Origin of the sequence: Pseudomonas sp. S36, from assembly GCF_016647875.1 — a bacterium.
In the GTDB taxonomy this organism is placed as follows: Bacteria; Pseudomonadota; Gammaproteobacteria; order Pseudomonadales; family Pseudomonadaceae; genus Aquipseudomonas; species Aquipseudomonas parafulva.
Genome location: NZ_JACVVG010000006.1, coordinates 1 through 55255 on the forward strand (window position 1 = coordinate 1; position 55255 = coordinate 55255).

A 55255-nucleotide genomic window follows, 5' to 3' on the forward strand; every position below is an offset into this window, starting at 1 on the left:
CCCCAAACCCGACCCCCTGCCCTACCTCACCGGCTTGCAGCACCTGAACGCCGAAGCGGGTCAGGCCCTGGCCTTCGAAGACTCCCTGCCCGGGGTCGCGGCGGCGCATGCAGCAGGCATTTTCACGGTGGGGGTTGCGACCACGCAGACGCCGGAACGGTTGATGGCTGCGGGTGCGGGGTTGGTGATTGACGATTTTGAAGCGCCAGCTTTGTGGGCGTTGTTGGCCAAACGCGGTGAGGCGGGCTGACGGATGCGCCGTCTGCCACGCCACAGGCCCTGGCCAAGTTGCCGAACCAGCTGATCGACATCAAGAGCGAGCATGCCAGCGAGCGTATTCTGGCGTTGACTGGCGGCAGTGCTGAAGACGTTGCCATTGAAGCAGTGCGTCACTGGGGCGCGGCCTACCGTCAGTGAGTGCGAGCTGCGCAGCCACGCGCGCTCGAATCTCTTAACTGTACTGCGAGAATCCCATGAGTGAACGTGCCTCACCCACCACCGCGCCACAGCCGCTACGTTTTCCGCCTGGACTGATCGTCGCGGTGCTGGCCATGGTGATCGTGCTGTTCTTGCCACTGCCCGAAGCGTTACCGGTCGCCGGGCAGCGGATGCTGGCAATACTGGCATTCGCAGTGACGGTGTGGGTGACCGAGGCTGTTTCCTACGAAGCCAGTGCCATCATGATCACCTCACTGATGGCGGTCTTGATTGGCATGGCGCCGACGCTGCAGGACCCCACCGTCATCTATGGTTCATCGGCCGGCGTGTCGATGGCCTTGAGCGGCTTTTCCAACCCGGCCCTGGCGCTGGTGGTCGGCGCGCTGTTCATCGCGGCGGCCATGACCCACACAGGCCTGGACAAACGCATCGCCCTGGTCACCCTGACCAAGGTCGGCGCCAGCACCCGGCGCATTCTGTTCGGCGCCATGCTGGTGATCGTGCTGTTGAGCCTGGTGGTGCCCAGCGCAACAGCCCGCAGCGCCTGCGTAGTGCCCATCATGATGGGCGTCATCGCTGCCTTTGGCGTAGCCAAACGCTCGCACATCGCCGCCGGCCTGATGATCATCGTTGCCCAGGGCACCAGCATCTGGAACGTCGGCATTCAGACCGCCGCGGCGCAGAACCTGCTGACCGTAGGCTTCATGGACAAGATGCTCGGCCAGCGCGTGTCGTGGATAGACTGGCTGGTTGCCGGCGCACCCTGGGCAGTGATCATGTCGGTGGTGCTGATCGTGGTGGTGCTGAAACTGCTGCCGCCCGAGAGCGACAGCGTGCCAGGCGGCCTGGACGCCGTGAAACAGAGCCTGGCCGAACTCGGCCCCATGACCGCCGCGCAGAAGCGCCTGGGCATGGTTTCGCTGCTGCTGTTGCTGGCCTGGGCCACTGAAGGCAGGTTGCATGCGTTGGACACCACGACCACCACCTATGCCGGGCTGGTTATCCTGCTGTTGCCCCGTTTCGGCGTGATGACCTGGAAAGACGTGCAGTCGCGCATCCCGTGGGGCACGGTCATCGTGTTCGGTGTGGGTATCAGCCTGGGCACCGCACTGCTGACCACGCAGGCCGGCCAGTGGCTCGGCGCACAAGTGGTCAGCCACACCGGGCTCGACAGCATTTCACCACTGGGCGTGTTCGCGATACTCAGCGCCTTCCTGATCGTCATTCACCTGGGCTTTGCCAGCGCCACCGCACTCACCTCGGCGCTGCTGCCGATCCTCATGGCCGTGCTGCTTACACTACCCAGCGAATTCAGCCGGGTCGGCATGACCATGCTGCTCGGCTTTGCCGTCAGCTTTGGTTTCATCCTGCCGATCAACGCCCCGCAGAACATGGTCTGCCTGGGCACCGACACCTTTAACCCCAAGCAATTCGCCCGTGTCGGTATACTCGTCACCCTGGTTGGCTATGTGCTGTTGCTGGTGTTTGCCAGCACGTACTGGAGCTGGCTGGGTTGGATCTGAAATTCAACGATCCCCTAACGGGTCACATTTCACACCTGGAGCCTTGTCATGAATTCGCTCAAACGCATCTTCGTCACCGTGGGCCTGTGCCTTCTGGCCGGATGCGCAACACCTTCCTCGATGATCCTCAAAGACGGTCGCGAGCTGCAAACACTGGATACGCCGAAGTACGACAAGCAGAGCGGCTTCTTTGAGTTCAAATTGCTGGACGGTAAACCCCAGAAGATCAACCGGGATTCGGTGCTGACGATTCGCAACCTGAAGTAACCCCTGCATGCTTTGACAACGGCGCCCGCGAAGCCCCTCGCCTTCGCGGGCGTTGTCGTATGCATCAACACCCACGAAGGCGAGGGGCTGGGTACGCGCTTAATCTGCGCAGGGTGGATGCTGTACTCCATCGACTTTACTGGTAACGTAAATTCACCTTACCGCCAAAGACTGCCCCGATGACACCACGCCCCCTCCCCCCTAGCGGTTTCATCCAGGTCCGCGGCGCCCGCGAGCACAACCTCAAGAACATTGATGTAGACATCCCACGTGACGCATTGGTGGTGTTCACTGGCGTTTCCGGCTCGGGCAAGTCGTCGCTGGCATTTTCCACGTTGTACGCCGAAGCCCAGCGCCGTTATTTCGAGTCCGTGGCGCCCTACGCCCGCCGCCTGATCGACCAGGTGGGTGTGCCGGACGTGGATGCCATCGACGGCCTGCCGCCAGCAGTTGCCCTGCAACAGCAGCGCGGCACGCCCAGCGCACGGTCTTCGGTCGGCAGCGTGACCACGCTGTCCAGTTCCATCCGCATGCTCTATTCGCGGGCCGGGCAGTACCCAGCGGGGCAGCCCATGCTGTATGCCGAGGATTTTTCTGCCAACACACCCCAGGGCGCCTGCCCTGAATGCCACGGCCTCGGGCGGGTGTACGAGGTCAACGAAGCCACCCTGGTGCCGGACCCGTCGCTGACCATCCGCGAACGCGCCGTGGCCGCCTGGCCCATGGCGTGGCAAGGGCAGAACCTGCGCGACATCCTGGTGACCCTGGGTTATGACGTGGATGTGCCCTGGCGCGACCTGCCACAGGCGCAACGGGACTGGATACTGTTCACCGAAGAAACGCCCACCGCGCCGGTGTATGCCGGCCTGACACCTGCACAGACCCGCGCGGCACTGGAACGCAAGCAGGAACCGAGCTACCAAGGCACGTTCATGGGCGCCAGGCGCTATGTGCTGCATACATTCATGCATTCCCAGAGCGCGCAGATGCGTAAACGCGTCGCCCGGTTCATGCGTCCAAGCCCCTGCCCTGCCTGTGGGGGCAAGCGTCTCAAGCGCGAGGCACTGGGTGTGACGTTCGCCGGGCTGGACATCGCAGAGCTGTCGCAACTGCCCCTGCAGGCACTGGCGCACCTATTACGCAAGGTGGCTGCGTCCGACTACCTGACACAGCACGGTGAACTGACCGTAGATAAGCGCCTGGCCGCGCAACGGATCGCGCACGAAGTGCTGGAGCGCATCGAAACCCTGCTCGACCTGGGGTTGGGCTATCTGGCACTGGAGCGCAGCACCCCCACGTTGTCGTCTGGCGAGCTGCAACGCCTGCGCCTGGCCACCCAGCTCAACTCACAGCTGTTCGGCGTGGTCTACGTGCTGGACGAGCCCTCTGCGGGCTTGCACCCGGCCGACAGCGAAGCCTTGTTCGATGCCCTGGTGCGGCTCAAGCAGGCAGGCAACTCCGTGTATGTGGTGGAGCACGACCTGGATACCATGCGCCGCGCTGACTGGCTGGTGGATGTAGGCCCTGCGGCTGGGGAGAACGGCGGCAATATCCTGTACAGCGGCCCGCCACAAGGGCTGGCACAGGTGAAAGCGTCGTGCACGGCGGCCTACCTGTTCGGCGAGCAGACCAAGGCCAGCCCTGAGCGCCGCCAGGCCAAGGACTGGCTAACCCTCGAAGGGGTGACCCGCAACAACCTTGCCGACCTGAGTGCAGCCTTCCCGCTGGGCTGTTTTACCTCGGTGACAGGTATTTCGGGCTCGGGCAAATCAAGCCTGGTGAGCCAGGCGTTGCTGGAGCTGGTGAGCGCACACCTGGGCCAGGGTGACCCTACCGGCGACCCCGCGGAACAGAGCCTGGAAGATGAACCGGAACAGGCCAGCAGCGGCCACGTAAGTGCAGGCCTTGGCAGCATCAAGCGCCTGGTGCAGGTGGACCAGAAACCTATCGGCCGCACACCCCGCTCCAACCTCGCCACATACACCGGTTTGTTCGACAATGTGCGCAAGCTGTTCGCCGCCACTGAACAGGCCAAGGCGCAGGGGTTCGACGCCGGGCGGTTCTCTTTCAATGTGGCCAAAGGCCGTTGCCCCACATGCGAGGGTGAAGGGTTCGTCAGCGTCGAGCTGCTGTTCATGCCCAGCGTGTACGCGCCCTGCCCCACCTGCCATGGGGCCCGCTACAACCCCGAAACCCTGTCAGTGACTTGGCAGGGCATGAACATCGCCCAGGTGTTGCAACTGACGGTAGACCAGGCCCTGCAGGCGTTTGCCGAGCAGCCCCCCGTGCGGCGCTGCTTGCAGGTATTGCAGGATATCGGCCTGGGGTATCTGCGCCTGGGCCAGCCAGCGACCGAGCTGTCTGGCGGAGAGGCCCAACGGATCAAGCTGGCCACCGAGCTGCAGCGTACGGCACGCGGCGCGACCTTGTACGTGCTGGATGAGCCCACCAACGGCCTGCACCCGCAGGACATCGACCGCCTACTGGTGCAGTTGAACCGGCTGGTGGACAGCGGGCACAGCGTGGTGGTGGTCGAGCATGACATGCGCGTGGTAGCGCAAAGCGATTGGGTGATCGATATTGGACCGGGTGCTGGAGACGCCGGGGGCAAGGTGGTAGCGTGCGGCACACCGCAGCACGTTGCCCGCTGCGACGGCAGCCGCACCGCAGCATTTCTGGCCAAGGCGCTGTAACACACCATGGACAAATACGCCCCTCGCGACTGGTTGCCCCACGAAAAGCCCGTGCTGCCCGGCTCGCCCTCCACCCCCCTGCACGCACCGGGCAAACGCCTGGCTTATGGCCTGGTGGGCCTGCTGGTAGCGATCACCGGTGGCCTGGGGAACGCCTTGGTCACCGCCAACCTGGTATTTCTGCAAGGTGCGCTGGGTGCGACCACCGCCGAGATGGCCTGGTTGCCGGCAGCCTATGTGATGACCACGGTGTCCATGAACCTGCTGCTGGTGAAATTTCGCCAGCAGTTCGGCCTGCGCGCATTCACCGAAGTGTTTCTGGTGCTTTATGCAGTGGTCACCTTCGCCCACCTGCTGGTCAACGACCTCAACTCGGCCATCGCCGTGCGGGCGGCCCACGGCATGGTGGGCGCGGCGCTCACCTCGCTGGGGCTGTACTACATGATTCAGGCCTTCCCGGCAAAGTGGCGGCTGAAGTCGATTGTGCTGGGGCTGGGCGCCTCGCAGCTGGCTTTGCCGCTGGCGCGCATCTTCTCGGAAGACCTTCTGCTGATTGGCGAATGGCGCGGGCTGTACCTGTTCGAGCTGGGCCTGGCGCTGGCCGCCCTGGGTTGTGTGCTGCTGTTGAAGCTGCCGCCGGGCGACCGCTTCAAAACCTTTGAACCCCTGGATTTCCTCACCTTTGCCCTGATGGCCAGTGGTACCGCCCTGCTCTGCGCCGCGCTGTCGTTGGGGCGTATTGACTGGTGGCTGGATGCACCGTGGATCGGCATGGCGCTGGCGGGTGCCATTGCCTTGATCTTCAGCGGGCTCGCCATCGAGCACAACCGCCAGAACCCGCTGCTGATGACCCGCTGGCTGGGCAGCGGCGCAATCATACGCCTGGGGCTTTGCGTCATTCTGATCCGCATGGTCACGTCCGAGCAGTCCACCGGCGCGGTGGGTTTTCTGCAGATGCTCAACATGGGCAGCGAGCAGATGCGCACCCTGTACTGGATCATGCTGCTGGGTGCCGTAGCCGGGCTTGCCACCAGCGCCCTGACCATCTCGCCCAATCACTTGATATTGCCGCTTCTGATATCGCTGCTGGCGATGGCCATTGGCGCCTTCATGGACAGCTCATCCAGTAACCTCACACGGCCGGCACAGATGTATTTCAGCCAGTTCCTGCTGGCGTTCGGCAGTACGTTCTTCCTGGGGCCGTCCATGGTGCTGGGCATCAGCCATGTACGCGCCAACCCGCGCAACCTGGTGAGTTTTTCGGTGTTGTTCGGTATCTGCAACAACCTGGGTGGCCTGATTGGCGCTGCACTGCTGAGCACCTTCCAGATCTGGCGAGAAAAATTCCACTCCAGCCACCTCATGGACCACCTGAGCGCCGTGGAACCGCTGGTGAGCGCGCGCGTTCAAAGCGGTGGCGCCGCCTATGCGCACATCCTGGCCGACCCGGCCCTGCGCACCGAAGCCGGTTTGCGCCAGCTGGCCAGCGCCGCTACCCGCGAAGCCAATGTAATGGCCTACAACGATGTGTTCATGCTGATCGGCAGTATCGCTATTCTGACCATGGTCTGGATTTGCATCCGCGGCACCTGGCTGTGGTACAGCAAACGCCAGGCCAGCCTTAACGACTCCACCTCCGGCGCAACCACCTGATGACCGACGATACCCGCACCACGACCACCACCGCCATCGCCGAAGCCCCGGAGGGCACCGCCCCGCCCAGTGAACCCACCAGCCCCGGGCGCTCGCGGCGGGTGCGGGTGATGTCGGCGGTTACCTTTGCCTGCGTGGCGCTGGCGGGCGTGATGGTGGTGCTGTACGCCTGGCGCCTGCCGCCATTCAGCAGCGCCATCGAAAGCACCGAGAACGCCATGGTGCGTGGCCAGGTCACGCTCATCGGGCCTCAACTGAGCGGTTACATCGTCGATGTGCCGGTGCAGGACTTCCAGCACGTGAAGGCCGGGCAGTTGCTGGTGCAACTGGACGACCGCATCTATATCCAGCGCCTGGCTCAAGCCATTGCGCAACAGCAGCAGCAAGAGGCGGCGCTGGCCAATAACGCCCAGCAACGCAAAAGTGCCGAAGCCACCATCGCCCAGCGCCAGGCGGCCATCGGCGATGCCGCAGCGCAGGTGACCAAGGCCCGGGCAGACCTTGCCCGCAACCAGGCGCTGGTGACGGATGGTTCGGTGTCGCGCCGTGACCTGGACGTTACCCGTGCCAGCGAAGCGGCTGCGGTCGCCAGCCTGGCCCAAGCCAAGGCGGCCCTGGAAATCGCCCGGCAGGACCGCGAGACGGTGGTGGTCAACCGCGCCGCACTGGAGGCTGCGGTGGAAAATGCCAAGGCTGCTGTCGCCCTGGCGCGCATCGACCTGGACAACACCCGGGTCACCGCACCGCGGGACGGCCAGCTGGGGCAGATCGGCACACGGCTAGGGGCCTATGTGAACTCAGGGGCGCAACTGATGGCGCTGGTGCCGGACACCTTGTGGGTCATCGCCAACATGAAAGAAACACAGATGGCCGACGTGCGTATCGGCCAACCGGCGAGCTTCACCGTCGATGCCTTGAACCACCTCAAGCTGCATGGCCACATCCAGCAGATCTCGCCAGCCACCGGTTCTGAATTCGCCTTGCTGCAGGCGGACAACGCCACCGGTAACTTCGTCAAGATCGCCCAGCGCATCCCGGTACGGATTACCGTCGACCCTGACCAGCCCCAGGCCCGGCACCTGCGCCCGGGCATGTCGGTGGTGGTCAGTATCGATACCAACGGCGACCAGTAGCGCCTACATCCACCAGGCCAGCACCGCCGGCAGCCAGGCAAAGGACAATACCGTGGAGCACATCACCAGGTTGGCCACCTGCTCGGGCTCCCGGTTGGCGCGCACCGCCATCAGGTAATTGAACACGGCCACCGGCATGGCCGATTGCACCACCAGCACCGCTCGCTCCAGGCCTTGGAGCCCCAGCAGCGTACCCACCGCCCAACCCATGCCGGCGCCCAGCACGATCCGCAGGCCGCCCAACACCAGCCCGCTGCGCACATGCTGCAGGCGGATGCTGGCCAGCGATACCCCCAACGTGAGCAGCATCAGCGGTATGGTCATGCCACCGAGCAGGTCGGCGGTGTTGGCAAGCCAGCGCGGTAGCTCGACATCCAGAAAGATGATGGGCATTGCCCCCGCCAGGCTGATCACGATGGGGTTGCGCAGCAAGGCCTTGAGCGAAGCAGCCGTGCCGGAAATGGCCATGCCGACAGTGAACTGCACGATCGACAAGGTGAGGAAGAAGGCCACCGCCAGCGCCAGGCCATGCTCACCGAACGCATACAGGCTGATCGGCAGGCCCATGTTGCCGGTATTGGGGAACATGAAGGCGGGCGTCAGCACCCGCCAGTGCATGCCAGATAACCGGCACACCAGCAGCGCGGCAATGGCCATGCACAGCGTGCACAGCAGGCAGGCCAGGGCCATGCTGGTAAACGCGCCGGGGTCCAGTTCGGTGCGGCTAAGGGTGGACAACACCAGGGCCGGGGTGCCGACCATCATCACGATGCGGGCGATGAAGGTGGTGGGGTATTCCAGGCCGGCGCGGGCCCAGGCGAAACCGATACCGGCAACGATGAACACCGGGGCCAGAACTGCGAACAGCGAAGCGAACATGAGGGCCTTCCTTGCAGGGGGTGCTGCATTATGCCGCAGCCCGGCAGGTTATCGGCGGCCCGTTAACGGCCGGCGGATGCCTGCCCAGGACATTGACGTGCCCAACCCAGCCTGCGGCATCTCGTCGCAGGCCCTGGCCCCTTGGGCAAAACCGCGCAAGCCCGTAGAATCGCGCTTCCTTTTCGCCCGTCGCCTTGAACGGTGGCAACCGGCAGCAAAGACCGAGTCCGTGCCTGACCACATGAACGCACATGTGAAATAGGCTCAACCCTCCCCGCCCAGCCTTCTCCCTGATGGCCAAGCGGTTGAGTCTTGCCCAGGTCCCATCCGTGCAGCCCTCGCCCACTTTCGGGCCAGACCGTGCGCGCGTCCGCAAAGGCATACATTCCGCTTATCCAACCTGAGGTACCTATGTCTCCGCGTTTGCTGGCCATGGCGCTGGCGCCCCTGCTCGGGCTGTTCATCATTGCCCTGGGCAACGGCTTCATGTCTTCCCTGACTACCCTGCGGCTGGGCGATGCCGGTGAGTCCGCCACCACCATTGGTATTGTGTCGTCCACCTACTTCATCGGCCTGACCCTGGGCGCCATCTTCAACGACCGGCTGATCCTGCGCATTGGCCACATCCGCGCCTATACCAGCTTCGCCTCGCTGATCGGCGCGACCATCCTGCTGCAGGGCCTGTTCTACGACGTCACCTGGTGGTCGGTGTTGCGCCTGATCAACGGCTGGGCGGCAGTAGGCGTGTTTCTGGTGATTGAAAGCTGGCTGCTGCTGGCCGGTGACGCCAAGATCCGCGGCCGCCTGCTGGCCTTGTACATGATCGCGTTCTACGGGGCGGGCGTGCTGGCCCAGGCGGGGCTTGGCGAAATCACCCGCCTGGGCGACAGCGCACCGTTCATGCTGGCAGGGGTGCTAACTGCCTTGTCGGTGCTGCCTATCGTGATCCTGCCTCGGGTGTCGCCGCTGCTGGAGCAAGTGGAACCGCTCAAACCGCGGCAGCTGCTGGGTGTCGCGCCCTCCGGGCTGGTCGGCTGTTTTGGCTCTGGCGTGGCCATTGCCGGCATTTACACCTTGCTGCCGCTGTACCTGCAACGCATCGGCCTGGAGGTGGGCGAGGTCGGCAACATGATGGCCTGGGTGATCCTGGGTGCAATGTTGCTGCAGTACCCCGTGGGGCGCTGGTCCGATCGCAAGGATCGCCAGGATGTACTGATTGCCCTGGCAGGGCTGTGCGTGGTGCTGGCGCTGGTCACGGTGTTCCTGCCGTCGGACTCGTTCCTGCTGCCGGCCATGTTGTTCCTGTTGGGTGGCGGGGTGTTCACCCTGTACCCGGTGGCGGTCAGCCACGCCGCCGACCGCGCGCCGTCCGATGCGCTGGTACCGATGATCCAGGGCCTGCTGCTGATCAACTCGCTGGGCTCGGCCATGGCACCGGTGGCGATTTCGCCGATGATGACCGAATTTGGCGAAGCCGGGCTGTTCTGGGCCTTTGCCGTGGTCAACCTGTTCATGGTGGCGTTTTTCCTGTGGCGCCGTGGCAAACGGCCAGCCGCCGAGCACCCTGCCCCGTTCACGGCCTCGACCACCTTCTCGCCTACCGGCGCAGAGCTGCGCGTCACCGAAGACCTCATGCACGCCGCCCAGGAGCACCCACCGCTGGAGCCCGCCGAGGCTGCCCCCAGCGACGCCCGCTGAGGCACACGGGGCCGCAGGCCGGCCCCGCCCTATACGACCATCCGTCGCCCCAGTAGCACCTCCTGTGCGCACCCCTGCCCAAGCAAGGACAGATCATCCGCACAGGAGCTTTGCCATGATCCGCATCCGTAGCCTCTCGCTGTCCGTCGCCTTCGCCCTGGCCACCCTGGCCGGTACCAGCTACGCCGCGACCGAAAGCACCAACACCGACATGCACCCCAAAACCGATCAATCCGGTGGTAAAACCGCCGGTGAAGGTAGCAGCGTCAACACCCCCGGCAGCAGCCGCGACAACGACAGCAGCAACGCCGGCGTGCATGACGGCGCCAGTGGTGGCTCCAACAGCACTGGGGAAGCCACCGGGTCTGGTGCAGGCGCCAGCGGCGGCACCGCTGAAGACCAAGACAGCAACTAACCTTATGCAGGCCGTGATCGTGACTGGCATTTCTACAACTGATCACGGCCATAGCATTTATCCATTGAATCAGCCGCGCTACCTGCAGTAAGCTCGGGCACATTCACTGGAGCGCAACATGCCATCATCTACCTGCAATCACGCCAACACCACGGGCTGCACCCTGCGCCCTGTGCTTGCTATTGCCGGCTGTGTCGCACCTGCCAGCTATTACTTTGGGTATTGGTTTAGCCACTAGGCGCCGATACCCATACGGCGCCCACCTTCGAGGGGCCGCCGAACATGAGAACACTCAACCCCCGGTCGGCTTCCCGACCGGGGGTTTTGCTTTTCAGGCCCTTTTAAATCAGCGATTCACACAGGACAACCCCATGAACTACGTCACCTATTACCGCGCTTGCACCTACACCTGGCGATTTAGCCATAACCGTTCGGGCCAGCCTGCCGCCTCCGACCGGTCCTGCACAGGTGGCCTCGCTACAGCCAATAACCTATCAACGATCTGTCGAACACCTCGATAGGGCCGACGGCGCGCACGCCGTCCGCCCAAAGGAACCTACACCATGCAAGCCACCAGCCTCGCCCTGACCCAGCCACACGCCGCCAATACCACCGTCAGCAAGCGCCTGCCCAGCCCGCACCTGCTCAAACAGCAAATGCCGCTGGCCAACGCTCTCGCCCAGCAAGTCCAGGCCCACCGCCAAGCCATCGGCGATATCCTCCAAGGCCATGATCAGCGCCTGCTGGTGATCGTCGGGCCCTGCTCCCTGCATGACCCTCGCGCAGCGCTCGAATACGCCGACCGGCTGGCCAACCTCAGCCGCCAGGTGGGCGACCAACTGCTGCTGGTAATGCGTGCGTACGTGGAAAAACCCCGTACCACAGTGGGCTGGAAAGGCCTGGCCTACGACCCGCACCTCGATGGCAGCGATGACATGCACGCTGGTATCGCGCTGTCTCGCGGGCTGATGCTGAGCATGATCGAACGCGGGCTACCGGTGGCCACCGAGTTGCTGCAACCCATGGCCGCCGGCTATTTCGAGGATGTGCTGGCGTGGGCGGCCATTGGTGCGCGCACTACCGAATCGCAGGTGCACCGGGAAATGGTCAGCGGCTTGGAACTGCCTGTGGGCTTCAAGAACGGCACCGATGGCGGCGTTGCGGTCGCAACCGATGCCATGCGCAGCGCTGCCCACCCTCACCGCCACTTCGGCATGGACGCCCAAGGCTACCCCGCGATCATTGAAACCTTGGGCAATGCGCATACCCACCTGGTGCTGCGCGGCGGCCACCAAGGCCCCAACTACGATGCCCATAGTATCGCCCTGGCCCGTCAGGGGCTGGCGAAGGCCGGGCTGGCAGCACGCATCATGGTCGACTGCAGCCATGCCAACAGCGGCAAGGACCCGTCACGCCAGCCGGCTGTGTTCAACGATGTGCTGCAGCAACGCCTGGCTGGCGACCATTCGCTGATCGGCATGATGATCGAGGGGCACCTGTTCGACGGCTGCCAGGCACTGGGCAAGGGTGCGCTGAAATACGGCGTGTCGGTCACCGACGCCTGCCTTGGCTGGGCGTGCACCGAAAGCCTGTTGCAACAGGCCGCACAGCAACTTCGTGAAACAACGGGCAAGGCTTGCGAGACACAGCCCGGACAAGTGCGCTAGGCTTGCGTTTTTTACCCCGAGGAGCAGTACCCATGGCCCGTGCAACCGCCCGCCACATCCTGGTCAGCAGCGAAGAGAAGTGCAACGAACTCAAGGCCCAGATCGAAGGCGGTGCCGACTTCGCCGAAATCGCCAAAGCCAACTCCACCTGCCCATCCAGCCGCCAGGGCGGTGACCTGGGTTCGTTCGGCCCAGGGCAGATGGTCAAGGAATTCGACACCGTCGTGTTCAGCGCTCCGGTCAATACCGTACAGGGTCCGGTCAAGACCCAGTTCGGCTACCACCTGCTGGAAGTGACCAGCCGCCAGGACTGATCGCCAAGCGCTGATCATGTGCCCGGTGAAAGCGGGTTTGCCCAAGGCCAGGCCTGTGTCTGCAACCTCGTTGCGTATACAGGCTTGTTCTGGGGCAAACCCGCTTTTGCTTTTTCTGGGGGGCCTGCTGCTGTTGTGCGCAAGCCTTGCAGCGCAGGCCGCACCCAGCCATGCCCTTACCGTTTATGGCGAGCCACCGCACTATGGCGAAAGCTTCCAGCATTTCGACTACGTGAACCCGGAAGCCCCCAAAGGCGGCAGCTTGCGGCGCTCTGCCATCGAGATCGGGCAATTCGACCATATTTTGCCGTACATCGACAAAGGCACCGGCGTGAGCGAAGTCGATGGCTGGCTGTATGCGCCACTCGCCGTCCGCGCCTTCGATGAACCCTATACCGTTTATGGCCTGATCGCCCGGCGCATGGAACGCGGCCCCGCTGACGCCTGGCTGCGCTTCGAGATCGACCCTCGCGCCACCTTCGCTGACGGTAAACCCGTGCGCGCCGAAGACGTACGCTTCACCTTCGAACTGCTCATGAGCAAGGGCAGCCTCAAGTACCGCACACAGTTCGCCGCGGTCAACGGCGTTACGGTCGAAGGGCCGCGCTTGGTGCGTTTTGATTTGCAGCCCGATCACGGCCGTACCTTGCCCCTGGACCTGGCCAGCCTGCCGGTACTGCCAGCCCATGACTGGCAGGCCCGCGACTTCGCCAGTGGCGCCGGCTTCGAAAAGCCCGTGGGCAGTGGGCCCTACCGTGTCGGTCGCATCGACAACGGGCGCAGTATCACCTTCGAACGGGACCCCGCCTGGTGGGCCCGCGATTTGCCGGTCAACCGGGGGCGCTACAACTTCGACCAGTTGCGCATCGAGTATTTCGGTGATACCGAAGTGGCCCGCCAGGTGCTCAAGGGTGGCGGTTACGACTACAACCGGGAGTTCTCCGCTACTGCCTACACCCTGGGCTACAACGGCGCCCAACTGGAGGACGGCCGCCTGCAGCGCGCCCATTTGGGCCCCGCCAAACCTCAGGTCGCCCAGGGGTTCGTGTTCAACCTGGACCAACCGCAGTTCCGTGACCGCCGGGTACGTCAGGCACTGGGCATGCTGTGGGACTTCGAATGGAGCAACCGGCAGATGATGCGCAACCTGTACATCCGCCAGCAGAGCTTCTTCTCCAATACCCCCTTGGCCGCCACGCAACTGCCCGACGCCGATGAGCTGAAACTGCTGGCTCCCCTGCGGGGGCAGGTACCTGACGAGGTGTTTACCACGGTCTTCACCGCCCCAGTGACCGACGCCAGTGGCATCATCCGCAACCAGCAGTTGCAAGCCTTGAAGCTGCTCGCGCAGGCAGGCTGGACACCGCGAGGCGACCACTTGGTGAATGCGCAGGGCGTGCCCCTGGCATTCACCTTTCTCAATGGCCAGGCAGGCCTGGAGCGCCTGCTGCTGCCGTGGAAGCGCAACCTGGCGCAGATCGGCATCACCCTGAACATCCGCAACGTGGATGCGGCCCAGTACGTCAACCGGCTGATGGCCCGTGACTACGACATGATCGTGACCGGTTACCCGGTCAGCCTGTCACCCGGCGCTGAGCTCTACAGCTATTTCGGCTCTGCTGCCGCCCACGACCCGGGCTCGAATAACCTCATGGCGTTGCAGAACCCTGCCGTGGACCACCTGATCGATGGCCTGGTGCGTGCCGCTACTGAGGCCGACATGGTGCGGCACGCCCACGCGCTTGACCGTGTGTTGCAATGGAGCCACTACTGGATCCCCAACTACTACCCGCCAGGCAGTTCAACCGCCTGGTGGAACCGTTTTGGCCTGCCCAAGGTTCAGGCAACCTATGACGAGGGGCTGGACACCTGGTGGGAGGTCAGCCCCACACCCCTTACCAATGCGCAGATGGCCGAGCGGCTGAGGGCGACACCGTGACCACCTACATCCTGCGCCGGCTATTGCTGATCGTGCCGACGCTGCTGGCCATCCTGCTGGTCAACTTCGCCATCGTCCAGGCGGCGCCGGGTGGGCCAGTGGAGCAGGCTGTGGCTCGCCTGCAGGGGCTGGGCGGTGGCGTGCCCGGTGGCCGTGCCGAGGTGGTGAGCGGCGGCTCCCGGGCCACCCGTGGCCTGGACCCGAAGCTGATCGAAGAAATTAAACACCAGTACGGCTTCGACAAACCGGCACCTGAGCGTTTATGGCTGATGCTGAGCCAGTATGCGCGGCTGGACTTTGGCAACAGCTTTTTCCGCGGCGCCAAGGTGACTGACCTGATCGTGCAGAAGTTGCCGGTGACCTTGTCCCTGGGTTTCTGGGCCACGTTGATTACCTACTTGGTATCAATCCCGTTGGGCATTCGCAAGGCAGTGCGTCACGGCAGCCGCTTTGATACCTGGAGCAGCGCCTTGATCGTGATCGGCTACGCCCTGCCTTCGTTCCTGTTCGCCCTGTTGTTGATCGTACTGTTCGCGGGGGGGACCTCGCTTGCCTGGTTCCCGGTGCGGGGCCTGGTGTCGGACAACTTCGACAACCTCAGCCTGCTGGGCAAAGTGGCCGACTATTTCTGGCACCTGGTGTTGCCCGTCAGCGCGCTGGTGATCGGCGGTTTCGCCACCCTGACACTGCTCACCCGCAACGCCTTTCTCGACGAGATCTCCCGGCAGTACGTCGTTACGGCGCGGGCCAAGGGGCTGAATGAGCGCCGCGTGCTGTATGGCCATGTGTTGCGCAACGCCATGCTGCTGGTGGTGGCCGGGCTGCCGCAGGCGTTGATCACCGTGTTCTTCGCGGGCTCGTTGCTCATCGAGGTGATCTTCTCCCTCGATGGGCTGGGCCGCATGAGCTACGAAGCCGCGGTTTCACGTGATTACCCGGTGGTGTTCGGCACCTTGTTCATCTTCACCTTGGCGGGGCTGTTGATCCGCCTGTTGGGCGACCTGGCCTACACCCTGCTGGACCCCCGCATCGATTTTGACGCGAGGGCGCACTGATGCTGTCGCCGCTGCTACGCCGCCGCCTTCAGCGCTTTCGCCGCCACCGCCTGGGTTGGGTTTCGTTGTGGCTGTTCACCGCCCTGCTGCTGACCAGCCTGCTAGCAGAGCTGGTGGCTAACGACAAGCCACTGCTGTTGGGTTACAAGGGCGAGCTGTACGTGCCGGCACTCAAGCGCTATACCGAGCAGCAGTTTGGGGGCCAGTTGCCGTTTCAGCCCGACTACCGCAGTGCCTACGTGCGCCAGCTGATCGACCGGCAAGGGGGCTGGATGCTGTTCGCCCCCATTCCCTTCAGCGCCGACACACCCAACTACGACCTGCAAGTGCCCACGCCCAGCCCGCCGAGCGCCAGCAACTGGTTGGGCACCGACGACCAGGGCCGCGACGTACTGGCCCGGGTACTGTACGGCACCCGTGTGTCGCTGCTGTTCGCCTTTGCGCTGACGGCAGCCAGTGTGCTGGTGGGGCTGGCAGCGGGTGCCTTGCAGGGCTATTACGGCGGCTGGGTAGACCTGTTGGGCCAGCGATTGCTGGAGGTGTGGTCAGGGCTGCCGGTGTTGTACCTGCTGATCATCCTCAGTGGCTTCGTCGAGCCTGACTTCTGGTGGTTGCTGGGCATCATGGCGCTGTTCTCGTGGTTGACACTGGTAGACGTGGTGCGCGCCGAGTTCCTGCGCGGGCGCAACCTGGAGTACGTCAAGGCCGCACGGGCGTTGGGGCTGCCGGACAGCCAGGTGATGTTGCGCCACATCCTGCCCAACGCACTGAATGCCACCCTTACCTACGTTCCCTTCATGCTCACCGGGGCGATCACCACCCTCACCGCCCTGGATTTTCTGGGCTTCGGCATGCCGGCAGGCAGCGCGTCGCTGGGGGAACTGGTGACGCAAGGCAAGCAGCACCTCGAGGCCCCCTGGCTAGGCTTTACTGCATTCTTTGCGCTGGCAGTGATCCTGTCGCTGCTGGTGTTCATCGGTGACGGCTTGCGCCAGGCGCTTGACCCCAGAAGTTAGCTGCGCCTGGCCGTCGTCTTTTTTACGCAGCGCCCAAGGTGCTGCCAAGGAGTCTGCTATGCCACTCACAGGCAAAACCGCATTGGTCACCGGCTCTACCAGTGGTATCGGGCTGGGTATTGCGCACGTGCTGGCTCGGGCCGGGGCGAATATCGTGCTCAACGGCTTTGGCGAGCCCACAGCGGCCATCGCCAGCATTGCCCGGCACGGCGTCGATGTCGTCCATCACCCGGCCGACCTGGCTGACGTGGCGCAGATCGAAGCGCTGATGGCCTTTGCCGAACGGCAACTGGGCCCGGTGGACATCCTGGTGAACAATGCCGGCATCCAGCATGTGGCCCCGGTTGAGCAGTTTCCGGTGGAAAGCTGGGACAAGATCATCGCCCTCAACCTGTCGGCAGTTTTCCACGGCACGCGCCTGGTGCTGCCAGGCATGCGCGAGCGCAACTGGGGGCGCATCGTCAATATCGCGTCGGTGCATGGCCTGGTGGGCTCGACCGGCAAGGCCGCCTACGTGGCGGCCAAGCATGGCGTGGTTGGCCTGACCAAAGTGGTAGGCCTGGAGACGGCCACCAGTAACGTGACCTGCAACGCCATCTGCCCAGGCTTCGTGTTGACGCCCCTGGTGCAGCAGCAGATCGACGCCCGTGCCGCTGCCGGCGTCGACACCCAGCAGGCACAACGCGAACTGCTGGCAGAAAAACAACCGTCCCAGGCCTTCGTTACCCCGCAACACCTGGGTGAGCTGGTGCTGTTTTTGTGCAGCGAAGCCGGCAGCCAGGTGCGTGGCGCTGCCTGGAACATGGACGGGGGCTGGCTGGCCCAATGACTGGTGGCGGGTCGGTGGGGCATAATGCGTCTTTTTGCTGCTGCACGCACAGGTACATCATGAAAGCCCAAGCTCGCCACATCCTGGTCAAGACCGCTGAAGAAGCCGAGAAGCTCAAGCAGCGCATCGCCAACGGTGAAGCGTTCGATGTGCTCGCCAAGAAGTGCTCGATCTGCCCTTCTGGCAAACGCGGGGGCGACCTTGGCGAGGTTCGCCCCGGGCAAATGGTCGGGGCCATTGACCAGGTCATTTTCAAGAAGCCGCTGCGGGTGGTGCACGGGCCCATCAAGAGCAAGTTCGGCTACCACCTGGTGCAGACCTTCTACCGCGACTAAGGCAATAGCATTTGGCCACCTAGCATTTTTGCCAGTTGTGCCGCTGATGACGGCTTGTATACAAACCTCCTGACCCTGCGCGGTAGTCAAGGCACGCGGGCAATCTCTGGAGGCTTTGCCGATGCGCCTGCACCTGATCCTCACCCTTGGCTCACTCCCTCTGCTGGGTGTGGCGCTTCCCGCCGCCCACGCCGCATGTGCCTTCACCCCTGGCCCCGGCAACGACAGCTTCGTCTGCGACAGCGGTACGGCCGACGCGCTGGTGGACACCGAGGGTGACAACAGCCTGGTGCTGCCCGCAGGTGGTACCGGCGCCATCACCGGTGACGTCAGCTTCGGCCCAGGGCGCGACCGCATCGACATGGCATCCGGCAGCATCGGCGGCAACGTCAACCAAGGTGCGGGCATCGATGATTTCGTCATGAGTGGCGGCGTTATCGAAGGCAACCTCAACCAGGGCGACGGCCTGGACACCTTCTACATGAACGGTGGCTGGATCAAGGGCACCTTCGACAGTGGCGACTATGCCGAGATGGATGCTGGGCGCATCGGCAACGTGAACATGCGCCTGGACAAGAACACCTTCATCATGCGCGGCGGCAGCGTCGACCGGAACGTCATCACCGCATTCGATACGGACTACATCGAAATCTTCGAGGGCACCATTGGCGGCAATATCAGTGTCAGCGGGGGTGACGACCAGGTGTTGATCCATGGTGGCGAAGTGGGCGGTGACGTGCTGTTGAGCACCGGCAACGACCGCTTCGTCTGGGATGGCGGCCGCATCGGCGGCAAAGTGGATACAGGCCCTGGGGATGACACCGCCTTGCTTTCCGGGCTGGGGCCGGATGCACTGGTGATCACGCTGGACGGCGGCGAAGGTACCGACAGCCTCACGTTCAATGGCAGCCAGGCCGTGGGCGGGGCCAGTTACGTGAATTGGGAACGCGTGGCCTTGACCAACAGCAGTTCACTCGACCTGGATGACACGCTGGTGCTGGGTGATGCCACCAGCAACACCGGCAGCCTTAACCTCGACAGTAGCAGCACCCTCAGCTCCCGGCAGGGAGTGATCACAGCGTTTGGCCCAGGGCAGCGCGCGACGGTGAGCAACGCCGGCACGCTCAACCTTACCGAGGGCAGCGATGCTCTGGGCCGCCTTACCATTCAGGGCAACTACACCGGCGAGAATGGCGTACTGCGCATCAACAGTGTGCTGGCCGGCGATAATGCCGCCTCTGACCGCTTGGTGGTCAGCGGCGGTGCCATCGATGGCTCGACCCGATTGCTGGTGAATAACCTCGGCGGTGCTGGTGCGGCCACCGCGCAAAAAGGCATTCAGGTGGTGGAGGCCCGCGAAGGTACTGCCAGTACCTCCACCGCCTTCGTGCAAACCCAGACGCTTTCGGCGGGCGCCTACGACTATCGGTTGTTCAGAGGTGGGGTAACTGCCGGCAGCGAAAACAGCTGGTACTTGCGCTCCGCGCTGGTAGCACCGCCTGTTATCGCTCCGCCCTCCCCACCCACCGAGGTGCCTGAGCAGCCCGGCACACCGCCGGTCGTCACTCCCCCGGTGGCGGCGCCCGTTACGCCTCCCGTCGCGGCACCTGCACCCGGCCAGCCGGACTTGCCTACTCCGGTTCAAGGTACTGAAAGCCTGCCACTCTACCGCCCTGAAGTCCCGGTTTATGCCGCTGCCCCCAGAGGCGCAGCCATCATCGCCCGCCAGGCGCTGGGCACCTTCCACCAACGTCAGGGCGACCAGCAACTGATGGGCGGCGAAGGGGCACTGCCTGCCGCCTGGGGGCAGGCGTATGGCGGCACCCTGCGCCAGCAATGGAGCGGCACGGTCAACCCAAGCCTGGATGGCGACCTGTACGGCTTCAAGGTAGGGCAAGACCTTTACGCCACTGTCAGTGAGCGTGGCTACCGCCAGCAAGTGGGCGTGTACGTGAGCCACGCGCGGTTGACTGCAGACGTGAAAGGCTTCGCCCTGGCCCAGCAAGACCGCCGTGTCGGTGACCTGAGGCTTGACGGCGACAGCGTGGGTGCCTACTGGACGCTGGTAGGGCCGCAAGGCGGTTACGTAGACGCTGTAGTCCAGTACACCCGGCTCGATGGTCGGGCCCGTTCGGATCGCGGTGACGCACTGGATATCGACGGCCACGCCTGGACAGGCTCGGTTGAGAGCGGCTACCCAATCGCCCTCTCTGACCGCTGGACCCTAGAGCCACAGGCACAGCTGATCGCGCAGAAGGTACAGCTCGACACGGCCAGCGATAGCGTGGCGCGTGTCAGCCATGATGCCCAGGTCGAGTTGACCGGGCGGGTTGGCCTGCGCCTAGAAGGTGCGTTCAAGGGCAGCAGCGGGCGCCTGCTGCAACCCTATGCCCAGGTGAACCTGTGGCATGGCGACGGGGGGCGCGACACTCTGGTTTTCGACGATACCGACAAGATCAAGACCGATTACCGCTACACCTCGGTGCAGGTAGAAGGCGGCGTAGTGGCGCAAATCAACCAGGCCTTGAGCCTGCACGGCGGCGTGCAGTACACCAGCAACCTGGACAGCCGCCAGCAACAAGCCAGCGGCGTGAACCTGGGTGTGCGCTGGCAATTCTAGCGGCGGGCGGCCAGCAGCCCGATACCGGCGCACCCCAGCAGTGACGCACTCACCCGGTTGAACAGCCGGCGTGGGCGCGGCTGGGCGAACCAGCGCTGCAGGTAGGTGCCCAAGCCTGCGTACAGTGCGATGGCCACCCACTCCAGAAGCAGAAACAACACCCCCAGCCACAGGAACTGTTCGCTCACCGGGGTGGTGCTGCCCACCGACACGAATTGCGGCAGGAAGGCGGTGAAGATCAGGATGGCCTTGGGGTTGCCGGCTGCCACCAGAAACTCCTGCCGAGCAAGCTGCCAGGTCCCCCGCGGCAGCTCAGCCGCTTCTGCCACCTGCCCGACCGGCGCGCGCCACAATTGCCAGGCGATGTAGAACAGGTAAGCGGCCCCGGCCACCTTGATTACCCAGAACAGGTACGCACTGGTATGCAGTACCACGGCCAAGCCCATGGCAGCCAGCGCGATCATGGCGCTGAACGCCAGTAAGCGGCCGCCCCCGGCTACACAGGCGGTGCGCAACCCATAGCGGCTGGCATTGTGCAGAGACAGCAGGTTGTTCGGCCCCGGCGCCATGTTCAGCGCAAAGCAGGCAGGGATGAAAAGCAGCAGGCTTGCAAGGTCCATTATTGTTGTCCTCTGGGTTTCGCCGGTATTGCGCCGCACTCCCCGCTTTCAGGTCAAGGTACAGCCAGCAACGACAACTGTACTGATGCGCGCCAACTGTTACTCTGCTGCGCAAAAGGAGGACTTCGCCATGCCCCGTGCACACACTGCCATCTGGCGCGACCCGGCGTTGCCGCAGGTAGAAAGCCGCCGCGCCTGCCATAGCCGCGCCTGCTACAAGCCCCACAGCCACCCTACTTTCTCCATCGGGGCTGTCGATGTCGGCCACAGCCGTTTCGAAGGGGCAGCCAAAGGCCAGGAGCGCCTTGAGCCCGGTACGCTGGTGGTGGTACCGGCGCACAGGGTGCATGCCTGCAACCCTGACCCAGGGCAGGCGTGGAGCTATCAGATGCTGCATGTGGACGCCGGGTGGCTGGACGCTTTGCGCGAGGAGGCGGGGCTTGCAGGGTACGGCAGCGCAGAGCCTGCACGTATCTGCCGTGAGCCGGGGGTGTACCGCCAGTTCACCGCGCTCAATACGCTGCTGTTTTCCCAGGCCACACCTGCCGAAAAACAGGCGGCCTTGGTTGCCTTTCTGTGTGATATCGACGTGCGTGCGTACGCCCCGCTCACCCCCGCCCCTTCCCTCGCGGCGCCAACCCTTCACCGCTTGCTGGCAACGATTGAGGCACAAGGGCCGTCGCACCTGAGCCTGGACGCCCTGGCCCAGGAGGCAGACCTGGGGCGTTACCAACTGATTCGCGCGTTCCGCGCGGCAACCGGCTTCACGCCCCATGCCTATTTGCTGAACGCCCGGGTTAACCGTGGTCGTCAACTGCTGGGAGAGGGGCACCCGCTCGCGCAGGTGGCCTACCAGCTGGGCTTCGCTGACCAGAGCCATTTCCAGCGGGTGTTCAAGGCCCATGTGGGCGTTACCCCGGGCCAGTATCGCCAGGGCTGAGCAGCGCAACGCTGCAATATTGTTCAATACGCGCAGTGCAGCGAGGGGCAGACTGCGGCTTTCAACGTCGAGTCCACTGCCCCATGCAAGCGTTCGTGATCATTGCCCTGGCCCATTTTTTGGCCTTGTTGTCCCCCGGCCCGGACTTTTTCCTGGTAGCACGCACCTCCATCAACAGCGGCTGGCGCGTGGCCACAGGTGCGTGCCTGGGCATCGCACTGGCCAATGGTGCGTTCATAGTGCTGGCATTCACCGGCGTTTCCGTGTTGCGCGAGGGCACCCTGCTGTTCGATGCCCTGCAACTGGTCGGTGCTGCGTACCTGATGTACATCGGCGTGTTGTTCCTGCGGCACGCGGGCAGCACGCCTCTGGGCGCTGTGGCGGGCCGCAGTGCCGGCCACGGCTGGTGGCGCAGCCTGCTGATGGGTGGGTTGTCCGGTATTCTCAACCCTAAAAACGCACTGTTCTATGCCAGCCTGGCCAGCCTGGTGGCGGGCACCAGTGTGGGTTGGAAGGCCGCCTACGCGCTGTGGATGTTCAGCGTGGTGCTGCTGTGGGACCTGTTGGTAGCGGTGGCAATAGGCAACCCACGGTTGCTGCGGCGCTTTGGGCGCAGCCTGCCATGGTTGGAGCGGGCCTCTGGCATCATGTTGATGGCGGTGGCCACAGGGCTGCTGGTGCATGTGGCGCGGGGCTGACCACCTCGAAGGTGTGCATGTCCAGGAGGCTGAAATGGCCATTGGCCCAGCCCCCGGTATCCAGGTGCCAGACATTGCCCAGCTGCTTCACCTGCGGTACTGGCGTATGGCCGACCAGCAGCCCCCGCAAACCGTTCACAGGCCGTGTGTCACCTGCCTTCAGCCGCCGTCGCGACCATTGGCACACCTCCCGCACGTCGGGGTCGTCATCCAGCTCCAGCCACGTGCGCAAGACACCCCAGTCGTCGAATGGGCAGTCCGCATGCAGGAGCCCAACGGGCCCTGCAGCCATCTCGACTTCCAGGGCGATAGGCAATTGCTCGAACTGCTCGACGAACCGCAGTTGTTCGTTGCGGGGCAACCCTATGAACCATGCCCCGCCTGCGGCGTGGTACATGGCCAGGTCCAGCCGCCCTCCACGCACAAGGGTGATCGCCAGCGCCTCATGGTTGCCCTGCACCGCGTGAAACCACGGTTGCGCCAGCCATTGCAGCACCGCCTGACTGTGCGGGCCGCGGTCTACCAGGTCGCCTACACTAAACAGGCGGTCCTGCTGCGGGTTGAACCCCACTGCGTCCAGGCTCAGTTGCAGGCGGTCGAAGTGGCCATGGATATCACCCACTGCCAGGTCCCGGCCAAGGGGGTTGGCAGCCATGCGTTCGAAACGCCCCATCATCCGGCCCTCTGAGCATGCAATAAATGGGTAACGTGGTTCACGTGCGCTCTCCTCTGCTCAGCATGGCACAACGTGCGTGCCGGTAGTATGCTCGGCCTTTCAACCTGCACCAGGGAAGGGCTGTCGATGCTGCTGTGCGCCGTTCAACTTGCGTCGCTCAAAGGTGATGTGCCGGGCAACGTCCAGCGCCATGTGGCCTGTATCGAACAGGCGGCGAACGTGGGCGCCGAACTCGTCGTATTCCCTGAACTGTCGCTCACAGGTTACCAGCCGACCCTGGCGCGGCAGGCTGCCCTGCCGCTGTCCTCGACCCGCCTTGACCCGTTGCAGGCCGCCTGCGACAGGCTGGGCGTCACGGTGGCAGTGGGTTTGCCGCTGCCCACGCCCAATGGCATCCGCATCGGCATGCCCATCTTCAGCCCTTGTGCACCGCGCCAGGCTTATGCCAAACGCCGCCTGCACGATGATGAACTGCCCTATTTCTGCCCTGGCGACGAGGGCCTGTTGCTGCGCATAGCCGGGCACAGTGTTGCCCCTGCGATCTGCTTCGAGTCGATGTTCATGGCCCATGCCGCAGCCGCTCATGACCAGGGCGCCGACCTGTATCTGGTCAGTGTCGCCAAAACCGCCAAGGGTATACGCGAGGGCTACACCCATTACCCTCAAGTGGCTCAGGAGCTGGGGATGACCGTACTGATGGCCAATTGCGTTGGCCCTGCCGACACCTTCATCGGCGCAGGTGGCTCTGCAGCATGGGGCAGCGACGGGCGCCTGCTGGCGCACCTTGATGAGCAGCGTGAAGGGCTGCTTCTACTGGACACTGACGCCGCCAGCGCGTCGGTATTTGCCATGGACACGTCTGCATGATCTACGGGTTTCTGGCCCTGTTGAGCTATGCCCTGACTTACTACGTGGTCGGGCTGCTGTTGAGCGGCCAGCTGGCGGACATTGCCGAAGGGCTGCGTCACCGCCCCGACGCGCCGCCCCCCGGCGAATACCTGCGTGCAGTGCACGTGCGCATGCGCCAGGCTCAAAAGCACTACACCCTCATTGCTGGCACGCCGCTAGCGGCACTGGCCTGCCTGGTGGTGCATTGGCTGGCTTGACACTCACAGGTCAAGTGCCAGGCTTTGGCGGCCCTCCAGCGCCAGCAGAAACTGCTTGGCCGGCAGGCCGCCGGCAAACCCGGTGAGGTCCCCCGACGCCCCAATTACCCGATGGCAGGGGGCGATAATCGAAATCGGGTTGCGGCCATTGGCAGCTCCTACTGCACGCACCGCGCTGGGGCTGCCGATCTGCCGCGCAATCTCGCTGTAACTGCGGGTTTCACCGAAAGGGATGGTCAGCAGCGCGCTCCACACCCGGCGCTGGAAATCGGTGCCGGCGAAGTCCAGTGGCAGCTCGAATCGCTGGCGTTGGCCGCTGAAATACTCGCCCAGCTGACGCGCTGTATCAATCAGTACAGGGCAGTCATCCTGCTGGACCAAGGGCCCCAGGCGCACACGGTTTTCGCGTTCTTCTTCCCACAGCACAGCGGCCAGCCGCTGATTACGGGACAACAGCATCAACTTGCCGACGGGCGAATGCATGTGTGTAAAAACGCTGGTCATTCCTGGGCTCCTGAAGCGGGTACAAGGCCAATGTACGCCTGTGTCGGCCAGCTAACGCGCACATTCTTGCGGTCGCTATCCGAATGGCTGCTATCACCAACCGACTAACCCCAATTGAACTGAATTACTTTGATTACCACCCTGTCAACAATTATGAACGTAGCCAATATGACGAGGTGAATCATGACCATTGAAGCCAAGACACTGGCGGAGCTCGCCCAAGCGCTCAAGGCCCAGGGTGCGCGCCTGATCTCGGACCTGACGTTCATCCGAGCGCCCTATCGCTGCGGTAAACGCTGGGTGTGCAATGTAGTCCGGCGCAAGGCCCGCAAGCCGGCACTGTTGCAATGAAGTCCGGAACCTGCCAGCAGATTGACGGCCAAGCACGCGGCGAAGGACCGCCTTTCCCCCCTACCTACTTCCGCTACAAGTTGGTGTGATCTTATTGCCCTGAGGCCACGCTAACACCGCATCAGTCCAGGCACTCTCTGGCCGCCTGCCGAAGTTTGTCTCCAGACAAGAAACTGCCTTTGTAAAACGTCGCCCGGCTACCGTCGCCCGACTCTATCACCTCAAGCACATCATCGGTGGCAACAGCGCTCGGCGCCGTCATGCGCACGCCATGAGGGATGGATTTCTGCGTAGCGTTTGGCATCAGGGCCTGCCATTTGGGCATGACACAGGCGGCATACTGCTGCGGGGATTTGCCGGTCAATTTGCTCGCCGTAGGTTTACCAGGCGTTGCACACCCCGCCAAGGTTATGGCTAACGCCCCGAAGAACGTGTTACGAAAGATAGGCATATACAGGAGGCCCCTTGAAGTTTGCTGCATTCTACCCAGTGGTACTGAAGGTGGCTAATCAAACCAAAGCAGGGGTATACGCCGACAACTGACAGTTTTACCAGTAGCACGGTACTCACAGGGCTGCGACAGTGGCATTGACCACCCGTACTGATCCACACCCGACTGGGAGTTCGCACCATGCCTAAACAGGACAGCAGCACATTGTTTTTTTATCAAAACGGAAAACTCGTCACCCTCAGGGTGGGGGAGCAAGGTCATCAAATCTTCCGACACGCAGAGATGCCCCTGGCTGAAATCAGCGCCCACGGGGATACGCCTGGCGGGATACTGGCAACGGATGACAAAGGGTCGGTGCTGAACGTACAGGCACCGGACAACTGAGCCATTCGCCCCTCCTTACCCATAGCCGGCAAAGCACAAAATAGTTGCACTCCAGGCGGTACACCAGCGATGCTCTGGGTACCGCTGAAGCCACTATCAATGGAGTGCCTTGCCCTATGGAAACGCTTCACAGCATCAAAGCGGACCTGGTCAGAACCGCAGACCATCTGGATGGGCTGCGGCAGGCCATGAATGGGCACGCCAGGTTCATGCAGGCCCGTGGCAGTGCGCAAGAGCACCTCGATGTAAACGCACATATTGCGTCGATTAGCCACGTAGTGGATGAACTTCGCACCCTTGCGGCCAAACTCGAGGCGGCCGATGCGTTGCCTAACAGCGCTTGAGAGGTAGGGCCGGCAAATAATGGGGCCGGACTTGCTATTGCCGTCAGTCCCTCCGCCCCTCTTGCGGCTCTAGTGCGAAATGACTCATGAACGTTAATTGCTCAATGGCCTGCATATAGGGGGCAAATCGCATATCGCCGGCGTTGAACGCATCCGCTACGCGCCGTGCACTCTCCAGGCTGTCCCATACTGCCAGATCAGCAGATACACGGTCATCACTGATTGGGCAATACGCCCCGTACTGGATCAGCCCAGGGAACGCTTTCAGTACTTCCCTCAGTCCCGCGCGCAACGCGGGCATCTGCGACTCGAACTCCGCTTTGACGGTGAAAATGGCGACTTCCAGTACAGCGTCCGGATAGTACATGGCTTGGGTCCTTCTCGGTTATGGAGAAGGCACAGTGTCCGCCATGCCTACTGACAGCGTACTGTCAGTGAGTGTTTTGGCTTTCCACTGTTTTGCCTGGAACTGCATGTAAGCCTTGAGCCCGATGCCAGCGGGAAGCGCTGCTGGCTGATAGGCCAGCGAAACCGATTCGATGCAGTCCACCCGGAAATCACGATAAGCCGCTTTGCTGCAGCACCAACTGCCAACTGTCCATTTTCCTCCCCAATAAAACAGCCCCAGCGGGTAGATGTTTCGCTGCGAGACGAGGCCGTGCAAGCTCGTGTACACGATCTGCACCGGGCGCTGCTGTTCCGAGGCTGTGCGCAAATCGGCCAAGTGTGCGCGTGTTTTCAATGCCATACCGCCCAGTGCCCGCACCTTGGCATCTGCTGAGTCCATCTTGTGCTGGGTCAACGTTGCCCCCACCTTACTCAGGAGCATGCTCGCTGCTTGCGCCATGGCTGGGTCAGCCGTGCAGGCGAGCATTTCCATCCCCAGCATCAAGGCATCCACTTCCAGGCGATTCAGGGTCAACGGGGGCATCTCAAAATCGGCATCCAACGCATAGCCAATACCTGGCGTGCCATAGATCGGGATGCCCGAAACAGATACATCGTCTACATATCGGTAAACGGAACGCACTGAAACACCCATGCGCTCTGCAAGACGCTCTGCGGAAATAGGCTGATGCACCCTGATCAGGTTCACAAGCTGAAACAGACGGTCAGCTTTACGCACCCTGGTGGCTCGCAGTCATAGGGTTGACTCCAGCCAACGCGCCATCCTCAGCGAAACCTGAGCTTCACGACTTTGCTCAAGGCCCAGCCGCCGAAGACATAGAACGCGTCCAGGTAAAAGCGCCCTGCATAGTTGGGCAGTGGCTGCTGATTCATAAGCTGCTCTGGCCCGGGCGCTGGCGGCAGGAGCGCATAAATGCCATTGGGGGCCACGGCCAACGCAATCAGGAGCGCGTACGTGATGACCTGTATGAACTTGGCACGCCCCGCCGCTTTACCGGACCACTTGAGCCCATAAAACGCGACCAGGCCGGCAACGGGCAACACCCAGAAGTGCGTCGGTATCCCGATGAACATTTCGGCTACAACGCTTCGTGCCTGCACAACAACCACCTCCGTTTAAAGGGCCGATTATTGCGGGCGCGCAGGGCAAATGCAAAACCTGATCAGCGCACCCGCAGGGAGGTCGGTTCGGCGCCCAGCGCTTTCTTCCACTGACGCACGCGTTTACGCGCATTGGCGTAAGGGGACGCCGTATTCAACTGGATCATCCGCCCTTTGCTGTACCGCTCGTACCAAGGGTGGCCGTACAGAGAGTCGTCGGTTTCCTGTTCAAGCAAGGCCAAAATCTCGGCGTTTACACCTGCCAGTTGCTCACGTAACTGGATAAAGGTAAGGCCTGCGCCCTGCGCATAAAATCGTTGTGCGAGGCGACCCAACTCATTCCACTTATACCCCGTTTCTGGAAAGTCGACAGGCAGCCCCCTGGCTTTGGCGTTGCACCATTTGATCACCAGCCGACTCCAACCTACCAAATAGGCGAGCAGGTCCGAGAGACTCATTGAGGTGCCCTGCGCATGCCCCGCCAGAGACGCTTCACGTGTGCGCGCAATGGGGATGTCTGCCAGGTCTGCCTCCAAACGCGAATAATTGAGGCGAATGGCCTCGATGAGTTGCTGCTTGTTTTGCGGTATCGCCACGTCACGCCTCTCCACTGAGCATCGGGCGTTTTAAATTGCTGCCTACAGTAATAGCGGGCAAGCCGACGCCCCGACATTCGTGTGGGAGCGGACTTGCCCGCAAAACGCCGCAGCGCCTTCTACCGGATCAGAGGTCTTTCTTGACCTCTTTATCAATATGCTTGCCCGCCTTGTGGCGTTCCTTGTTCAGGTGGCTGGCGCCTTTATCAATTTCCTTGCCATCATGCTTAACACCTTTGCTGATTTCCTTACCCGCGTGATCGGCGCCCTTATCCACTTCACGGACATCGTGGCGAACACCTTTCGCTACATCCCCTTCTGCTTGCGCGGCGGACATCGTCATGACGGCGGCGAAAGCAATGGCAACAGCGGCAACCGTTTTCTTGAGCATTTCAGCGCTTCCTTCAAAAGAGTGTGGAGGTTCCCACACCCCAAACATAGATGATGGCGTGCAGGTAAACCACGGTGTGAAAATAGTTTAACGCACGGTTCGGCGCTGGGTTTGCATCCAGTGTGGATGCAATGCCAGTACCCCGCCCCACGCCGGCATAGTAGCGTTGGCCATTCGACGAACTGTCTCGGTCCGTTGCATATGCCCACGGACCGGGCCTCTCACGAACTAGGAAGTCAAATGGAACATGTTCAAACCGTCAATCAAGAGGCGCTAGACCTCGCCCTGATAGCGTTTTCTCGCTACAAAATCGGTGAAATCAAGTTATTCGATTTGGAGTGCGCCATGAGTTTTGAGGCGGGCGAAGCCCTGTCGCGTAGCGGACTGGTGCGGTTCTCGATAAGCAAAATGCCGTCAGGGCGCTACCGTATCAGTGACGAAGGTGAGAATGCGATCACCGAGGCGGGCCGCGCCCGTCTTGAAGTTATCAGAGGCTAACGACGCGCCCACGGCCACGTGGGCCGCAAGCACTATGGGCGGGCCAGTTCCGCCCCTTTTTCAAGCGCCCTGATTCCAGTGCACGGCGATCGCCAGCACGGTAAACACCAACACCGCTTCGACGACCAGGTAAACCCCGTAAAAGTCTTCCGAAAACATGTAACTGAACCTGCTGGCAAGGGTCGATATTCTTTCACCCCGCGCTGGGCACGCGGTGCGAAGATCAGAGCAACTGCCGTGTGAAGAAGTTCACCCATGATCGGGGGAAACAGTGCTGAAACACTTCAGCCTTCACTCGGCGCCGGGTGGGATACCGTCCTTGTTCTTGTCTTTCAGGCGTGCCTTCTCTTCTTCGGTCGAGTGGGCAGGCACCTGGTTGTCCTGCTGGTCACGTTTTGGCTCGGTCATGTCGCTCTCCTTGGGTTGATGAGCATTGGGCACCCTGGCAGCCCGGCAGTTCGCCAAATCTTCGCGTTCATTACGGGGTAGGCCAGTTCAGCCTCTGATGGTCCACAGCTGATCGATACGTGTCGTGTAAGACTGGCTCATCATTTCTCTTTTCATACCCCAGGCAGGTACCAGCGGCACACTGGCAACCCGCAGCGTTCCCCTGCCCCACCGCTGATTGATGTCATCCATCACCTGCATCGCTCGGTCACGGGTCGGCGGCTGCCGCGCCGCGAACAGGTCACCTGAAAAGTCGCCAGGGGCTCGCAGGTCCATCAGCAGTACCTCGGCCTTGCTGTAACGAAACCCGGGCCTGAACACCCGCTCGACCGCCTGGCTGGCCAGCCGCGTCATCAACAAGGTGTCACAGGTAGGGTATGGCAGTTCAACCAGCGCGCCCTGGGCGTGATGCGCTTCATTGGGGTTGAACATGCCGGTGCGGATGCTCACGCGCATGCGCTTGCACAGCGAGCCCTGTGCCCGCAACTTTTGCGCAGCGCGCCCCACATAAGTGGCCACTGCCTGCTTGATCGACGGCAGGTCGCTCAAGCGTTCACCAAACATACGGCTGCTGCAGATCTCATGCTTGGCCATCTCCACATCCTCCAGTTCCAGGCACGGTGTGCCCCCCAGTTCACGGGCGGTCTTTTCCACCACCACACTGAACTTCTGCCGCAGGGTACGGGCGTCGGCCCTGGCAAGGTCCATTGCCGTGTAGATGCCCATGGCCTCCAGGTGGGCGGTCATCTTGCGGCCGATACCCCACACATCACTGGCCTTGGAGTTACGCAGCACCCAGTCACGCTTGACCGGGTCGGTGATATCGATCACACCGTCCGTCTGGCTCAACAGCCTCTTGGCCATGTGATTGGCCAGCTTGGCAAGCGTCTTGGTACCGGCGATGCCTACACCTACAGGGATGCCGGTGCATTGCAACACGCGAGTACGCAGGCTGTTACCGAACTGCGTGAGGCCTTGCTGAATACCTGACAGGTCGGCAAAGCACTCGTCGATGCTGTAAACCTCCAACGTCGGCACCATGCCCTCGATCAGCGTCATCACACGCTCGCTCATGTCCCCGTACAAGGCATAGTTGCTGCTGAACGCGACAACGCCATGCCGACGAAGCTTTTCCCGCGCCTGAAAGTACGGCTCACCCATTTTCACGTAAGGCTTGGCGTCGTATGACCTGGCGATCACACAGCCGTCGTTGTTGCTCAGTACCACGATCGGCGTCCTGGCCAGGTCTGGCCTGAATACCCGTTCGCAACTCGCATAGAATGCGTTGCAATCGATCAGTGCGAATATAGGCTCACTGCGCATGGTCGCGAACGCTGTAGCGCACTACGCCCCAGACCACCATATCGTCCCCTTCCCCGACATGACGTGGCGGGTAGTTACGGTTCTCGGACTTGAGCATCACCACGCCGTCACGGCGATGAAGGCGCTTGCACACCGGCTCGCTGTTCAGGGCGGCAATGACGATATCGCCGTGCTCCGGCTCACGCCCACGGTCCACGATAACGATATCGCCCGAATAGATACCCGCCCCTTGCATGCTGTCCCCTTCCACCCTCACCAGATACACATGAGGGGCGCGGATATCGAACAGCTCATCGAGGGAAATGTGCCCCTCCATATGATCTGCCGCAGGGGATGGAAAACCGGCGGGAACATGGAATGAGTAGAGCGGGAGTGAGCCAGTGCTACCGAGCGGCCAACCCAGAAAAGTGATGCTCATGGAAAGAGGTCCAATACGAACTGTATGCATATACAGTAAATCTCGCATTGGTAGCCTGGTCAATCTGGATAAGCGGATTTCAGACGGACGAGGTTGCGCTGATGGCGTTAACCTGCGAGCGGCAGTTTCAGGTGCGCAACAAGCCCCTCACGGCGCCAGTTCCAGGTGACCTCACCACCCGCGGCCCTCGCCAGCCGCTCGATCATCGTCGTGCCGAAGCCAGCCTCGCCGCTGTCTGCTGACACCTCCGGGCCCCCTGATTCGCACCAGTCCACTTGCAGCACCTGCTCGTGTATCGACCACTGGAAATGTACTAAGCCCTCCATGGCCCCCAAGGCGCCATACTTGATGGAGTTAGTGGCGAGTTCGTGGATACACAGCGCAAGTGTGTTGCGCAAGCGCGCGGGCAACGGGTGCCCGGGCCCGCTGATTCGGCATTGGGCTACATAAGGGCTCAACACCGAGCCTGCCAAAAGCGCCAGGTCGACCGCGGCCCCGTCAGGGTTGTCGAGTATTACGCCGTAAGCCCGGGACAGCGCGCCCAGCTTGGCATTGACGATGCTGGCGACACTGTCGGTGGCCGCCGTCGCCCTGGCCTCGCGGTCCGCCATGGATACCACAGCCTGCACCACCGACAGCAAGTTCTGGATGCGGTGAAGCATCTCGCGGGACAACAGCTGTTCCCGCTCAAGGGCCATGTCCAGTTCTTTGCGCAGCAAGGTCTGCTCAGTGACGTCCCTGGAAACGCAGTGAACCGACACCACCTGCCCCTGCAGATCGGTTACAGGCGTAAGCAGGTTGTCCCAGTGGAACACCCGCTGTGCAGAGGCGCTAAGGCCAGAAAACCTGGCTACCTGCCCGGCCAATGCCGCCTGCAAGGACGCTTGGGCGGATGGCTGCACGGGCACTGGCAACAAGGGAACCCACGGTAGGCCTTTAACCTGTTCAGCCGGTATTCCCAGTGCAGCGCACCCTGCCCTGTTCATTGCCAGCAAGGTGCCGTCAGGTGCCAGTATTTTCACGCAGTCGGGGGTGGCGTTGAGCATGGCATTTTGTACAGCACGTTCGGCAGCGTTGTTACCGTCATCATCAAGTTGCAATTGATCCACCGCTGCGAGCCTGCCCTGTTTACCGGCAGGCTAGAGGAATGCCAAGGCGTTCACAATAGCGCGTTGAGCGCTGCACGGGACCACTCCGGCATGAGTGCGCTATGATTCGGCCATCATCGACGGCGCGTTTTCAAAAGGGGAATGCCATGAAACCATGGATGGGGTGCGCACTGGCAGTAGTGCTGAGCGGGTGTGGCACGGTCGCGACGGTATCCGACAAGTCCAAAGCGGTGGACAACCTGGCGAAGTGGGGATCGGAATGCCGGTCGATTCCCCAAGCCTATAGCGGCGTTGCTTACCAGTTCTGCAACCTGAACAGCCCCGAACGGTCGGGCCCTCACTGGTCGGCAGATACGGTGTTCGTGGACATGGGGTTATCGGCCTTGGCGGACACGCTCTTGCTTCCGTACACCGGTTACCAGCAGCTTCGCTGGGGGAGCACGCCGGTTAGACGGTTGGCGTACTAAGGCCTAGTTGTGGGCTTCGATAAGCTGGGATGAAGAATACGGGACTGTCCATTGCAACAACCGACAGACCGGGATATCGACTCCGCTTATGCAGCACAAATGCCGGCCTCTAGCATCGTCGCGATGATGAAGGGCCCCTTTCGCGCCAGGTATTCGGCCATCCCGCCTGTGTTGCTCGCCTCCAGCTCTAGCTTCAGCGCCTGATAGTGCTGCCGAATGACAACGTTACGTTTGAGCAGGTCTCTGAAACCGAGCATGTGGGCGATCGAAACGTGACCCTGCTCACAGACGTGGAGTTTGTGCGTACGAACACCCTTCACGTTACGCCTGTAGAAATGGTGGCCCTCCGAGAGGTCACTGCCCCGCACGTATCCCAAACCCAACAATATTTCGTCCCGTGTAAGCACGTTACGATGCTCGTCTACCTCGATGAGGACGTCGATTTCCGGTTTGGCGGCTAATCCCGGCACAGCTGTACTGCCAACGTGGTGGATAGCGATCAGCTCGTCGTAGAAAGCCGAAGCAATGAGTGGCTCGTCTTTCAGATATTGGGCTGGCCAGGAAAGGCTGTAGGGCATGATCTTGCTGGTCAGTGCCATGGAAAATCCTTTTTGGTGAAGTGTCGTCCATTGGATTATTCCATGGGATGCAAGCCTCCTATCAAGCTGATCCCCGTAGCCTAGGGGATATGTTGAACCTGCCTGGCTGTTTTTTAGAGTAGGCTTGCGGATTTTCAGGACCAACGGCATATGGATCAGCCCGGACGTAGCGCAATCATCGTTGGCGCATCATCAGGAATAGGTAAAGCCCTCGCCCGCCAACTGGCCGCGAAAGGTTGGCGCTTGGGCCTTGCAGCACGGCGTCTTGATAAATTGCAGGATTTAGCCAGTCAACTGCCGACGCCTTCACTGACGTGCAGTGTCGACTTGAACAACGTAGAGGAGTGTCGACAAGCATTCGCACGAATGGCAGGACAACTAGGGCGAGTGGATCTAGTCGTGATCGGTTCCGCTACCGGTGATGTGAATCATCACTTGGACTGGACGCAAGAGCATCACACGCTAACGGTGAACGTTGTAGGTTTTGCTGCGATTGCCCAAGCCGCGTTTGAGTTGTTCGTAGACCAGGGTCGCGGACACTTGCTGGGGATCTCGTCCATTGCGAAATTTCGGGCCAGTGGCGAGGCGGCATCGTACTGTGCGTCCAAGGCTTTCGTGGCGATGTATCTGGACGGCCTACGTGACTTGGCCCATCGTCGCCAGCTGAATATCGTCGTTACTGAAGCATGCCCGGGGTTTGTAGACACCGCGTTGATGAAGGCCGATAAGCCCTTCTGGGTCGCGAGCCCAGACGAGGCGGCGCAATGCATCTACCGGGCGATTGCCAGGCAGGCCAAGCGGGTCTACGTTACCCGGCGCTGGGGTTTAATTGCCTGGCTTTTGCGGTTGTTGCCCTAGCTGAGCACGTCGACCTGCAACCTGCACCACCCATGGCACCCGTTCCTGAAAAGTTTGAAGGGTGGACATCGCGCCCGGGTCGGTAGCTGGTAAGCGTTACGCAATCACACCATGCCGCATAGATCCGCAGGTAGAACGCGCCCATCGTATCGACCAGCCCTTTGGCAATAGTGGTTTTTCCGGTTCCTGGAAGGCCGCTGAATACGATGAGCATTATCTGTATCGCGCGCCGAGCGTCACAAACCAAGCCCAGTGGATGGCGTCTCTTCAACCCATGGCATCCAAATCTGCCCACCCGGCAAGCCCGTTTGTGTTCCAACTGAGCAAAGGTGGGCTGTGGATCAACGAGCCAAGTGTTACAATCCGCCACTTCAAATCAGCGCTCGAGGCGCTGAACATCCGTGAACGCCGTCAGTACGACACCCGCCACACCTACGCAACGATGTGCCTGATGTCTGGGATGGACCCTGCGTTCATAGCGAACCGGCCTGGTCACAGCGTTGAGATGTTGCTTTCTACCTACGCGAAATGGATCAGCTCCTCCTCGGACTGGAGGGAGCTGGAGAAGCTGCCGCCCCGTGGCGATTGGCCCAAAATTGGCCCAAAACTGACACGAAGGCCTAAATACACCTCTGGAACCCCCGCAGGACAAGCACTTGATCTCCACAGCTAACATCACCATGCAGTTCGGCTCCAAGCCGCTGTTCGAAAACGTTTCGGTAAAATTCAACAATGGCAACCGCTATGGCCTGATTGGCGCCAACGGTTGTGGCAAGTCGACCTTCATGAAGATCCTTGGTGGCGACTTGGAGCCTTCCGGTGGGCAGGTCATGCTTGAACCGAACACGCGCCTGGGTAAGCTGCGCCAGGACCAGTTCGCCTACGAAGAATTTACCGTGATCGACACGGTCATCATGGGCCACAGCCAACTGTGGAAAGTGAAAGCCGAACGCGACCGCATCTACTCATTGCCAGAAATGTCCGAAGCGGACGGCATGGCCGTCGCGGAGCTGGAAACCGAGTTTGCCGAAATGGACGGCTACACCGCCGAATCCCGCGCCGGTGAGCTGCTGCTGGGCCTGGGCATCCCCCTGGAGCAGCATTTCGGCCCCATGAGCGAAGTGGCACCTGGCTGGAAGCTGCGCGTGCTGCTGGCGCAGGCACTGTTCTCGGACCCGGACGTGCTGCTGCTCGACGAGCCGACCAACCACCTGGACATCAACACCATCCGCTGGCTTGAAACCGTGCTCACCGCGCGTAACAGCACCATGGTGATCATTTCCCACGACCGTCACTTCCTGAACAGCGTGTGCACCCACATGGCTGACCTGGATTACGGCGAGTTGCGCCTGTTCCCGGGCAACTACGACGAATACATGACCGCAGCCACCCAGGCGCGCGAGCAGTTGCTGTCGGACAACGCCAAGAAAAAAGCCCAGATTGCCGAGCTGCAGACCTTCGTCAGCCGCTTCTCTGCCAACGCCTCCAAAGCCAAGCAGGCCACCTCGCGTGCCAAGCAGATCGACAAGATCCAGCTGGCCGAGGTCAAGCCGTCCAGCCGTGTCAGCCCGTTCATTCGTTTCGAGCAGACCAAAAAGCTGCACCGCCAGGCCGTGACCGTCGAGAAGATGGGCAAAGCATTCGACGACAAGGTGCTGTTCAAGGACCTGGGCTTCACCATCGAAGCCGGCGAGCGTGTTGCCATCATCGGCCCCAACGGCATTGGCAAGACCACCCTGCTGCGCACACTGGTCGGTGAAATGACGCCAGACAAAGGCGAAGTGAAGTGGACCGACAGCGCCGAGGTTGGCTACTACGCCCAGGACCACGCCCACGACTTCGAAGAGGACATGAGCCTGTTCGACTGGATGGGCCAGTGGACGTCCGGCGAGCAGGTCATCCGGGGCACCTTGGGCCGCATGCTGTTCTCGAACGATGAAATCCTGAAATCGGTCAAGGTCATCTCCGGGGGTGAGCAGGGCCGCATGCTGTTCGGCAAGCTGATCTTGCAGAAACCGAACGTGCTGGTGATGGACGAGCCGACCAACCACCTGGACATGGAATCAATCGAGGCACTGAACCTGGCGCTGGAAAACTACCCGGGCACCCTGCTGTTCGTCAGCCACGACCGGGAGTTCGTGTCCTCCCTGGCTACCCGCATCATCGAATTGTCTGCCGACGGCGTGGTGGATTTCAGCGGTACCTACGACGATTACCTGCGCAGTCAGGGCGTACTGGGTTGATGCACTGCGGCTGAGCGCTCGGCGGGCTCCGGCACGCCCAGCGCCTGGCCAAAGAACACGGCCGTGTCACGTTGCAGCGAATGGTGGATATGCCGACGGTCTACGCCGTCGGCATCCTTGCACAGCGCCGGCATGCGGGCAGACTGCTCTGCATCGCAGTGGGCCATGAACACGAAATGGCCGGCGCCTGCCAGCAGTCGATAGTCAGGTGAGTCCGGCAGCTTGCGGGCCAAGGCTTCTGCGTTGCGGTCAACAGCCACCAGCTGATCGCTGTCACCACTGTAGATCAATGCGGGCACGTGCACATCGGCCAGGGCATGGCGGCCAAACAGCAGGCTAAGCGGTGCCATGAGCATCACCGCCCCCACCCGCGCATCGGCTTGTGGGGTCAACTCGCTTCGGTCAGCAATCAATACCCCATGGGTCTTGCACGCATCGGCATCGTTGGGGCGTTCCAGGCAGTATTGCCGAAGGCGGTCCAGATCGGGGCGAGCACCCGACAGGATCAACGCGGTCTCACCGCCGGCCGAATAGCCGATCACGCCTACCTTCCCTTCATTCAGATACGGCCCCAGCAAGGCATCATCACGCGCAGCGGTGATGGCGGCGCTGATTTGCAGAGGCCGGCCGTACAGATTGCTCAGCGTGCCCAAACGGCTATGGTCGCGCGCGTTGTCGCCAGGGTGCACGACCGCAACCACGACGAAACCCTGCCGTGCCAGCGACGTGGCCAGGTAATGCAGGGCCAATGGGCTGCCGGTGTTGCCGTGGGAAAGTACCAACAGTGGAAACCGACCCAAGGCAACCGGTGCTTCGTCTGCAACGTCCAGCGGGTAGCCATCCAGGCGGCTTGCGTGCGCCTGACCCGTCGCGGGGTAGAAAGCCAAGGCCTGCATGGGGCGAGCATCCACAGGGTCAGCGAGTGTCATGTGGTGCAACCCGGCTACCCAAGGGCTAGCCTCGGCACGGGCGAGAAGCCCACCGAGCAATGCCAGTGCCATCAAGCAGCGAGTGAGAGTCATCGGCCGCCAGCTCCACGTGCGCCTTACCTGCTCCAGCATAGCCCTGCCGTGGCCTGCTGCAGGTGAAAACTCGATGAAAAAATGACGGTGCAAGGTTGCAGCGGCAGGTTGCATTTGTGCCGGCCATCGAACCCGTGGCATACATGCAGGTCAACCTGAAGTTATCGTCACGCGCCCTTGAAGGAGAGTCGCCCATGAGCAAACACGCCTACGTACCGCCCAAGGTCTGGCGCAACGAAGCAGCATCCGGCGGCCAGTTCGCCAGCATCAACCGCCCCGTTGCAGGCCCCACCCACGAAAAGGAACTGCCTGTCGGCAAGCAACCGCTGCAGCTTTACTCGCTGGCCACGCCCAACGGGGTGAAGGTCACGATTGCGCTGGAAGAGTTACTTGCCCTTGGCCACGAAGGTGCCGAGTACGACGCCTGGTTGATCCGCATTGGTGAGGGCGATCAGTTCTCGAGCGGTTTCGTACAGGTCAACCCCAACTCCAAGATCCCCGCCTTGCTCGACCAAAGCGTTGAGCCCCCGGTGCGGGTGTTCGAGTCAGGGTCGATTTTGCTGTACCTGGCCGAAAAATTTGGCGCGCTGCTGCCACAGGCACCGGCAGAACGTACCGAAACCCTCAATTGGCTGTTCTGGCAGATGGGCGCAGCGCCCTACCTGGGTGGCGGCTTTGGCCACTTCTACGTGTACGCCCCGGAAAAGATCGAATATGCCATCAATCGCTTTACCATGGAGGCCAAACGCCAGCTGGACGTATTGAATCGCCGCCTGGGCGAAAGCCGCTACCTGGGCAGCGAGCAGTACAGCATCGCCGACATTGCCGTGTGGTCCTGGTATGGGCAGTTGGTACTGGGCACCGTGTACAACGCAGCGGAGTTTCTGGCGGTAGACGAATACCCCCATGTATTGCGCTGGGCCAAGGAGATTGCCGAGCGGCCGGCAGTACAACGTGGTACACGGGTAAACCGTACTTGGGGTGATGAAGACAGCCAGGTTGCTGAACGCCATTCGGCCAGCGATCTGGACTGATTTACGCAACCACTGCCCGTGATAAGGCAGCAACCGGAGGGATGCTGCCCATCTGAAGATGCACGTTGAGAACGTGCAGTGTGGCGCCCCCTCCAACAACAATGCCCCTCTGCACGCACCCATTTGCCCCTGCGCAAGCCTGCGCCCGCGAACCCCTTCTTGTACACTCCCCGCACTAGCCCCAACCCGCATTTTTGGTGAACGCATGATCGAGGTAACCGAGGTTTCCATTGCCGCACTGCGCGAGGCGCTCGAAGCGGGCCGCACGACAGCAGTCGAATTGGTCAAGGCCTACCTGGCGCGTATCGAGGCATACGATGGCGCAGACACCGCCACTGCCCTCAACGCCGTGGTAGTGCGCAACCCGCAGGCCCTGGCGGAGGCCGAGGCCTCGGACGCCCGGCGTGCGCAGGGCAAGCTGCTTGGCCCGCTCGACGGCATCCCGTACACCGCCAAAGACAGCTATTTGGTAAAAGGCCTGACGGCGGCGTCCGGCAGCCCGGCCTTCAAGCACCTGGTCGCACAGCGCGACGCCTTTACCATCGAGCGCCTGCGCGCTGCCGGCGCCATTTGCCTGGGCAAGACCAACATGCCGCCCATGGCCAACGGCGGCATGCAGCGCGGCGTCTACGGCCGAGCCGAGAGCCCGTACAATGCCGACTACCTCACCGCCCCGTTTGCATCGGGCTCGTCGAACGGTGCCGGTACTGCTACTGCAGCCAGTTTCAGCGCCTTCGGGCTGGCCGAAGAAACCTGGTCCAGCGGCCGAGGGCCTGCGTCCAACAACGGGCTGTGCGCCTATACCCCGTCCCGAGGCGTCATCTCGGTGCGGGGCAACTGGCCGCTCACCCCGACCATGGATGTGGTGGTGCCTTACGCACGGACCATGGCCGACTTGCTGGAAATCCTTGACGTAGTGGTGGCCGACGACGCCGACCCTCGTGGCGACCTGTGGCGCCTACAACCTTGGGTGCCCATTCCGGCCCCCTCCGAGGTGCGCCCAGCCTCGTACCCGGCGCTGGCTGCCAAGGCCGATGCACTCAAGGGCAAGCGCTTTGGTGTACCGCGCATGTACATCAATGCCGATGAACAGGCTGGCACCTCGGAGAAGCCCGGCATTGGCGGCCCGACCGGCCAACGCATCCACACCCGCGCCAGCGTCATCGCGCTGTGGCAGCAGGCCCGCAAGGCACTGGAGGCTGCGGGTGCCGAGGTGGTCGAGGTGGATTTCCCTCTGGTGTCCAATTGCGAGGGCGACCGGCCAGGGGCACCCACCGTATACAACCGGGGTATCGTCAGCCAAGCATTCTTGCACGACGAACTGTGGGAGCTGTCGGGGTGGGCGTTCGATGACTTCCTGCGCGCCAACGACGACCCCGCACTGAATCGCCTGGCCGACGTAGATGGCCCGCAGATCTTCCCGCACGACCCGGGCACCCTGCCCAACCGTGAGGATGACCTGGCGGCTGGCATGGACCAATACGTACTCATGGCCAAGCGCGGCCTCAAAACCTGGGACCAGATCGACACCCTGCCGGACGGCCTGCGTGGCCTGGAGAAAACCCGCAAGCTGGACCTTGAAGACTGGATGGACAGCCTTGGCCTGGATGCGGTGCTGTTCCCAACCGTGGCAGACGTGGGCCCGGCCGATGCCGACGTTAACCTGGCGTCAGCGGACATCGCCTGGAGCAACGGTGTCTGGGTCGCCAATGGCAACCTGGCCATCCGTCATTTGGGCGTCCCCACCGTGACGGTGCCAATGGGCGTGATGGCTGATATAGGTATGCCCGTGGGCCTGACCTTCGCCGGGCGCGCCTACAGCGACAATGCGCTGTTAACCTACGGCGCTGCGTTCGAAGCTACCGGGCTCCGCCGCATGATTCCGCCTCGCACGCCCCCACTTGGCTGAGCCTCTGGCAACCGTTACCCAAACGGCCATCGCGCAGGTCAACATTTTGTGTAAATATGCACATATTGTTGAGCTGCGTGAAACCAATGCCCATCGAACCTGACGACGAACGCCGCATCACCCTGACCGTGCTCAAGGCCGCCTTACAGGCCATGGGGAGCGTCGCTGCGCGGAACATGGAAATTCTCCTGCATGACCTCGAGCAACCGGAGCGATCCGTCATTGCAATCGTCAACGGGCACTTGTCTGGCCGTCGCATCGGCAGCCCTATCCTGGCAGCCCCCGAGCAGGACCAAGGTTTCAAGGCGCTGATGCAGGCCACGGCCGACCAGCGCGGCAGTGAGCCCATCGTGCTGCCGGATTACCCCACGCAACTGAAGGGTCGAAGCCTGCGAAGCGCGACAGCCATTTTTCGTGACAGCAATGGCAAGGCATTTGCCAGCCTGTGCATCAACACCGACGTCACCGGTCTGGACGCCGCCATGGCGTTTCTGCAGCAGTTCCAGCCACTGGGCGCGGTGCCCGTCACTCAGGAGGCCGCGGACATCGAGGTGCTGATGGCCGACATAATGCAGGCCGCACTGCAGCGCAGCGGCCAAGGCCGCATGACCAAACAAGCCAAGATCGACGCCGTGCGGGTGATGCAGGAGCGCGGGCTGTTCATCGTCAAAGGCGGCGTGGAAAAAGCCGCCGCCGCCCTGGGTGTGACCCGCTACACCATCTACAACTACCTCGAACAACTGCGCGGAGCCAGCCAGTGACCTTGCACATCCCCACCCCTTTGATCGAATCGCGCCCGTTGTCCCAGGCCTGCGGCAGCAATGTGTGGCTGAAACTCGACGCCCTGCAACCCAGCGGCTCGTTCAAGCTGCGCGGCGTGGGCCATGCCTGCGAAGTGCACCACGCCCGGGGGGCCCGTCGCTTCGTGTCATCGTCGGGGGGCAATGCAGGCCTGGCGGTGGCTTATGCGGGGCGCAAGCTGGGCGTGCCGGTGACCGTGGTGGTGCCAGAGACCACCACCGAGCGGGCGAAAGAACTGCTGCGCCAGGAAGACGCCGAGGTGATCGTCCACGGCAGCGCCTGGCACGAGGCCAATGCCCTGGCGCAAACGTTGGTAGGCGCCGATGCGGCTTTCATTCACCCGTTCGATGACCCCTTGCTGTGGGCCGGCCATGCCAGCCTGGTGGATGAGGTGGCGCAAACCGGCTTGAAACCTGATGCCGTGGTGCTTTCGGTGGGCGGCGGCGGGCTGTTGAGCGGGGTGGTCGAGGGGCTGCAGCGCAATGGGTGGGTGGATGTGCCGGTAGTGGCGGTAGAAACCGAAGGTGCCGCGTCGCTGCATGCCGCTATGCACGCCGGCCACCCCGTGGAGTTGCAGCAGCTCACCTCTATCGCCACGAGCCTGGGCGCGAAGCGGGTGGCCGATCAGGCGTTGACCTGCACCCGGCAGCATCCCGTTGTCAGCCAGTTGGTCAGCGACAACCAAGCCGTGCAAGCTTGCCAGCAGTTCTTGCACGACCATCGCCTGCTGGTGGAGCCGGCCTGCGGTGCCGCCCTGGCGCTCGCCTACAGCGCCCAGGCGCTGGCCGCGTATCGCACTGTACTGATAGTGGTGTGCGGCGGCGCCACAGCCACGCTGGCGCAGATACAGGCCTGGGCTGCTGCAACCCGGCCTCAGTGATAAAAAAGCCCGTGGCAAGCACGGGCAACTGAGCAGCAACGCAGTAACCTGTGTTTCATCCCTTTTTCAGCGCCTGTTCCTTGTGCATGGCCAGGTGCCCGGTCTTGTCACTCTTGACCTCGTATTGCGGCTCGTCCTTGGAACAATGGCGCTGGCGCCCGCAGAACTCCACATCCTGGGTATGCACCTTCACCACAGTACCGTGGATGGTGCCGGCTTCTGAATTCCACTGCACCTTGTCACCTGCCTTGTATGTGTGACTCATCGGATTCTCCTGACTGCAGGCTTGGCACGATTGAGATCGTCATATCCAGTTGTTTTACTGAGCCCGCTGTCAGCCAAAAAATTCCTTCGCACTGGTCATACCCGGACGAAATGCGATTGCACCCTTTCGGTCTGCAGCAAGTGAAGGCACAATGCGTGTCCTTTTTTTGGCCGGCCTGGCCGGGGGCCTCTAAATGATCAAAACGCCGTACTACCTCATCGACAAAATCAAGCTGCTCGGCAACATGGAGAAGATCGCCTACGTGCGCGAACACTCCGGTGCCAAGGCGCTGCTCGCCCTCAAGTGCTTTGCGACCTGGTCGGTGTTCGACCTGATGCAACAGTACATGGACGGCACCACCTCTTCGTCGCTTTACGAGCTCAAGCTCGGGCACCAGAAGTTCGCCGGCGAAACACACGCCTACAGCGTGGCGTGGGCGGACGACGAAGTAGAGGAAATGCTGGAGAACTGCGACAAGATCATCTTCAACTCCATCGGCCAGCTGCAGCGTTTTGCTGCTCAGTCCGAAGGCAAGGTGCGCGGGCTTCGCGTGAACCCGCAGGTCAGCAGTTCCGACTACGCGCTGGCCGACCCGGCTCGCCCGTTCAGCCGCCTGGGCGAATGGGACCCGGCGAAGATCGAGCAGGTGATCGAGCAGGTCTCGGGCTTCATGTTCCACAACAACTGCGAGAACGGCGACTTCAGCCTGTTCGACAAGATGCTGTCGCACATCGAACAACGCTTCGGCCACCTGTTGCACAAAGTGCAGTGGGTGAGCCTGGGCGGCGGCGTGCACTTCACCGGTGAAGGCTATGCACTGGACGCGTTTTGCGCACGCCTGAAGGCGTTCTCGGAAACCTACGGCGTACAGGTCTACCTGGAGCCGGGTGAAGCCGCGATCACCCAGAGCGCCTCGCTGGAAGTGACTGTGCTCGACACCTTGTACAACGGCAAGCACCTCGCCGTGGTCGACAGCTCGATCGAAGCACACATGCTCGACCTGCTGATCTACCGCCTCAATGCCAAGATGGCGCCCAACGACGGCGAGCACACCTACATGGTTTGCGGCAAGTCATGCCTGGCCGGCGATATCTTTGGCGAGTACCAGTTCGACCGCCCATTGGCCATCGGCGACCGCCTGTCGTTTGTCGACGCGGCGGGCTACACCATGGTCAAGAAGAACTGGTTCAACGGCCTGAAAATGCCATCCATCGCGGTCAAACAACTCGACGGCAGCGTCGAGGTCGTACGCGAGTTCGGTTTTGAAGATTACGTTTCCAGCCTGTCGTAAGACGGGCACAGCGAGTAAGGAGCAACAGGTAAATTGAAGAAGAACGTTCTTATCATTGGTGCAGGAGGTGTCGCCAAGGTGGTGGCCCACAAGTGCGCGCAGCATAACGACGAACTGGGTCGTATTGCCATCGCGTCACGGAACATCTCCAAATGCCAGGCCATCATCGACAGCGTCAAGGCCAAGGGTAGCCTCAAGGTACCCGCCGACATCCAGGCCTTCTCGCTCAATGCCCTCGATGTCGAGGCCACCAAGGCCCTGATCCGCGAGACCGAGTCGCAGATCGTGATCAACGTAGGCTCCGCCTTCCTCAACATGTCGGTGCTGCGTGCCTGTATCGATACGGGTGTGGCCTATCTGGACACCGCCATCCACGAAGAGCCGGGCAAGATCTGCGAGACCCCGCCGTGGTACGGCAACTACGAGTGGAAACACCTCGAAGAGTGCCAGGCCAAGAACATTACTGCCATTCTCGGCGTCGGTTTCGACCCGGGTGTGGTGAACAGCTACGCCAAGCTGGCGCAGCAGCAATACTTCGACCGCATCGACTCGATCGACATTCTCGACGTCAATGCCGGTTCGCATGGCAAGTACTTCGCCACCAACTTCGACCCGGAAATCAACTTCCGCGAGTTCACCGGGCAAGTGTGGAGCTGGCAGAACAGCCAGTGGACCAGCAACACCATGTTTGAAGTCAAGCGCACTGACGACCTGCCGGTGGTAGGGTCGCAGAACCTGTACCTGACCGGTCATGACGAAGTGCACTCGATCTCGAAGAACCTCGACGTGCCAAACGTGCGTTTCTGGATGAGCTTCGGCGAGCACTACATCAATGTGTTCACGGTGCTGAAAAACCTTGGCCTGCTCAGCGAGCAACCCGTCAAAACCGCCGAAGGGCTCGAAGTGGTGCCGCTCAAGGTGGTCAAGGCCGTGCTGCCAGACCCGGCCTCGCTTGCCCCGGGCTACACCGGCAAGACCTGCATCGGTGACCTGGTCAAAGGCACCAAGGATGGCCAGCCGCGGGAAGTCTTCATCTACAACGTGGCCGACCACGAAGAAGCCTACGCCGAAACCGACAGCCAAGGCATTTCCTACACCGCAGGCGTACCGCCGGTGGCAGCTGCCTTGTTGGTGGCCCGTGGGGAGTGGGATGCCAAGCGCATGGTCAACGTCGAAGAGCTACCAGCAGAGCCGTTCCTCAAGGCGCTGGACGTGATGGGCCTGCCAACCCGCGTCAAGGATGAAAAAGGCGACCGTCCATGGGACGCTGAAGCCTGAGCAACACCCAGGGGGCGCCAATAAGGCGCCCCTTTCTTTTGGCCGCCATCAGTGCGCCCCTTCGCACCCGCCTCACCTAGGTCATATTAAGTAAACAACGCTGTGCCATGTTCTGACGGTGTTCTCGCCTTGGGGCTGTCAGATGAAAGTGTCGGTGTTCGGTACCGGATACGTTGGCCTTACCCAGGCCGTGTGCCTTGCTCAGGTTGGGCATACGGTAATGTGCATGGATGTGGATACGGACCGGGTTCAAGCCCTCGGCCAGGGTAGTTGCCCACTGTTCGAGCCAGGCCTGCCGGCCATGCTCCAGCACAACCTGGCATGCGGGCGCTTGCAGTTTACTGCCGATGCTGGCCAAGCCACCCACCACGCTGCTGTTCTGTTCATTGCGGTCGGCACCCCTGCCCTGGCCGACGGCAGCGCAGATTTGGCCCAGGTAATCAGCGTTGTCGATAACATCGTCGAGCACGCCGTCGGGCCTAAGGTGATCGTCAACAAATCCACCGTACCGGTCGGAACGGTAGACCTCATCAAAGCGCGCATTGGGCAAGCCGTGAGCGATGCCGGCCGCTTTCAGGTGATCAGCAACCCCGAGTTCCTGAAGGAAGGCTCTGCGGTAGACGACTGCATGCGCCCAGAGCGCATCATCATCGGCGGTGCAGGGCCAAACGCGCTTGCCCTGCTGCGCGAGCTCTACCTGCCGTTCAGCCGCAACCGGGAAAAACTGATGGTGATGGACGCACGCAGTGCCGAAATGAGCAAATACGCGGCGAACTGCATGCTGGCCACGAAAATTTCTTTCATGAACGAAATGGCCAGCCTGGCCGAGCACCTGGGTGCCGACATCGAGATGGTGCGCCGGGGCATAGGCTCCGACTCGCGTATCGGCTACGACTTCATCTATGCGGGCTGCGGGTTTGGCGGTTCGTGTTTCCCTAAAGACCTGCAGGCCCTGCGCCACAGTGCAGAGCAGGCAGGCTTGCAACCGCAGATCCTGCAAGCTGTTGAGCAGGTGAATGAACGGCAGAAAGGCCTGCTCTTTGCCAAGATCCAACAGCATTATCCAGCAGGTATTGGCGGCAAGGTGTTTGCGGTATGGGGGCTGGCGTTCAAACCCAATACCAATGACATCCGCGAAGCACCTAGCCGCGTGCTGCTGGAGGCACTGTGGGCCGCAGGGGCCCGTGTACAAGCACACGACCCGCAGGCCATGGATGATATCCACCGGTTGTACGGCGCTCAACCCCACCTCACCTTGGCAGCCAGCAAGGAGCATGCGTTAGCAGGCGCTGATGCGTTGGTGATCGTCACCGAGTGGCAGGACTATCGGGTCCTCAACCTTGAAACAGTACCCGGGCAACTGGCCGATCGTGTGGTATTCGATGGTCGCAACCTGTACGAACCCGAACACATGGCCAGCGCCGGCTTGACGTATTACGGCATTGGGCGTGGAGAACGGGTGTCTGCATTCGGCTCTTGATGAAAAGCGTCCGTTTCTGACCAATTTTGTCGGATTTCTTACAGGCGGCTGTCAGGACGCTTGCAATCCGCCCCAGCCCTAAATACTGTATGAATAGTCAGTATAAAGGGTCAGCGCCATGCAACTCATTGCCAAACTCGGCATTCTTGCCGATGCCGCCAAATACGATGCGTCCTGCGCCAGCAGCGGTGCGCCCAAGCGAAATTCGCGGGGTGGTGACGGCCTTGGCGCAACCAATGGCATGGGCATCTGCCACAGCTACACGCCCGACGGCCGCTGCGTATCGCTGCTGAAAATATTGCTGACCAATTTTTGCCTGTACGACTGCCAATACTGCGTGAACCGCCGCTCCAGCAACGTGCCCCGCGCACGCTTCAGCCCCGAGGAAGTGGTACGCCTGACGCTGGATTTTTACCGGCGCAACTGCATCAGCGGCTTGTTCCTGAGTTCCGGCATCATTCGCTCCGCAGACTACACCATGGAACAGCTGATACGGGTTGCGCGGCTGCTGCGCGAAGAACACAGCTTTCGCGGCTATATCCACCTCAAGACCATCCCCGACGCCGACCCGCTGCTGATTGAAGAAGCCGGCCGCCTGGCGGACCGCCTAAGTGTGAATATCGAACTGCCAACGGACGAAAGCCTCCAGCGCCTGGCGCCAGAAAAGCATGCGCACACCATTCGCCAGGCCATGGGGGTGATCCACCAAGGGCAGCAGGCGGTGGCGAACGAGCCGAAAGCGCCACGCTTTACGCCCGCCGGTCAAAGCACCCAGGTTATCGTGGGAGCAGACAGCACCGATGACAGCACCTTGCTGCGCAATGCCGAATCGCTGTACCAAGGCTATGGGCTCAAGCGTGTGTATTATTCCGCCTTCAGCCCTATCCCCGACAGCCCGGGCAGCGTACCGCTGGCGGCGCCGCCATTGCTGCGTGAGCATCGGCTGTACCAAGCCGACTTCCTGTTGCGCGGTTATGGTTACAAGGCTGGGGAGCTGCTGGGCCAGGCCGGGAACCTGGCCCTCGATATCGACCCCAAGCTGGCTTGGGCCCTGGCCAACCGGGAGGTATTCCCGTTGGACGTGAACCGTGCCGAACCCGCCCTGCTGGCACGCATCCCGGGGATAGGCCTGCGCAGCGTACAACGCTTGGTAGCGCTGCGGCGAGAGCGGCGCATTCGTTACGACGACCTCATTCAGCTGCGCTGTGTGCTGGACAAGGCCAGGCCCTTCATCGTCACCAGCGATTACCGCCCAGCCCAGGCCGACTTGCGCAGCGGGCTATTGCGCGCCCGCCTTCGTGAACCTCAAGCACCCGTGCAGATGGGGCTGTGGGGGTGATAGCGCTGGATTGCGACAACCTGTTCAGCACCTGGCGTTCGCAGGCGCGTATGCTGTTGAGCCACGGCGTCGATCCTTCGCAGGTCACCTGGTCCCAAGGCCCGGTGGCTGATCTGTTGGCAGAGGCAGTGGCGCTACCTGAAGTTCAGGGGCCGTTCCGCGCATCCATCCCCGCTGCCTTGCTTGGCCAGCTGGAGCAGGCCTCCCGTTATCACGGGGAACAGCGCTGGAATTTTCTGTACGAGGTGCTGTGGCGCGTGGCCCACGGCGACCGCACCGCCATGTTGGCGGGTGATCGACTGGGCAGTGAACTGCACCGGCGCATCAAGCAGGTGAGCCGCGAGGCGCACCATCTGCATGCGTTTCTGCGCTTCGTACCCCTGCCAGAATCATTGGTGGGCCCTTTGCAACTGGACCTGGTGGCCTTCCATGAGCCGGCACACGATATTCTGCAAAGCGCCAGTGGGCATTTTGCAGACCGGCTGGGGCGCTTGCGCTGGTTGATCGCAACACCCCGGGACGGCATTCGGTTCGATGGGCAGGCGTTCGATTATCAAAGGCAGTGCCCTGCGCTATGGCAGCAGTGGGCGCGCAATGCTGATGACCCAGGCGCCGAACTGTGGCGTACGTATTATCGCCATACGTTCAACCCAGCCAGGCTCAACCCGGATGCCCTGCGCTTGCACATGCCAGGCCGGTTCTGGCGGCATCTGCCGGAGGGCATGCTCATTCCCCAGCTTGAAGGCCTGGCGCGGCAAGGTAAACAGCGGGATGGGCAGGCTCAGGAAGTGGCGGCCCAGGGCGGGAAAACGATCAGCGCCATGAAGCGTGGGGTATTGGCCGCTAAGCCTCCGGCTCAGTGACTGGCACCGGCTTCGCCGGTGGCTGCGACCTCCCTGGGCGAGCAAATGTTTTCCATGAAATCTTGAAGACGACGCAATCCGTGTGGAAGCGGGTTTACCCGCGAAGCAGACAACGCGGTGTGTGGCACCGGCTTTGCCGGTGTTCGCGGGCAAGCCCGCTCCCACAGTGATTGCGCTAACTTGTAGATTGTTGTGGAAGACAGTTGCTCCCACAGGTTGCCCCACTGCTAACTCAACAAATAAAGCCGGCTTGCTGGCAATGCAGTGCAGCGCGGCCCGCCAGCCTCAACCGAACAACCGCTCCAGGCAGCCAATACGCTTCTTGTACACGCGGCGCGCCTCCAGTGCCTGGTCCATGGTCACAGCCAGAAACCGTGCCTGTTGGTTGGGTTGCATCTGCCCCACCAGGTCCAGGTCAGCACTGATCACCGTGCCGATCATGGCATAGCCCCCGCCAGACACCGCATCGCGGTGCAGAATGATGGGCTCCAGCCCTGCCGGCACCTGGATCGAACCGATGGGGTAACAGCTGTCGACGATGTTGGACGGGTCAGACCCTGCGCCGAAGGGCTGCTCCCGCGGCTCGAAGCCCAAAGCGCCGCCCCCTTTGTAGCGGTAGCCAATACGGTCAGCCTCGGAGCCTACCGTCCAGGCGTCCGTGAAAAACCGGCGGGCCGCTGCCTCGGTCAACCGGTGGTAGTAGAGCCCCGGCACCACCCGCAGCACCACCTCGCCCCCCAACGCCTGGCGCAGAGCCATGGGCAGGCTGGCATTGACGCGGCCCTTGCCGCTGGGTACGCCCACCGCAAGGCCGTCCCCGGCCATCAGCTTGCGCCCCTGAAAACCGCCCAGGCCACCCAACGCGTAAGTGGAGCGGCTGCCCAGCACTTCAGGTACATCGATGCCACCGGCCACTGCCAGGTACGCCCGGGCGCCCGCCGTCGGGAAGCCAAACCGCAGCACCTGCCCGGCACGCACGGCGAACGAGGTATCGGGGCGCTGCTCACGGCCGTCGACCAGCACGGCCATCTGCGCACCACACACTGCCACCAAAGCATCCTGTACAAACTCAAGTTCAGGCCCCACCAACGCGCATTCGATGCAGGCGGCGCCAGCCGGGTTGCCCACCAGGTGATTGGCGGCCCGCAAGGCGTACTGGTCCAGCGCACCCGACGGCGGAATGCCCAGGTGATAGAACCCCTCGCGCCCCAGGTCTTGCACAGAGCTGGCCAGGCCGGGTTTGAGAACCTTGATCATGCCAGTGCCTCCTGCAGCGACTTGGGGTACCCCGCGGGGTCTGCCAGGAAGGCATCCAGGGAAAACGCCACCGGGCGGATGCGCAGATCGAAAATCCCTTGCTCCACCTCCGCCACCGCCTGGTCGTACGCGGCACGGTCCATGGGTTTGAACTGCACGATGTCACCGGGGCGGAAAAACACCATGTGCTCCTTCAAATAGCCAAGCGCTTGCTGAGGGTCATAGATGGGCGCGGGCGTGACGCCGAACATCTGATAACCCCCTGCCCCACGTACCGAATAGATGCAACCGAAGCAGCCACCGTGGCCCAGGGTAAGCCTGGGGGTGTCGGTGCGCGGGCGCAGGTACTTCGGCACCTGTAATTGCCGCTCGCGCTCCACCATCTGGAACATGAACGGCAGGCCCGCCACAAAGCCGACCATGGACACGAACCAGGGCGCACCGCTGTGGGCCTCTATAAACGCATCCACCCCCTGCAGGCCATTGATCCGGGCAGCGTATTCGAGGTCAGTGCTGTCTGGGTCTTGATGGCGGTCGCGAAAGCGCATCAGGGTTTCGTGGGTCCACGGGTCGTTGTACAGCACCGGAATTTCGATGATGCGGGTGTGCAGCGAGCGTTCGGCAATCGCCTGGGCCTCGGCACCCTGCACGGCGTGCAGCAGGGCCTGCGGCGCGATGCGGTCCGGGTCGAAGCGGATCTGGAACGAGGCGTTGGCCAGGCAGATGTCCAGCACACCGTCTAGGGCAAGGCGCTCCACCGCACGGGTGATGGCCATGCCTTTGAAAAAGGCCTCGAGCGACATGCTGTCGCTCACTTCGGCGAACAGGTGCTCGTCAGCGCCGAAGCTGTAACGGACGGGGGTTGAAGTGAGCGATTCGGCCATGACTGTTCCTTTTTTTGGAGTCTTTGTAGAAAGGCAGGCAAAAGCAACTGTGGCAGGCTCCGGCTTGTGTGCGCTGGCTGGCCGTGTTTTCTAGCGTGGCGCACGCACTTCGATGCCTGCGACCCTCAACGCTTCACGGGTAGCTTCAACCAGGTCCAACGCCCCAGGCGTGTCGCTGTGCAGGCAGATGGAATCGAATGCGATTGCCAGGTCCTGGCCTTCAACAGTTCGCACAATACCCTGCTGGCAGGCCCGCACCACGCGCTCGGCCACGGCTGCAGGTTGCAATGCGCGAACATTGCGTGTGAACACGATCGAGCCGCTCGCATCGTACTCGCGGTCGGCATAGAACTCGCGAATCACAGGCTGGCCGAGCTGTTGAGCGACACGGCAGATTGCCGAGCCCGGCATGCAGTACAGCAGCAGGGTTGGCTCGACCGCCTGCAGGTTCTGCACCAGTAACCGCGCGGCTTCTTCGTCCCGTGCCAGGTGCATGTACAGCGCCCCATGGGGCTTGACGTGCTGCAGGCTTACGCCCTGGGCGCGGGCGATTTCACGCAGAGCCCCTAGCTGGTAAAGGATGTCGTCCACCAGTTCCTGAGCCGTGGCGTTGATATGGCGGCGCCCAAAGCCAACCAGGTCGCGAAACCCCGGGTGCGCCCCAACCGCCACCCCAAGCGCCTTGGCCCGGGCAACAGTGCGGCGCATGGTGCCTGGGTCTCCGGCATGGAAGCCGGTCGCGATATTGGCCGAGCTGATGTGCGTCATCAGTTCGTTGTCCACGCCGTCGCCGATAGTCCAGGGCCCGAACCCTTCACCCATGTCGGAATTGAAGTCCACCACCTGCATAAGCCTGCCTCCCGGCACTTGTGACTGCATGCCTGCCACGGTAGATTCCTACCACCCCCTTGGGAAGATCTATAAACAGAGGGGGTATCTTCGGAAAATCAGATACCCGTGGAGCTGTAGGCTTGTCCCTTACCTTGCGTCAGGTTCGCTATTTTGTGGCCACCGCCGAAATCGGCCAGATCTCTCAGGCTGCCATCCACCTGAATATCTCGCAGTCCGCCATCACCACCGCCATCAAGGAACTGGAGGCGCTACTGGGTACCCTGCTGTTTCAGCGCTCTGTCCAGGGCATGAGCCTGACCGAGGCCGGGCGGCACTTTCTCAACCGTGCCTACGGGATTCTGCGCAGCGTAGACGATGCATTGAACAGCCCGCTGCCGGATGGGCGCGCCAGCGGCTTGCTACGCCTGGCGGCCAGCTACACCGTCATCGGCTACTTTTTGCCCCATCACTTGCAGCGCCTTGAGCACTGGCACCCCGACGTCACCCTGGAACTCTACGAACAGGAGCGCAGCGCCATCGAGCACGGCCTGCTCGATGGCCGCTTCGACATGGCCGTCGTACTCACGGCCAACCTCACCCACCCGGACATCGTCTCTGAAACCCTGTTCAACTCCGAGCGCCGGCTATGGTTGCCCGGGCAACACCCCTTGTGCGAGCGCTCGGCGGTGAGCTTGGAAGACGTGGCAGGCGAACCCTTCATCCTGCTGACGGTCGATGAAGCCGAGCACAGTGCCATGCGTTACTGGAAGCAAGCCGGCCAGCGGCCCAACGTACGGGTGCGGACCAGCTCGGTAGAGGCCGTGCGCAGCATGGTTGCCAATGGCAGCGGCGTGGCGATTTTGTCGGACCTGGTGCACCGCCCTTGGTCACTGGAAGGCAAGCGCATCGAGACGTTGACCATCAGCAACCCGGTGCCACCCATGAGCGTGGGCCTGGCCTGGCACCGCGAGCGCGCCTTCAGCCCGGCCATGCAGGCTGTGCGTAATTACTTCCGCGATGCCTTCCTGGCGCCACAGCAGTTGGCAACGCGGCGCTGAGGGCAAACGCGCATACAGGCCGAACGTTCCGCGTGCGTCGCCGTCATAACCTGAGCCGGTGCCGACACGCAAAGAGGACGCGACATGACCCAACCCGACCCGTCATACGTCAAATGGCTTGAAGAGCGTTCCATGCTCAAGGCTTCCCAGGAACGTGCCAGCCTGTATTCCGGGCAGTCGCGGCTTTGGCAGCAACCCTATGCCGAAGCGCAGCCCCGCCGCGCTACCGAGATCGCCTCGGTGTGGCTGACCGTGTACCCGGACGCGATTATCGCGCCTGAAGGTTGTTCGGTACTGGGCGCACTGGCCCACGAGGCGCTGTGGAAGCGCCTGTCAGAAATCGGCATACAAGGTGTGCATACCGGCCCCATCAAGCGCTCGGGGGGCATTACCGGCCACGAAGTCACGCCGAGCATCGACGGCAACTTCGACCGCATCAGCTTTGATATCGACCCGCTGTATGGCAGCGAGCAGGAAGTGGTGCAGATGAGCCGCATGGCCGCCGCCCACAATGCGGTGACCATCGACGACCTGATCCCCTCGCACACCGGCAAGGGTGCGGACTTCCGCCTGGCCGAGCTGGGCCTGGCGCCCTACCCCGGTCTCTACCATATGGTCGAGGTGCGCGAGGAAGACTGGGACCTGCTGCCGGAAGTACCCACAGGGCGCGACTCGGTCAACCTGCTGCCAGCGCAATGCGACGAGCTCAAGGCCCGTCACTACATCGTCGGGCAACTGCAGCGGGTGATCTTCTTCGAACCCGGCGTCAAGGAAACCGACTGGAGTGCTACCCCACCCATTACCGGTGTCGACGGCAAGACCCGCCGCTGGGTATACCTGCATTATTTCAAGGACGGCCAGCCCTCGCTGAACTGGCTGGACCCAACCTTCACCGCCCAGCAGATGATCATCGGCGATGCCTTGCACGCACTGGATTGCCTGGGCGCACGGGGTTTGCGCCTGGATGCCAATGGTTTTCTCGGCGTTGAAACCCGCGCCACCGGCACCGCCTGGTCAGAAAGCCACCCCTTGTCGATCGTCGGCAACCAGCTGATCGGCGGCATGATCCGCAAGGCGGGCGGCTTCAGCTTCCAGGAACTCAACCTGACCCTCGACGACATCGCGCAGATGTCCAGCGGCGGGGCCGACCTGTCCTACGACTTCATCACACGGCCCGCCTACCAGCACGCCCTGCTAACCGGCGACACCGAGTTCCTGCGCCTGATGCTCAAGGAAATGCACAGCTTCGGCATCGACCCGGCCTCGCTGATACACGCCCTGCAGAACCACGACGAACTCACGGTAGAGCTGGTGCATTTCTGGACGCTGCATGCTCACGACATGTACCTGTACAAAGGCCAGACGTTGCCTGGCAGCATCCTGCGCGAACACATACGCGAAGAAATCTACGAACGGCTGTCTGGCGAACATGCGCCCTACAACCTGCGCTTTGTCACCAACGGCATTTCCTGCACCACCGCCAGCCTGATCACGGCGGCTCTGGGCATTCGCGACCTTGAAGACCTGAGTGCCGATCAGCTGGAGTGGGTGCAGAAAGTGCACCTGCTGCTGGTGATGTACAACGCCATGCAGCCAGGCGTGGTGGCGATTTCCGGCTGGGACCTGGTGGGTGCCCTGCCACTGCCGGCAGAAGCTGTTGCTGAACGCATGACCGATGGGGACACGCGCTGGATCCACAGGGGCGCCTACGACCTGGCGGGGCTTGACCCGGAGGCCCAGGCGTCGGTGCGGGGCATGCCGCGTGCCCGTGCCCTGTATGGCAGCCTGGATGAGCAACTTGCACGCGACGACTCCTTCGCCAGCAAGGTCAAGAAACTGCTGGCGGTGCGCCAGGCCTATGGCATCGCCACCAGCCGCCAGGTGCTGGTACCCGACGTCACCACGCCCGGGCTGCTGGTCATGGTGCACGAGCTGCCCGCCGGCCGGGGTATCCAGATAAGCGCCTTGAACTTCAGCCAGCAGGTAATCGCCGAAGAACTTCAGCTGGCCGGTTTCACACCGGGGCCCGTGGTGGACATGATCAATGAGACCGTCGA

At 62.2% G+C, this 55255-nt stretch carries 58 protein-coding genes and 2 pseudogenes (1 of these 60 cut by a window edge); 40 read left to right on the forward strand and 20 right to left on the reverse strand.

Annotation, left to right across the window (positions count from 1 at the left end; translation table 11 throughout):
- The 7 genes from IAE36_RS04670 to IAE36_RS04695 form a co-directional block, all read left to right on the forward strand.
- On the forward strand, positions 1 to 250 hold a 250-nt coding region (locus tag IAE36_RS04670; RefSeq protein WP_201210601.1), incomplete at its 5' end, for an HAD-IA family hydrolase.
- Positions 251 to 288: 38 nt separating this feature from the next.
- Positions 289 to 417: a hypothetical protein gene (locus IAE36_RS23825; RefSeq protein WP_256217515.1), complete on the forward strand. Its 129-nt coding sequence runs from the start codon at positions 289 to 291 to the stop codon at positions 415 to 417.
- A 56-nt stretch (positions 418 to 473) separates the two neighbouring features.
- A complete protein-coding gene (locus tag IAE36_RS04675) occupies positions 474 to 1961 on the forward strand; it encodes a DASS family sodium-coupled anion symporter (RefSeq protein WP_201210609.1) in 1488 nt (495 codons plus the stop codon).
- A gap of 48 nt (positions 1962 to 2009) precedes the next feature.
- Positions 2010 to 2228: a YgdI/YgdR family lipoprotein gene (locus IAE36_RS04680; RefSeq protein ID WP_028634099.1), complete on the forward strand. Its 219-nt coding sequence runs from the start codon at positions 2010 to 2012 to the stop codon at positions 2226 to 2228.
- Between the two features lie 179 nt (positions 2229 to 2407).
- Entirely contained in the window at positions 2408 to 4921 is a 2514-nt protein-coding gene (gene uvrA, locus IAE36_RS04685) for an excinuclease ABC subunit UvrA (RefSeq protein ID WP_201210611.1), read from the forward strand.
- 6 nt (positions 4922 to 4927) lie between these two features.
- Positions 4928 to 6574 (forward strand): MFS transporter, encoded by a 1647-nt coding sequence (locus IAE36_RS04690; protein WP_060481979.1) that lies wholly within the window; start codon positions 4928 to 4930, stop codon positions 6572 to 6574.
- Positions 6574 to 7707 carry an HlyD family secretion protein gene (locus tag IAE36_RS04695; protein WP_201210613.1) on the forward strand — a complete coding sequence of 378 codons (1134 nt, stop codon included), beginning with the start codon at positions 6574 to 6576 and terminating at the stop codon, positions 7705 to 7707. Before IAE36_RS04690 ends, IAE36_RS04695 begins: the two co-directional genes overlap by 1 nt.
- A gap of 3 nt (positions 7708 to 7710) precedes the next feature.
- Here the strand turns inward: IAE36_RS04695 and IAE36_RS04700 are convergent, their stop codons facing one another.
- Positions 7711 to 8586 (reverse strand): AEC family transporter, encoded by an 876-nt coding sequence (locus IAE36_RS04700; protein WP_201210614.1) that lies wholly within the window; start codon positions 8584 to 8586, stop codon positions 7711 to 7713.
- Between the two features lie 411 nt (positions 8587 to 8997).
- On the opposite strand from IAE36_RS04700, the gene IAE36_RS04705 reads away from it, so the two are divergent.
- From IAE36_RS04705 to IAE36_RS04750, 10 genes are all read left to right on the forward strand, one after another.
- A complete protein-coding gene (locus IAE36_RS04705; protein WP_028634105.1) occupies positions 8998 to 10284 on the forward strand; it encodes an MFS transporter in 1287 nt (428 codons plus the stop codon).
- A gap of 115 nt (positions 10285 to 10399) precedes the next feature.
- Positions 10400 to 10699 carry a hypothetical protein gene (locus IAE36_RS04710; RefSeq protein ID WP_028634106.1) on the forward strand — a complete coding sequence of 100 codons (300 nt, stop codon included), beginning with the start codon at positions 10400 to 10402 and terminating at the stop codon, positions 10697 to 10699.
- A gap of 563 nt (positions 10700 to 11262) precedes the next feature.
- On the forward strand, positions 11263 to 12366 hold the full coding sequence (locus IAE36_RS04715) for a 3-deoxy-7-phosphoheptulonate synthase (RefSeq protein WP_201210616.1): 1104 nt from the start codon (positions 11263 to 11265) through the stop codon (positions 12364 to 12366).
- 32 nt (positions 12367 to 12398) lie between these two features.
- Positions 12399 to 12680, forward strand: coding sequence for a peptidylprolyl isomerase (locus IAE36_RS04720; protein ID WP_060481974.1), 282 nt, complete (start codon positions 12399 to 12401; stop codon positions 12678 to 12680).
- A gap of 10 nt (positions 12681 to 12690) precedes the next feature.
- Positions 12691 to 14619, forward strand: coding sequence for an extracellular solute-binding protein (locus IAE36_RS04725; protein ID WP_236408623.1), 1929 nt, complete (start codon positions 12691 to 12693; stop codon positions 14617 to 14619).
- A complete protein-coding gene (locus tag IAE36_RS04730; RefSeq protein WP_201210620.1) occupies positions 14616 to 15674 on the forward strand; it encodes a microcin C ABC transporter permease YejB in 1059 nt (352 codons plus the stop codon). Before IAE36_RS04725 ends, IAE36_RS04730 begins: the two co-directional genes overlap by 4 nt.
- Positions 15674 to 16690, forward strand: a complete 1017-nt coding sequence (locus tag IAE36_RS04735) for an ABC transporter permease (RefSeq protein WP_201210621.1) — start codon at positions 15674 to 15676, stop codon at positions 16688 to 16690. The genes IAE36_RS04730 and IAE36_RS04735 overlap by 1 nt, the downstream gene beginning before the upstream one ends.
- Positions 16691 to 16748: 58 nt before the next feature.
- Positions 16749 to 17519 (forward strand): 3-hydroxybutyrate dehydrogenase, encoded by a 771-nt coding sequence (hbdH, locus tag IAE36_RS04740; protein WP_201210623.1) that lies wholly within the window; start codon positions 16749 to 16751, stop codon positions 17517 to 17519.
- Positions 17520 to 17578: 59 nt separating this feature from the next.
- Positions 17579 to 17854 carry a peptidylprolyl isomerase gene (locus IAE36_RS04745; RefSeq protein WP_028634112.1) on the forward strand — a complete coding sequence of 92 codons (276 nt, stop codon included), beginning with the start codon at positions 17579 to 17581 and terminating at the stop codon, positions 17852 to 17854.
- 121 nt (positions 17855 to 17975) lie between these two features.
- Positions 17976 to 20474, forward strand: coding sequence for an autotransporter family protein (locus IAE36_RS04750; RefSeq protein ID WP_201210625.1), 2499 nt, complete (start codon positions 17976 to 17978; stop codon positions 20472 to 20474).
- Here IAE36_RS04750 and IAE36_RS04755 read toward each other — a convergent pair.
- Positions 20471 to 21094: a LysE family translocator gene (locus IAE36_RS04755; RefSeq protein WP_201163477.1), complete on the reverse strand. Its 624-nt coding sequence runs from the start codon at positions 21092 to 21094 to the stop codon at positions 20471 to 20473. The two genes, IAE36_RS04750 and IAE36_RS04755, sit on opposite strands and share 4 nt — an antisense overlap.
- Before the next feature lie 130 nt (positions 21095 to 21224).
- On the opposite strand from IAE36_RS04755, the gene IAE36_RS04760 reads away from it, so the two are divergent.
- Complete coding sequence (locus IAE36_RS04760) at positions 21225 to 22034, forward strand: AraC family transcriptional regulator (RefSeq protein ID WP_201210633.1); 810 nt, start codon at positions 21225 to 21227, stop codon at positions 22032 to 22034.
- Between the two features lie 83 nt (positions 22035 to 22117).
- The gene (locus IAE36_RS04765; RefSeq protein WP_201210635.1) at positions 22118 to 22732 is read left to right on the forward strand and encodes a LysE family translocator; all 615 of its coding nucleotides are present in this window, start codon (positions 22118 to 22120) and stop codon (positions 22730 to 22732) included.
- Here IAE36_RS04765 and IAE36_RS04770 read toward each other — a convergent pair.
- On the reverse strand, positions 22680 to 23405 hold the full coding sequence (locus tag IAE36_RS04770) for a metallophosphoesterase (RefSeq protein ID WP_201210935.1): 726 nt from the start codon (positions 23403 to 23405) through the stop codon (positions 22680 to 22682). The genes IAE36_RS04765 and IAE36_RS04770 overlap by 53 nt on opposite strands.
- 129 nt (positions 23406 to 23534) lie before the next feature.
- Here IAE36_RS04770 and IAE36_RS04775 point away from each other — a divergent pair, with 129 nt between their 5' ends.
- A complete protein-coding gene (locus IAE36_RS04775; RefSeq protein ID WP_201210637.1) occupies positions 23535 to 24275 on the forward strand; it encodes a carbon-nitrogen hydrolase family protein in 741 nt (246 codons plus the stop codon).
- Entirely contained in the window at positions 24272 to 24514 is a 243-nt protein-coding gene (locus IAE36_RS04780) for a hypothetical protein (RefSeq protein WP_201210639.1), read from the forward strand. The genes IAE36_RS04775 and IAE36_RS04780 overlap by 4 nt, the downstream gene beginning before the upstream one ends.
- 3 nt (positions 24515 to 24517) lie before the next feature.
- On the opposite strand, the gene IAE36_RS04785 is transcribed toward IAE36_RS04780, so the two are convergent.
- Entirely contained in the window at positions 24518 to 25018 is a 501-nt protein-coding gene (locus tag IAE36_RS04785; RefSeq protein ID WP_201210641.1) for a methylated-DNA--[protein]-cysteine S-methyltransferase, read from the reverse strand.
- A gap of 183 nt (positions 25019 to 25201) precedes the next feature.
- Here IAE36_RS04785 and IAE36_RS04790 point away from each other — a divergent pair, with 183 nt between their 5' ends.
- Positions 25202 to 25369 carry a hypothetical protein gene (locus IAE36_RS04790; RefSeq protein WP_177331169.1) on the forward strand — a complete coding sequence of 56 codons (168 nt, stop codon included), beginning with the start codon at positions 25202 to 25204 and terminating at the stop codon, positions 25367 to 25369.
- 121 nt (positions 25370 to 25490) lie between these two features.
- On the opposite strand, the gene IAE36_RS04795 is transcribed toward IAE36_RS04790, so the two are convergent.
- Positions 25491 to 25850 carry a hypothetical protein gene (locus IAE36_RS04795; protein WP_442967441.1) on the reverse strand — a complete coding sequence of 120 codons (360 nt, stop codon included), beginning with the start codon at positions 25848 to 25850 and terminating at the stop codon, positions 25491 to 25493.
- Positions 25851 to 26000: 150 nt separating this feature from the next.
- Here IAE36_RS04795 and IAE36_RS04800 point away from each other — a divergent pair, with 150 nt between their 5' ends.
- Together IAE36_RS04800 and IAE36_RS04805 are read left to right on the forward strand one after the other, a co-directional pair.
- Entirely contained in the window at positions 26001 to 26204 is a 204-nt protein-coding gene (locus tag IAE36_RS04800; RefSeq protein ID WP_201210650.1) for a hypothetical protein, read from the forward strand.
- A 116-nt stretch (positions 26205 to 26320) separates the two neighbouring features.
- Positions 26321 to 26548, forward strand: coding sequence for a hypothetical protein (locus IAE36_RS04805; protein WP_201163483.1), 228 nt, complete (start codon positions 26321 to 26323; stop codon positions 26546 to 26548).
- Positions 26549 to 26591: 43 nt separating this feature from the next.
- Here the strand turns inward: IAE36_RS04805 and IAE36_RS04810 are convergent, their stop codons facing one another.
- The 5 genes from IAE36_RS04810 to IAE36_RS04830 all read right to left on the reverse strand — a co-directional run bounded on the left by IAE36_RS04810 (position 26592) and on the right by IAE36_RS04830 (position 29044).
- Entirely contained in the window at positions 26592 to 26915 is a 324-nt protein-coding gene (locus IAE36_RS04810; RefSeq protein WP_201210652.1) for a hypothetical protein, read from the reverse strand.
- An 18-nt stretch (positions 26916 to 26933) separates the two neighbouring features.
- Positions 26934 to 27674 (reverse strand): helix-turn-helix transcriptional regulator, encoded by a 741-nt coding sequence (locus IAE36_RS04815; RefSeq protein ID WP_201210654.1) that lies wholly within the window; start codon positions 27672 to 27674, stop codon positions 26934 to 26936.
- A gap of 47 nt (positions 27675 to 27721) precedes the next feature.
- Positions 27722 to 28030, reverse strand: a complete 309-nt coding sequence (locus IAE36_RS04820) for a hypothetical protein (protein WP_201163527.1) — start codon at positions 28028 to 28030, stop codon at positions 27722 to 27724.
- Between the two features lie 89 nt (positions 28031 to 28119).
- Positions 28120 to 28653: a ClbS/DfsB family four-helix bundle protein gene (locus IAE36_RS04825; RefSeq protein WP_201210656.1), complete on the reverse strand. Its 534-nt coding sequence runs from the start codon at positions 28651 to 28653 to the stop codon at positions 28120 to 28122.
- A 127-nt stretch (positions 28654 to 28780) separates the two neighbouring features.
- Positions 28781 to 29044 carry a hypothetical protein gene (locus tag IAE36_RS04830; protein ID WP_060481956.1) on the reverse strand — a complete coding sequence of 88 codons (264 nt, stop codon included), beginning with the start codon at positions 29042 to 29044 and terminating at the stop codon, positions 28781 to 28783.
- Positions 29045 to 29284: 240 nt separating this feature from the next.
- Here IAE36_RS04830 and IAE36_RS04835 point away from each other — a divergent pair, with 240 nt between their 5' ends.
- Positions 29285 to 29542 carry a hypothetical protein gene (locus tag IAE36_RS04835; RefSeq protein ID WP_201210658.1) on the forward strand — a complete coding sequence of 86 codons (258 nt, stop codon included), beginning with the start codon at positions 29285 to 29287 and terminating at the stop codon, positions 29540 to 29542.
- A gap of 495 nt (positions 29543 to 30037) precedes the next feature.
- Here IAE36_RS04835 and umuC read toward each other — a convergent pair whose 3' ends face one another.
- From umuC to IAE36_RS04850, 3 genes are all read right to left on the reverse strand, one after another.
- The gene (gene umuC, locus IAE36_RS04840; RefSeq protein ID WP_201210666.1) at positions 30038 to 31312 is read right to left on the reverse strand and encodes a translesion error-prone DNA polymerase V subunit UmuC; all 1275 of its coding nucleotides are present in this window, start codon (positions 31310 to 31312) and stop codon (positions 30038 to 30040) included.
- The gene (locus tag IAE36_RS04845) at positions 31302 to 31730 is read right to left on the reverse strand and encodes a LexA family protein (protein WP_201210668.1); all 429 of its coding nucleotides are present in this window, start codon (positions 31728 to 31730) and stop codon (positions 31302 to 31304) included. Before IAE36_RS04845 ends, umuC begins: the two co-directional genes overlap by 11 nt.
- A gap of 107 nt (positions 31731 to 31837) precedes the next feature.
- The gene (locus IAE36_RS04850) at positions 31838 to 32830 is read right to left on the reverse strand and encodes a sensor histidine kinase (RefSeq protein WP_201210677.1); all 993 of its coding nucleotides are present in this window, start codon (positions 32828 to 32830) and stop codon (positions 31838 to 31840) included.
- 155 nt (positions 32831 to 32985) lie between these two features.
- Here IAE36_RS04850 and IAE36_RS04855 point away from each other — a divergent pair, with 155 nt between their 5' ends.
- Positions 32986 to 33306, forward strand: coding sequence for a YceK/YidQ family lipoprotein (locus IAE36_RS04855; protein WP_060483654.1), 321 nt, complete (start codon positions 32986 to 32988; stop codon positions 33304 to 33306).
- Between the two features lie 86 nt (positions 33307 to 33392).
- Here IAE36_RS04855 and IAE36_RS04860 read toward each other — a convergent pair whose 3' ends face one another.
- Positions 33393 to 33905, reverse strand: a complete 513-nt coding sequence (locus IAE36_RS04860; RefSeq protein WP_201210679.1) for a GrpB family protein — start codon at positions 33903 to 33905, stop codon at positions 33393 to 33395.
- Between the two features lie 150 nt (positions 33906 to 34055).
- Between IAE36_RS04860 and IAE36_RS04865 the strand changes: the two genes are divergently transcribed.
- Positions 34056 to 34763: an SDR family NAD(P)-dependent oxidoreductase gene (locus tag IAE36_RS04865; RefSeq protein ID WP_201210681.1), complete on the forward strand. Its 708-nt coding sequence runs from the start codon at positions 34056 to 34058 to the stop codon at positions 34761 to 34763.
- A 121-nt stretch (positions 34764 to 34884) separates the two neighbouring features.
- On the opposite strand, the pseudogene IAE36_RS04870 reads toward IAE36_RS04865, so the two are convergent.
- Positions 34885 to 34977 (reverse strand): annotated as a pseudogene (locus IAE36_RS04870) (AAA family ATPase); the annotation flags it as partial.
- 60 nt (positions 34978 to 35037) lie between these two features.
- Between IAE36_RS04870 and IAE36_RS23905 the strand changes: the two are divergent.
- Both IAE36_RS23905 and IAE36_RS04880 read left to right on the forward strand, forming a co-directional pair.
- A pseudogene (locus tag IAE36_RS23905) lies at positions 35038 to 35387 on the forward strand (integrase).
- A gap of 32 nt (positions 35388 to 35419) precedes the next feature.
- Entirely contained in the window at positions 35420 to 37006 is a 1587-nt protein-coding gene (locus IAE36_RS04880; protein WP_201210683.1) for an ABC-F family ATPase, read from the forward strand.
- Here IAE36_RS04880 and IAE36_RS04885 read toward each other — a convergent pair.
- Complete coding sequence (locus IAE36_RS04885) at positions 36988 to 38028, reverse strand: alpha/beta hydrolase family protein (RefSeq protein ID WP_201210685.1); 1041 nt, start codon at positions 38026 to 38028, stop codon at positions 36988 to 36990. The two genes, IAE36_RS04880 and IAE36_RS04885, sit on opposite strands and share 19 nt — an antisense overlap.
- Positions 38029 to 38222: 194 nt before the next feature.
- Here IAE36_RS04885 and yghU point away from each other — a divergent pair, with 194 nt between their 5' ends.
- The 4 genes from yghU (at position 38223) to IAE36_RS04905 (ending at position 42652) form a co-directional block, all read left to right on the forward strand.
- The gene (yghU, locus tag IAE36_RS04890) at positions 38223 to 39062 is read left to right on the forward strand and encodes a glutathione-dependent disulfide-bond oxidoreductase (RefSeq protein ID WP_201210687.1); all 840 of its coding nucleotides are present in this window, start codon (positions 38223 to 38225) and stop codon (positions 39060 to 39062) included.
- 205 nt (positions 39063 to 39267) lie between these two features.
- On the forward strand, positions 39268 to 40971 hold the full coding sequence (locus IAE36_RS04895) for an amidase (RefSeq protein ID WP_201210689.1): 1704 nt from the start codon (positions 39268 to 39270) through the stop codon (positions 40969 to 40971).
- 86 nt (positions 40972 to 41057) lie between these two features.
- The gene (locus tag IAE36_RS04900) at positions 41058 to 41732 is read left to right on the forward strand and encodes a helix-turn-helix transcriptional regulator (RefSeq protein WP_201210691.1); all 675 of its coding nucleotides are present in this window, start codon (positions 41058 to 41060) and stop codon (positions 41730 to 41732) included.
- Positions 41729 to 42652, forward strand: coding sequence for a pyridoxal-phosphate dependent enzyme (locus IAE36_RS04905; RefSeq protein WP_201210693.1), 924 nt, complete (start codon positions 41729 to 41731; stop codon positions 42650 to 42652). The genes IAE36_RS04900 and IAE36_RS04905 overlap by 4 nt, the downstream gene beginning before the upstream one ends.
- Positions 42653 to 42707: 55 nt before the next feature.
- On the opposite strand, the gene IAE36_RS04910 is transcribed toward IAE36_RS04905, so the two are convergent.
- Positions 42708 to 42917: a DUF2945 domain-containing protein gene (locus IAE36_RS04910; protein ID WP_201210695.1), complete on the reverse strand. Its 210-nt coding sequence runs from the start codon at positions 42915 to 42917 to the stop codon at positions 42708 to 42710.
- Positions 42918 to 43110: 193 nt separating this feature from the next.
- Between IAE36_RS04910 and nspC the strand changes: the two genes are divergently transcribed.
- The 5 genes from nspC to IAE36_RS04935 all read left to right on the forward strand — a co-directional run bounded on the left by nspC (position 43111) and on the right by IAE36_RS04935 (position 49168).
- Positions 43111 to 44208, forward strand: a complete 1098-nt coding sequence (gene nspC / locus IAE36_RS04915; protein ID WP_201210697.1) for a carboxynorspermidine decarboxylase — start codon at positions 43111 to 43113, stop codon at positions 44206 to 44208.
- Positions 44209 to 44241: 33 nt separating this feature from the next.
- Positions 44242 to 45486, forward strand: a complete 1245-nt coding sequence (locus IAE36_RS04920; RefSeq protein WP_060483341.1) for a saccharopine dehydrogenase family protein — start codon at positions 44242 to 44244, stop codon at positions 45484 to 45486.
- A 142-nt stretch (positions 45487 to 45628) separates the two neighbouring features.
- On the forward strand, positions 45629 to 46966 hold the full coding sequence (locus tag IAE36_RS04925) for a UDP-glucose dehydrogenase family protein (RefSeq protein ID WP_201210699.1): 1338 nt from the start codon (positions 45629 to 45631) through the stop codon (positions 46964 to 46966).
- Between the two features lie 118 nt (positions 46967 to 47084).
- Entirely contained in the window at positions 47085 to 48305 is a 1221-nt protein-coding gene (locus IAE36_RS04930) for a putative DNA modification/repair radical SAM protein (protein ID WP_201210700.1), read from the forward strand.
- Positions 48296 to 49168, forward strand: coding sequence for a TIGR03915 family putative DNA repair protein (locus IAE36_RS04935; protein WP_201210702.1), 873 nt, complete (start codon positions 48296 to 48298; stop codon positions 49166 to 49168). The genes IAE36_RS04930 and IAE36_RS04935 overlap by 10 nt, the downstream gene beginning before the upstream one ends.
- A gap of 285 nt (positions 49169 to 49453) precedes the next feature.
- On the opposite strand, the gene IAE36_RS04940 is transcribed toward IAE36_RS04935, so the two are convergent.
- From IAE36_RS04940 to IAE36_RS04950, 3 genes are all read right to left on the reverse strand, one after another.
- Positions 49454 to 50425, reverse strand: a complete 972-nt coding sequence (locus tag IAE36_RS04940; RefSeq protein ID WP_028634180.1) for a biotin-dependent carboxyltransferase family protein — start codon at positions 50423 to 50425, stop codon at positions 49454 to 49456.
- Entirely contained in the window at positions 50422 to 51309 is an 888-nt protein-coding gene (locus IAE36_RS04945) for a 5-oxoprolinase subunit B family protein (RefSeq protein ID WP_201210704.1), read from the reverse strand. Before IAE36_RS04945 ends, IAE36_RS04940 begins: the two co-directional genes overlap by 4 nt.
- Positions 51310 to 51399: 90 nt before the next feature.
- A complete protein-coding gene (locus IAE36_RS04950) occupies positions 51400 to 52158 on the reverse strand; it encodes a 5-oxoprolinase subunit PxpA (RefSeq protein ID WP_201210712.1) in 759 nt (252 codons plus the stop codon).
- Between the two features lie 122 nt (positions 52159 to 52280).
- Between IAE36_RS04950 and IAE36_RS04955 the strand changes: the two genes are divergently transcribed.
- Positions 52281 to 53198 (forward strand): LysR family transcriptional regulator, encoded by a 918-nt coding sequence (locus IAE36_RS04955; protein ID WP_201210714.1) that lies wholly within the window; start codon positions 52281 to 52283, stop codon positions 53196 to 53198.
- Between the two features lie 84 nt (positions 53199 to 53282).
- On the forward strand, positions 53283 to 55255 hold the 5' portion of the coding sequence (treS, locus tag IAE36_RS04960; RefSeq protein ID WP_201210722.1) for a maltose alpha-D-glucosyltransferase. 94 nt of this gene lie beyond the right edge of the window; 1973 of the gene's 2067 nt are visible here — the first part of the coding sequence; it begins with the start codon at positions 53283 to 53285; its stop codon lies beyond the right edge, outside the window.

Excerpts from the sequence above, each read along its gene's own strand:
- IAE36_RS04675 (WP_201210609.1), top strand. The coding sequence starts at position 474 with ATGAGTGAACGTGCCTCACCCACCACCGCGCCACAGCCGCTACGTTTT.
- IAE36_RS04680 (WP_028634099.1), top strand. The coding sequence starts at position 2,010 with ATGAATTCGCTCAAACGCATCTTCGTCACCGTGGGCCTGTGCCTTCTG.
- uvrA (WP_201210611.1), top strand. The coding sequence starts at position 2,408 with ATGACACCACGCCCCCTCCCCCCTAGCGGTTTCATCCAGGTCCGCGGC.
- IAE36_RS04690 (WP_060481979.1), top strand. The coding sequence starts at position 4,928 with ATGGACAAATACGCCCCTCGCGACTGGTTGCCCCACGAAAAGCCCGTG.
- IAE36_RS04695 (WP_201210613.1), top strand. The coding sequence starts at position 6,574 with ATGACCGACGATACCCGCACCACGACCACCACCGCCATCGCCGAAGCC.
- IAE36_RS04700 (WP_201210614.1), bottom strand. The coding sequence starts at position 8,586 with ATGTTCGCTTCGCTGTTCGCAGTTCTGGCCCCGGTGTTCATCGTTGCC.
- IAE36_RS04705 (WP_028634105.1), top strand. The coding sequence starts at position 8,998 with ATGTCTCCGCGTTTGCTGGCCATGGCGCTGGCGCCCCTGCTCGGGCTG.
- IAE36_RS04710 (WP_028634106.1), top strand. The coding sequence starts at position 10,400 with ATGATCCGCATCCGTAGCCTCTCGCTGTCCGTCGCCTTCGCCCTGGCC.
- IAE36_RS04715 (WP_201210616.1), top strand. The coding sequence starts at position 11,263 with ATGCAAGCCACCAGCCTCGCCCTGACCCAGCCACACGCCGCCAATACC.
- IAE36_RS04720 (WP_060481974.1), top strand. The coding sequence starts at position 12,399 with ATGGCCCGTGCAACCGCCCGCCACATCCTGGTCAGCAGCGAAGAGAAG.
- IAE36_RS04735 (WP_201210621.1), top strand. The coding sequence starts at position 15,674 with ATGCTGTCGCCGCTGCTACGCCGCCGCCTTCAGCGCTTTCGCCGCCAC.
- hbdH (WP_201210623.1), top strand. The coding sequence starts at position 16,749 with ATGCCACTCACAGGCAAAACCGCATTGGTCACCGGCTCTACCAGTGGT.
- IAE36_RS04745 (WP_028634112.1), top strand. The coding sequence starts at position 17,579 with ATGAAAGCCCAAGCTCGCCACATCCTGGTCAAGACCGCTGAAGAAGCC.
- IAE36_RS04750 (WP_201210625.1), top strand. The coding sequence starts at position 17,976 with ATGCGCCTGCACCTGATCCTCACCCTTGGCTCACTCCCTCTGCTGGGT.
- IAE36_RS04755 (WP_201163477.1), bottom strand. The coding sequence starts at position 21,094 with ATGGACCTTGCAAGCCTGCTGCTTTTCATCCCTGCCTGCTTTGCGCTG.
- IAE36_RS04760 (WP_201210633.1), top strand. The coding sequence starts at position 21,225 with ATGCCCCGTGCACACACTGCCATCTGGCGCGACCCGGCGTTGCCGCAG.
- IAE36_RS04765 (WP_201210635.1), top strand. The coding sequence starts at position 22,118 with ATGCAAGCGTTCGTGATCATTGCCCTGGCCCATTTTTTGGCCTTGTTG.
- IAE36_RS04770 (WP_201210935.1), bottom strand. The coding sequence starts at position 23,405 with ATGGGGCGTTTCGAACGCATGGCTGCCAACCCCCTTGGCCGGGACCTG.
- IAE36_RS04775 (WP_201210637.1), top strand. The coding sequence starts at position 23,535 with ATGCTGCTGTGCGCCGTTCAACTTGCGTCGCTCAAAGGTGATGTGCCG.
- IAE36_RS04780 (WP_201210639.1), top strand. The coding sequence starts at position 24,272 with ATGATCTACGGGTTTCTGGCCCTGTTGAGCTATGCCCTGACTTACTAC.
- IAE36_RS04785 (WP_201210641.1), bottom strand. The coding sequence starts at position 25,018 with ATGACCAGCGTTTTTACACACATGCATTCGCCCGTCGGCAAGTTGATG.
- IAE36_RS04790 (WP_177331169.1), top strand. The coding sequence starts at position 25,202 with ATGACCATTGAAGCCAAGACACTGGCGGAGCTCGCCCAAGCGCTCAAG.
- IAE36_RS04795 (WP_442967441.1), bottom strand. The coding sequence starts at position 25,850 with ATGCAGCAAACTTCAAGGGGCCTCCTGTATATGCCTATCTTTCGTAAC.
- IAE36_RS04800 (WP_201210650.1), top strand. The coding sequence starts at position 26,001 with ATGCCTAAACAGGACAGCAGCACATTGTTTTTTTATCAAAACGGAAAA.
- IAE36_RS04805 (WP_201163483.1), top strand. The coding sequence starts at position 26,321 with ATGGAAACGCTTCACAGCATCAAAGCGGACCTGGTCAGAACCGCAGAC.
- IAE36_RS04810 (WP_201210652.1), bottom strand. The coding sequence starts at position 26,915 with ATGTACTATCCGGACGCTGTACTGGAAGTCGCCATTTTCACCGTCAAA.
- IAE36_RS04820 (WP_201163527.1), bottom strand. The coding sequence starts at position 28,030 with ATGTTCATCGGGATACCGACGCACTTCTGGGTGTTGCCCGTTGCCGGC.
- IAE36_RS04830 (WP_060481956.1), bottom strand. The coding sequence starts at position 29,044 with ATGCTCAAGAAAACGGTTGCCGCTGTTGCCATTGCTTTCGCCGCCGTC.
- IAE36_RS04835 (WP_201210658.1), top strand. The coding sequence starts at position 29,285 with ATGGAACATGTTCAAACCGTCAATCAAGAGGCGCTAGACCTCGCCCTG.
- umuC (WP_201210666.1), bottom strand. The coding sequence starts at position 31,312 with ATGCGCAGTGAGCCTATATTCGCACTGATCGATTGCAACGCATTCTAT.
- IAE36_RS04845 (WP_201210668.1), bottom strand. The coding sequence starts at position 31,730 with ATGAGCATCACTTTTCTGGGTTGGCCGCTCGGTAGCACTGGCTCACTC.
- IAE36_RS04855 (WP_060483654.1), top strand. The coding sequence starts at position 32,986 with ATGAAACCATGGATGGGGTGCGCACTGGCAGTAGTGCTGAGCGGGTGT.
- IAE36_RS04860 (WP_201210679.1), bottom strand. The coding sequence starts at position 33,905 with ATGGCACTGACCAGCAAGATCATGCCCTACAGCCTTTCCTGGCCAGCC.
- IAE36_RS04865 (WP_201210681.1), top strand. The coding sequence starts at position 34,056 with ATGGATCAGCCCGGACGTAGCGCAATCATCGTTGGCGCATCATCAGGA.
- IAE36_RS04885 (WP_201210685.1), bottom strand. The coding sequence starts at position 38,028 with ATGACTCTCACTCGCTGCTTGATGGCACTGGCATTGCTCGGTGGGCTT.
- yghU (WP_201210687.1), top strand. The coding sequence starts at position 38,223 with ATGAGCAAACACGCCTACGTACCGCCCAAGGTCTGGCGCAACGAAGCA.
- IAE36_RS04895 (WP_201210689.1), top strand. The coding sequence starts at position 39,268 with ATGATCGAGGTAACCGAGGTTTCCATTGCCGCACTGCGCGAGGCGCTC.
- IAE36_RS04900 (WP_201210691.1), top strand. The coding sequence starts at position 41,058 with ATGCCCATCGAACCTGACGACGAACGCCGCATCACCCTGACCGTGCTC.
- IAE36_RS04910 (WP_201210695.1), bottom strand. The coding sequence starts at position 42,917 with ATGAGTCACACATACAAGGCAGGTGACAAGGTGCAGTGGAATTCAGAA.
- nspC (WP_201210697.1), top strand. The coding sequence starts at position 43,111 with ATGATCAAAACGCCGTACTACCTCATCGACAAAATCAAGCTGCTCGGC.
- IAE36_RS04925 (WP_201210699.1), top strand. The coding sequence starts at position 45,629 with ATGAAAGTGTCGGTGTTCGGTACCGGATACGTTGGCCTTACCCAGGCC.
- IAE36_RS04930 (WP_201210700.1), top strand. The coding sequence starts at position 47,085 with ATGCAACTCATTGCCAAACTCGGCATTCTTGCCGATGCCGCCAAATAC.
- IAE36_RS04940 (WP_028634180.1), bottom strand. The coding sequence starts at position 50,425 with ATGATCAAGGTTCTCAAACCCGGCCTGGCCAGCTCTGTGCAAGACCTG.
- IAE36_RS04945 (WP_201210704.1), bottom strand. The coding sequence starts at position 51,309 with ATGGCCGAATCGCTCACTTCAACCCCCGTCCGTTACAGCTTCGGCGCT.
- IAE36_RS04950 (WP_201210712.1), bottom strand. The coding sequence starts at position 52,158 with ATGCAGGTGGTGGACTTCAATTCCGACATGGGTGAAGGGTTCGGGCCC.